Here is a 55,675-nt window from a genome sequence, read left to right as displayed (position 1 = left end):
GGCCGCGCAGATCGCAGCGATCGGCGCCGCGCTGTCCGAGGGTCTGGTCGCCGTGCACGAGGCGGGGGTGGTCCACCGGGACCTGAAGCCCTCGAACATCCTGCTCTCCCCCAAGGGCCCCCGGATCATCGATTTCGGCATCGCCTGGGCCACCGGCGCGAGCACGCTCACCCACGTGGGCACCGCCGTGGGCTCCCCCGGTTTCCTCGCGCCCGAACAGGTGCGCGGAGCCGCCGTCACCCCGGCCACCGACGTGTTCGCGCTCGGCGCCACCCTCGCCTACGCGGCGACCGCCGACTCGCCCTTCGGGCACGGCAGTTCCGAGGTGATGCTGTACCGGGTCGTGCACGAGGAGGCGCACCTCCAGGGGGTGCCGGACGCCCTCGCCCCCCTGGTCTCGGCCTGCCTGGCCAAGGATCCGGAGGACCGGCCGACCACCCTCCAGCTGTCGATGCGGCTGAAGGAGATCGCCGCCCGCGAGGCGCAGGGGCTCGGCGACGGCAGGCCGCCGGCGCAGCGCGCCCGGGTGGAACGACCGACGGGCCGGCTCGCCGACGAGTACGCCGAGCAGCGCACGGAGCGTCGTACGGGGAGCCCCGCGCCCACGCCGCGGGCGCAGGGCCCGCACAGCGGACCGCACTCGCGGCCCTCGTCGCCGCGCAACCAGCCCGGTTCCACGGCGGGGCGCACGGGTGGGCGTACGGCGGGTGGGCGGCAGGCGCCGCGGACGACCGGGGCGGGGCGGCGGCCGTCGCGGCCGGACCCGAAGCTGCTGCGGCAGCGACTGATCGTGTTCGTCGTGGTGACCCTCGTCGTCGCCCTGGGCATCGCCCTCGCGCAGCGGCTCTGAGAGCGCGTCGGCGGACCGGCCGGAGCCGGTCCGCCGACCTCTGGCGTGCGCGGGGGCGACGGTTACGCCCCGGAGGCGCCGGCCACCGCGTAGAAGGCGACGGCCGCGGCCGCGCCCACGTTGAGCGAGTCGACGCCGTGCGCCATGGGGATGCGAACCCATTCGTCGGCGGCGACCAGGGCCTGGGTGGACAGGCCGTCGCCCTCCGCGCCGAGCATGAGCGCGACCCGGTCCAGGGTGCGGGGGGCTGCCTCGTCGATCGGCGAGGCCTTCTCGTGCGGGGTGAGGGCGAGCAGCTTGAAGCCGGCTTCCCGTACCGAGTCGAGGCTCTTGGGCCAGGCTTCGAGGCGGGCGTACGGGACGGAGAACACCGCGCCCATGGAGACCTTCACCGAGCGGCGGTAGAGCGGGTCCGCGCAGTCGGGGGACAGCAGGACGGCGTCCATGCCGAGGGCGGCGGCGCTGCGGAAGATGGCGCCGATGTTGGTGTGGTCGTTGACGGCTTCCATGACGGCCACGCGGCGGGCCGCGGACAGCAGTTCCTCGGCCGTGGGCAGCGGCTTGCGCTGCATGGAGGCGAGGGCGCCGCGGTGCACGTGGTAGCCGGTGACGCGTTCGGCGAGCTCCGGGCTGACGGCGTACACCGGGGCGGGGAGCTCGTCGATGACGTCGCGCATGACGTCGACCCACTTGGCGGAGAGCAGCATCGAGCGCATCTCGTACCCGGCGTCCTTGGCCCGTCTGATGACCTTCTCGCCCTCGGCGATGAACAGGCCTTCCGCGGGCTCGCGCCGGCGCCGGAGTTCGACGTCGGTCAGGCCGGTGTAGTCGCGCAGGCGCGGGTCGTCGGGGTCTTCGACGGTGATGAGATCAGCCACAGGGTGATACTGCCTTGTCCTGGGTGTGGTGCCAACGGCCTGTCAGGCGCTGGTGGTGGGAGTACGGGGTCGGGCCCGAACCCGGCGTACGGGATCGGGCCCGAACCGGGGGTCACGGAGTCGCGGGGTTCGCGGGGTTCGCGGGAGTCGCGTTCGCGGGGGTGCCGACGCGGACGACCTCGCCGATGACGATGACCGCCGGCGGGCGGACCTGCTCGGCGCGGACGGTCTCGCCGACGGTGGCCAGGGTGGCGTCCACCCGACGCTGCGTCGCGGTGGTGCCCTCCTGGATCACGGCGACGGGGGTGTCGGCGGAGCGGCCGTGCCGGACCAGGGCCGCGGCGATCAGGCCGATCTTGTCGACGCCCATCAGGATCACCAGTGTGCCGGTGAGCTTGGCGAGGGAGGCCCAGTCCACGAGGGAACGCTCGTCGTCGGGGCCGACGTGGCCGCTGACCACGGTGAACTCGTGCGCGACGCCGCGGTGGGTGACCGGGATGCCGGCCGCGCCGGGCACCGAGATGGAGCTGGAGATGCCGGGGACGACGGTGCAGGCGATGCCCGCCTCGGCGAGGGCCTGGAGTTCCTCCATGCCGCGGCCGAAGACGTACGGGTCCCCGCCCTTGAGACGGACCACGGCCTTGCCGGCCTTGGCGTGCTCGATGAGGGCGTTGTTGATGGCCTCCTGGGCCATGAAGCGACCGTACGGGATCTTCGCGGCGTCGATGACCTCGACGTGCGGCGGGAGTTCGTCGAGGAGGTCGCGGGGGCCGAGCCGGTCGGCGATGACCACGTCGGCCTCGGCCAGCAGGCGGCGGCCGCGGACGGTGATCAGGTCCGGGTCGCCCGGGCCGCCGCCGACGAGGGCGACGCCCGGGGTGTTCTTGTGGCGGTGGCCGGGGGCGACGAGCGAGCCGTCGCGCAGGCCCTCGACGACGGCATCACGGACGGCGGCGGAGCGGCGCGGGTCGTTGCCGGTCAGCACGGCGACGGTGACGCCCTCGACGCGGCCGGTGGCCGGGGTCCAAGCGGTGGCGGCGGAGGCGTCGTCGGCGCGGACGCACCAGACGCGCTCGCGTTCGGCCTCGGCGGAAGCCCGCTCGTTGTCGTCCCGGTTCTGGGTCGCGATCAGGGCGTACCAGGCTCCGGCGAGGTCGCCGTCCTGGTAGCGGCGGCGCTCCCAGCGGATCTCGCCGGTCTCGGCCATCGCGTCCACGGAGGGGGTCGCGGACGGGGAGATGAGCAGGACGTCGGCACCGGCGGCGATCAGCGCGGGCAGTCGGCGCTGGGCGACCTGACCGCCGCCGATGACGACGACGCGGCGCCCGGCAAGGCGGAGGCCGACGGGATAGGCGGGGTATGCCGGGTTTGCCATGGCGGTTGCGGCTCCTGATGCGGCGGAGGGGGTTGCGTGCCGCTGCGGCGCTGGAGCGGCGGGGGGACTGACGTGCGGTTTGTGGTCCGGGTCCACCTTACGGCGCGGGTGCCCTGGCCGGGCGTGGCGGGTACCCGGCCTGGGCGGGGGCGGGTGCGGGTGCGCGTGCCCGGGCCGGACGGGGGTCGGCGCCCAGGCCGGACGGGGGTGGGCGCCCAGGCCGGACTGAGCAGGCGCAAGGTCGCGCGGGGCGGGTGCCCGGACTGGCCAGGAAGCAGGCGCAAGGCCGGGCGGGAGCAGGCGCCAGGTCGCGCGGGGCAAACGCCCGGGCCGGACGAGGGTGGGCGCCCAGGCCGGACGGGGGCGGGCGCATCGTCGCGCGGGGCGGGTGCCTGGGCCGGGCAGGAAGCAGGCGCAAGGCCGGGCGGGAGCAGGCGCCAGGTCGCGCGGGGCAAACGCCCGGGCCGGACGAGGGTGGGCGCCCAAGCCGGACGGGAGCAGGCGCCAGGCCGGGAGGGGGCCGGCGCCCAGGCCGGACGAGGGCGGGCGCAAGGCCGGGAGGGGGCGGGCGCCAGGTCGCGCGGGGCGGGTGTCTGGGCCGGGCAGGAAGCAGGCGCCCGGACCGGACGCGGGCGGGCACCCCGGCCGGACGGGGAGAAGGTGCCAGGTCGGGAGGGGGCCGGTGCAGGTGCCTGGCTCGGCGGGGGCGGGGTCGCGGGGGGGGGCGTGTGCTGAGGGTGCTGCCGGGGTCGGCAGCCTTGCGCGGGGGCGCCCGAGTGCGCCGAATCCACCTCGTCGGAAGCGGGAGCGCCAGGGGCGGCTCGGGCGGGCGCGTGCGGACCGGGAGGGCGTGGGGGCGGAGAGGGGCCGAGCCCGGTTCCTTTGGGTGGGAACCGGGCTCAGGGGGGGCGGGCAGGGTTACTTCTCCGTGACGCCCGCCGAGTCGAAGGTGGCCACCTCGTGCATCGCGCGGGCCGCGCTCTGGACGAGCGGGAGGGCCAGCAGGGCGCCCGTGCCCTCGCCGAGGCGGAGGTCCAGGTCGACCAGCGGGCGCAGGCCGAGCTTGTTCAGGGCCGCCACGTGGCCCGGCTCCGCGCTGCGGTGCCCCGCGATGCACGCCGACAGGGATTCGGGGGCGATGGCGCGGGCCACCAGGGCCGCCGCGCCGGCGCTGACGCCGTCCAGGATCACCGGGGTGCGCAGGGAGGCGCCGCCGAGGAGCAGGCCGACGATCGCCGCGTGCTCCAGGCCGCCGACGGCCGCGAGGACGCCGATCGGGTCCGCCGGGTCGGGCTGGTGGAGTTCCAGGGCGCGGCGTACGACCTCGATCTTGCGGGTGTGGGTCTCGTCGTTGATGCCGGTGCCGCGGCCGGTGACCTCCGCCGGGTCGACCCCGGTGAACACCGAGATCAGGGCCGCGGACACGGTGGTGTTCGCGATGCCCATCTCGCCGGTGAGGAGCGCCTTGTTGCCGGCGGCCACGAGGTCGCGGGCGGTCTCGATGCCGACCTCGATGGCCGCGATCGCTTCCTCGCGGGTCATCGCGGGGCCGACGGAGAGGTCGGCCGTACCCGCACGGACCTTGCGCGGGAGCAGGCCGGGCGTGGCGGGGAGGTCCCCGGCCACGCCGACGTCGATGACGCAGACCTCGGCGCCGACCTGGTTGGCGAAGGCGTTGCAGACGGCCCCGCCGCCCAGGAAGTTCGCGACCATCTGGGTCGTGACCTCCTGCGGCCACGGGGTGACGCCCTGGGCGTGGACACCGTGGTCACCGGCGAAGATCGCGACGGCGGCGGGCTCGGGGATCGGCGGCGGGCAGACCCGGGAGAGCCCGGACAGCTGGGCGGAGATGATCTCCAGCATGCCCAGCGCCCCGGCGGGCTTGGTCATGCGCTTCTGCCGCTCCCAGGCCTCGCCGAGCGCCTTGGCGTCGAGCGGGCGGATGCCGGCGACGGTCTCGGAGAGGAGGTCGTGCGGTGCCTCGCCGGGCAGCGCGCGGCGCCCGTAGGTCTCCTCGTGGACCACCCAGGACAGCGGGCGGCGCTGGGACCAGCCGGCCTGCGCCAGCTCCGGCTCCTCGGGGAACTCGTCCACGTACCCGACGCACAGGTAGGCGACGACCTCCAGGTGCTCCGGCAGGCCGAGCGCGCGGACCATCTCGCGCTCGTCGAAGAAGCTGACCCAGCCGACGCCGAGGCCTTCGGCGCGGGCGGCGAGCCACAGGTTCTCGACGGCGAGGGCGGAGGAGTACGGGGCCATCTGCGGCTGGGTGTGCCGGCCGAGGGTGTGGCGGCCGCCGCGGGTGGGGTCGGCGGTGACGACGATGTTCACCGGGGTGTCGAGGATGGCCTCGATCTTGAGTTCCTTGAACTGCTTCGCCCGGCCCTTGGGCAGCGACTTGGCGTACGCCTCGCGCTGGCGCTGGGCGAGCTCGTGCATGGTGCGGCGGGTCTCGGCCGACCGGATGACGACGAAGTCCCAGGGCTGCGAGTGGCCGACGCTGGGGGCGGTGTGGGCCGCCTCCAGGACGCGCAGGAGCACCTCGTGCGGGATCGGGTCGGTGCGGAAGCCCTTGCGGATGTCGCGGCGCTCGCGCATGACGCGCAGGACGGCCTCGCGCTCGGCGTCGGCGTACCCGGGGGCGGCCTCGCCGGCGGACACGGCGACGGCTTCGGGGAGGCCGGGCGCCTCGAGCTGCTCCGCGGCCTCGCCGGCCTCGGGCATCCCGGGGGCTCCGGCGGCCTCGACCGGTGCGGCGACGGCAGCGGGCACGGACAGGGCCTCGACGGGCGATTCCACGACCTCGGCGGGCGCGGGCAGGCCCTCGGCGGGCTCCGCGACGGCGTCGGGGGCGGGCCCGGCCGGTACGTCGGCCTGCGCGGCGAGCGGTACCGGTACGTCGACCGGCGCATCGGCCGGTACGTCGGCCGGCGCCTCGGGGGCTGCGGCCGGGGCGGGCTCGGGCTCCGGCTCGACGGGGGCCTGAACCACCGTTTCTGCGGGGGCGGGCTCGATCGGCGCCTCGGCCAGGGGCTCTGCGGGAGCCTCCTGAGCCACAGGGGCCTCGGGGGTCACCGGGTCCACCGGGGCCTCGACGGCGGCCGGCGCCTCGGGGGCCGGGGGCGCCTCGGGCTGGTCGGCGGGTTCCGGGAGCCGCGCCGCGGCCGGCTCGGCCTCGGGGGCAGCGAAGGCCTCGGCGGCAGCGACGGGCACGGGGGCCACGGCGGCCTCCGGAACCACGGCCTCGGGGGCCGGGGCCGCCGCGATCGGCTCCGGCACGGATTCCGCCTCGGGCTCCGCCGGCGCGAGGGGCTCGGGCTGCGGCTCGGCGGGCTGCTCGGCCTGCTGTTCCGGGACGGCATGCGGTTCCGGCGCGGCCTGCTGCCCCGGCGCGGCCTCGACGGCCGGCTCGGGCGACAGGACGGCCGCGGCCTCGGCCTCGGCCTCGGGCTGCGGTGCGACGACGGCCTCGGGCTGCGGTGCGACGACGGCTTCGGGCTCCGGCGCGACGGCGGCCTCGGGCACGACCGCCTCGGGCACGACGGTCGGCTCCGGCGCGGGCTCCCGCGACGGCTCCCCCGCGTCGGCGGCGGCGAGGGGATCGCCGGTCGATCGGGCGTCGGACGCGGGCTCCGCGGCGGGAACCTGCTCGGCGGGCACCTGCTCCGCGGCGGCGGGCTCGGCGGCCGGGGCCGGGGCGGCGGCGGGCTCGGTGGCCCACGGGGCGCCGGCCTGCGCCGGGATCTCCGCGGACTGCTGCGGGGCCGCCTGGGCGGCGGCCTCGGCGTGCGAGAAGTCCAGGTACTCCGGGCCGGTGGTCGGCGGTCCCGCGTGACGTACGGGCATGGGCTGCGCCATGGCCGCCGGGCCGGGCGCGGGGACGGTCGGCGCGGGGGCCGCCACGGGCGCCGCGGCCGGGCCGCGGTCCGCCAGCGAGCGGACGACTCCGCCGGTGGCCTCGGGTACGGGCGGGCCCATGTGCAGCGGGCGACGGGCCGGGGCGACCGGGGCCGCCGGCGCGGCGGCGGGCGCGAGGAGGCCGCCGAGGTCGAGGGCGCCGGAGTCACGGCCGCCGGTCTCGTGGGCGCCTGCGCTGTAGGCGGCGGGCTCGGCGTACGCGTCGGGGAAACCGGTCGCGGGGAAGGAAGCGTCGGGCAGCGACCCTTCGGGGTACGAGGCCTCGGCGTAGGCGCCCCCGGGGAAGCCGGTGCCCGGCTGCGCGGGCGGCGGGTAGCCGGCGTCGGAGTAGCCCGTGTCGGGGAAAGCGGGGTGCGGGTAGCCCGCCGCGGGGTTCTGCGGGTACTCGGTGTAGACGGGCTCGGCGGGGAAGTCGGCCGGGAAGGCCGGCACCGGCGGGACCACCTGCGGGTCGCTCCAGGCGCCCTGGCCGCTCGGCATCAGGAGGAGTTCCTCGTCCTCCGCCTCGGCCGGGTCGTCCACGAGGTCCTGGAAGGCGTAGCCCGCCGGAACCTGGGGCGGAACGGGGGGCAGCGGCGGGAGGGGCGGGACCGGAGCGGGGATGCCCTGCTGATCCACCATGCCCGCGTCGTCCGGGTGGCCCTCGCCCGGAACCTGGCCGGTGTCAGTCATGCGTACCCCTCGCCCATCGATGTCGCCTCTTCGATCGCCCGGTGGCCCAGGAGGCCGCCGAGCGGAGTTGCCGTTCGGGGTGGCCGTGCGACCCGTTCGCCGCACCCGCGCCCCGCACAACAACTCCTGAGCATTGTCGCGCTCGTCGGCCACCGTGTCGGCCATAAACCGGCGCGGTCGGCTGTGGACTGCGCCACGTCAGCGTGCCGCAGGGCGGTACGACGATCGGCCAGCCTACCCCGGGCTCCGCTCTAGCGGCTCACGGGGCGTTCGGCTGCCAGGAGGAACACGACGGAACGGTCCTGTTCGGCCCAGGTCCGGGTGTCGAGGCCGACGGACTGGAGGAGCGCGCACTCGACGACGTACCCGTGTTCGGTGAGGGCGCGGCCGATGGCCTCGGCCTCGTCGCGCGTGGAGGCGTGGCTGACGATCCGTTCGGGGCGTCGGTCGGCCACGGCGGCGACGACTTCCGCTCCCCCGCCGCCGACGCGCACGACGTCGGGTTCGGGCAGGTACTCCAGTACGACGGGTGCGCGGCCGACGAGGACCTGGAGCTGGACACCGCGCTTGCGGGCGGCGGCGGTTGCGCGATCGCAGGCACGCGGGTCGACGTCGACGGCGATGACGGCGGCCCCGAGGGCCGCGGCGTCCACGGCGAGGCCGCCGGAGCCGGTCCCGATGTCCCAGACGAGGTCGCCGGTGCGGGGGCCGAGACGGGCGAGTTGGGCGGCGCGCAGCTGCGCCGACTCGCCCTCGCCGGTGGTGCCGGGTTCCGCCGGGAGGGTCTGGGGGCGTGCCCAGCCGCGGGCCCCGGCGAGGCCGGGGTGGCTGCCGAGCAGCCAGGCGGCTTCGGCGGGGGCGGCGGAGTGGCCGGCCCCGCCGATGACGATGACGACGTTGGGGTCGCGCCAGGTGTGGTCGGCGACCTTGTCGGAGGTGAGGACGGTGACGCGCTCCCGGTCGGTGCCCAGTTCCTCGCAGATGACGAAGGTGCGGTGGACGCCGTCGAGCAGCAGGGCGAGTTCGACCGGTCCGGCGCCGGGCGAGGTGAGGACGGCGACCTTCCCGTGGGCCCGGCAGACGTTGACGGCCCGGCGCAGGGTGCGGGGGTGGGCGACGACGACCTGGGCGTCGTCCCACGGCATGCCGGCGCGGGCGAAGGCTGCCGCGACGGCGGACACCGCGGGAACGACCTCGACCTCCAGGCCGTGCTCCGGGGCCCGCAGGGTGCGTACGACGCCGAAGAAGCCGGGGTCGCCGTCGGCGAAGACGACGGCGGTGCCGCGGTGGCCGGCGATGCGGCGGGCGGCGAGGCCGAGGCTGCCGAGGCGGATGCGTTCCGCGGTGGGCGGGACCTCGGGCAGCGCGAGGTGGTGGGCGGCGCCGGCCACCAGGGTGGCGGCGGAGAGGGCGGACCTGGCGGCCGCGGTCAGTGGCGAACCGTCCCAGCCGATCACCGTGACCCGGTCGGCCATCGTCGTCAGTCTCCTGGGGTGGGGGGCGGGCGAAACTGCGTCGCGGGGTCGGGCACGGTGAGACTACCCGGTCACGGGTCAGTGCCAGTCGGCGCCGACGGCGTACCCGCCGGCGTCGGCCCGCCGACCGTAGGCGTACTGGTCCTCGTCGCCGGAGCGGGCGGAGTAGCCGGAGCGGGCGGAGCCGTTCCCGTGGACGTCGTAGCCGTCGTAGCCGCCGGTGTCGTCGAGGTCGTCGAGGTCCTCGGGGACGAGGCTCCAGACGATGAGGTCGGTACGGGTCTCGGCCCAGCCGCCGTCGGCCGCCTGGGTGCGCACTATCCAGGCGTTGCGCAGGACTCCCTCGCTGATGCAGCCGATCTTCTGGGCGACCTGCTGGGAGGCGGTGTTGTCGGCGGCGGTGCGCAGTTCGAGGCGTTCGAAGTGCTGGTCGCGGAAGAGCCATTGGGCGACGGCGAGCACGGACTCGCTGGCGTAGCCCTCACCGCGGGCCCAGGGTGCGGTGACGTGGCCGACCTCGGTGGTGCGGGTGTGCCAGTTGGTGTTCTGGAGGTGGACGATGCCGACGAGTCGTTGGGTGAGGAACTCGGTGACGGCGAAGACGATGCCCCGGCCCTCGGTGCGTTCCGCGTGCGCGTGCCGGGTGGCCCATGCGTGGGCTTCGGCGTGGGTGTAGGGGTGCGGCACCGAGGTCCAGGCGGTGATGTGTTCGTCGTTCATCATCTCGGCGAGCGCGGTGACGTCCTCTTCCTCGAAGGCGCGCAGCACCAGCCGGTCCGTGCTGATGGTGACGTCCGGGAAGGTGGTAGTCATGCGCAGCTCCATGCCTGAGACCGTGGGGCGACCGTGGTGCGGGACCGTTCGAGCGGGTCGTAGGCCACAGCATGCAGCATCGACCGGGGGATGTGCAGGGCCGGGTTGCCCGGAAGCGGGCAGCCCGGGGCCCTGTGCGCCCACGAGTTCGGCCCCGCGCGCCCCGGAGGGTGCGCGGGGCCGGAAACCCGCGGTCGGCCGGGCGGTATCCGCTCGGCGGGGGTGGTGCGTCAGGAGGCGGCGGGTGCGCCGAAGGCCGGGGTGACCGAGCCCTGGTACTTCTCCTCGATGAACTTCTTGACCTCGTCGGAGTTCAGGAGCTTGGCGAGCTTCTGGACGCGCGGGTCGTTCTGGTTGCCGTCCTTGACCGCCAGGAAGTTGGCGTACGGGTTGCCCTCGGCCTTCTCCAGGACCAGGGCGTCCTTGGCCGGCGACAGGTTGGCCTCGAGGGCGTAGTTGCCGTTGATGATCGCGGCGTCGACGTCGTTCAGGGCGCGCGGGACCGTGGCGGCCTCCAGCTCCTTGAACTCCAGGCCCTTCTTGTCGGTGATGTCGGACAGCTTGGCGCTGGTGCCGACGCCTTCCTTGAGGGTGATCAGGTTGTTCGCGGCGAGCAGCTGGAGCGCGCGGCCCTCGTTGGTGGTGTCGTTCGGGACCGCGATGGTCTGGCCGGCCTTGATGTCGGCGACGGACTTGACCTTCTTGGAGTAGAGGCCGAGCGGCTCCAGGTGCACGTTCACGACGGGCACGATGTGCGTGCCGTTCTTCTTGTTGAAGTCGTCGAGGTACGGCTTGTGCTGGAAGTAGTTGCCGTCGACCTGGCCCTGCTCGGTGGCGGTGTTGGGCAGGACGTAGTCCGTGAACTCCTTCACCTCCAGCTTGAGGCCGTCCTTCGCCGCGAGCTTGTCCTTGACGAAGTTCAGGATGTCGGCGTGCGGGCTCGGGGAGGCCGCGATGACCAGGGCCTTGCTCTCGTCGACCTTGGCGCCGGCCTTGGTCGAGGAGGCCGGGTCCGAGGAGCTGCCGCAGGCGGTGAGGCCCAGGGCGAGCGCGGCGGAGGTGGCGGCGAATGCGGTGAGCTTGATGTTCTTGCGCACGAAGAGTGCCTTTCTTGCTGCGGGGACCGGGGTGCCCGCTGGGTGGTGGCCCAAGCACGACAAGTGCGGGCTCTCTTTTTCTGGGGGAAAACTCGTGGGGTGAGGCCTTCGCGGCCTGACCTCGGCGCTTCGGGAACGGTCGTTCCCCTCGCGCGGGCGCGTCAGGCCGTTCGGCCCCTGCGGGACAGGACGCGGACCACGCCGTCGCCGATCAGCTGGATCACCGTGACGAGGGCGATCAGGATGACGACGGTGGCGACCATGAAGCCGGTCTCGAAGCGCTGGAAGCCGTAGGTGATGGCCTTGGATCCGAGTCCTTCGCCGCCGACGGCGCCGGCCATGGCCGAGTAGCCGATCAGGGTGATCAGGGTGGTGGTGACGGCGGCGATCAGCGAGGGCAGGGCCTGCGGCAGCAGCACCTTGCCGACGAGGGTCGGGATGCCGCCGCCCATGGACTCGACGGCTTCGATCAGGCCGTGGTCCACCTCGCGGACGGCGGTCTCGACGAGCCGGGCGAAGAAGGGAATGGCTCCGATGGACAGCGGGACGATCATGGCGGTGGGGCCGATGAAGGTACCGACGACCGCGGTGGTGAAGGGGATCACGGCGATGAGCAGGATGATGAACGGCAGCGAGCGGCCTATGTTCACGATCACGCCGAGGACCTTGTTGAGCGGCTGGTTCTGCAGCAGGCCGCCCTTGTCCGTGAGGACGAGCAGCACGCCGATGGGCAGTCCGCCGAGGACCGTCACCAGGGTGGACCACAGCACCATGTAGAGGGTGTCGTAGGTGCCCTGGGTGAGCAGGGGCTGCATCTCGGACCAGGTCACTTGGCACCATCCTTGACCAGCGCGGCCAGCTCGGAGTCGACGTCCTGCGTCGTGGGTTCGTCGTCGACGACGTCGACCTGGAGGCCCTGCTCGCGCAGGAAGCCGACGGGGACCACGTTGTCCTCGTAGCGGCCCGGGAGCTCGATGCGCATCCGGCCGACCTGCCGGCCGCCGACGGTGTCCATCGCCGCGCCGAGGATGGAGATGTCGATGTTGTAGGTCCGCGACAGCTGGGAGATGACCGGCTGGGTCGCGGCGTCGCCGTGGAAGGTGACGTCGACGACGGTGCGGTCCGGGCCGGTGGCGGTGCCGCTGACCGGGAAGAGCTCCCCGGCGAGTTCGGAGCCGGGGGTGGCGAGCAGTTCGGCGACGGTGCCCGACTCGATGATCCGGCCCCGCTTCATCAGCGCGGCGGAGTCGCAGACGGACTTGACGACGTCCATCTCGTGGGTGATGAGCAGGACGGTCAGGCCCAACTGCTGGTTGAGGTCGCGCAGCAGTTGCAGGATCGAGCGGGTGGTCTCGGGGTCCAGGGCGCTGGTGGCCTCGTCGGAGAGCAGCACCTTGGGGTCGCCGGCCAGGGCGCGGGCGATGCCGACGCGCTGCTTCTGGCCGCCGGAGAGCTGGGCGGGGTAGGCCTTGGCCTTGTCGGAGAGGCCGACGAGGTCGAGGAGTTCGGCGGCCTTGCGGGAACGCTCGCGTCCGGAGACGCCGAGGATCTCCAGGGGCAGCTCGATGTTGGCCTGCACGGTCCGCGAGGACAGCAGGTTGAAGTGCTGGAACACCATGCCGATGCGGCTGCGGGCCTCGCGGAGCTCCTTGCCGGCGCGCCGGCCACGGCCGGCCAGCGCGGTGAGGTCGACGCCGTCGACGCTCACCGTGCCGGTGGTGGGGCGCTCCAGCAGGTTCACGCAGCGGATGAGGGAGGACTTTCCGGCTCCGCTCTGGCCGATGACTCCGTACACCTCGCCCTCGCGGACGTGGAGGTCGACGCCGTCCAGGGCGGTGACCTCGCGGCCACGGGACTGGTAGACCTTCGTGAGGCCCGATGTGGTGATCACAGGAATTCCGTCGCTGTCGAGTGCACGGCGCAGCGGGGTGCCGGGCACGGGGCAAACATCTGGGGACGCGATACGGGTCCAACCGTCACAAAAGGATGGTTTCGACGCGTGCGCGGGCGGAGCGGATCCGTACGGCCGGTCAGGGACCGGCGTGGTGGCGGAGTGGCTCGGCCTGTCTCGCTTCGGGGCGCGGGACTGCAGGAAAAGGGGCCCTCAGAAGGCGCACATTCGACACATACAACGAGCACCGGGCGTCATCGTCGCCTCGGTCGCAAGGGTGCGGCTGCTCGTCGTGGTCATGGATCCAAGTAAAGCAGACATGGCGACTCACCGATCAACACTGTCCGTATAGCGGACGCTTTTCGGCCGCATTCCGGACAACACCGGTCACCGTCAGCCGATCGTCCCAAGTGTCACTCCGGCGTCGGTGACCAGTGCCGACACGGCCGAGAGGTCCCGTACGACCACGTCCGCGTCGAGCTCCTCGGCGGGGTGCGTTGTGGTCAAGGCCACGGTCCTCATGCCGGCGGCGCGGCCGGCGGCCAGCCCCGCGGGGGCGTCCTCGAAGACCACGCAGCGGGCCGGATCGACGCCCAGGCGGCGGGCGGCGAGCAGGAAGGGCTCCGGGTCGGGCTTGCCGCGCGTGATGTCGTCGGCGGCCACCAGTTCGGGGAAGTCGATGCCCACCTCGCGCAGCCGGGCCTCGGCCAGCGGGCGGGTCGCCGAGGTGACCACGGCCCAGCGCCCGGCGGGCAGCGCCGACAGCAGCTCCTTGGTGCCGGGGAGCAGGACGACGCCCCCGGGGACGTCCGCCACCTCCAGGGCCTCGATGCGGGCGAGGGCCTCGGCCCGCACCTCCTCGGGCAGCAGCTCGGCGATGATCTCCGTCGCGGGACGACCGTGCAGCACGACCCGGGCGAAGGCCTCCTCGGCGATCCCGTACTCCCGTGCCCAGCGGGCCCAGCAGCGGTGCACGGATTCCATGGACGACACGAGGGTGCCGTCGTTGTCGAACAGCAGGGCTTCGGCATGCATCTTCATGCCTTCCAGCAAAGCCCGGGTCCAGGGGTGAGCGCATCGGGTCTTTCGGCCCGTAATACCCTCGCTGCATGCTCGACGCCCTGACGGTCGCCATCGGCGCGGCCGCCCTCGCCCTCGCCGCCTGGTGCGGCCTCGCCGCCTGGCGGGACCAGCCGACCAAGGACTGGCACTTCATCGGCATGGCCGTGGTGACCGTACTGGTCCTGGCCCAGCTGGTGATCGGCCTGGTCCAGCTGGCCCGCGGCGAGAAGCCCGGACAGGGCACGGTGATCTTCGTGGCCTACCTGCTGGGCGCCTTCGCGGCGGTCCCGGCCGCCGGGATGCTCTCGCTGACCGAGCGGACGAAGTGGGGTTCGGTGACGGTGGCCGCGGGCGCGGTCGTCCTCGCCGTGCTCGAAGTACGGCTCTACGACATCTGGGGAAGCACCGGTGCCTGACACCCGCACGACCGCGACCGAGCCCGCCGGACGCAGGCGCCTGGTCTCCGGACCGGGACTGCTCCTGGTCTGGCTGTACGGGGTGATGGTGGTCGGCGCCGTCTCGCGCTCGGCGTACCAGATGTCCACGGAGTTCGACCGGGCCCCGCTGGCGTACTCGTTGTCCGGCGCGGCCGCGCTGGCCTACGCCTTCATCACGTACTCGCTGGTGCGGGGCGGCGAGAAGGCGCGCAAGGCGGCCCTGGTGTGCTGCGGCGTCGAGCTGGCCGGCGTGCTGGCCGTGGGCACCTGGACCCTGGTCGACCCGGAGGCCTTCCCCGACGCGACCGTCTGGTCGGACTTCGGCATGGGCTACCTGTTCATCCCGGTGATCCTGCCGATCACCGGGATGCTCTGGCTGCGCGCCAAGCGCGACGAGGCGTAGGACGCGAGGCACGGGGACGGGACGCCCCGCCCTGCCGGGTGGTGGCTCCGGGGGTCCTAGGCGCTGACCGCGAAGTCGGTGGCGTCCTTGGCTTCCTTCTCCAGGATCACCAGGACCACGCCGTCGGAAGCGGTGCGGTTGCCCACGGCCAGGTAGCCGGCCTTGCGGTAGAGCCGCAGGTTCGACTCGCTCTTGTGGCCCGTGTGCAGACGGAACCGGATCGGGGACGTCAGGTCCGCGAGGGCCTCCTCGACGCCGCGCAGCAGGCGGGCGCCGAGGCCGTGGCCCTGGAGCCGCGGGTGCACGCACAGCTTGGCGATGCTCGCCGTGCCGTCCTCGCCGACGCGACCGCGCACCGTGCCGACCACCTCGTCGCCGAGCCGGGCCACCAGGACGGTGTCCGTGGCCAGCTCCGCCTTCAAGGAGTCCAGGGACTGGGTGAGCGGCTGGATGAGGTAGTTGCCGTAGAGCTCGGCCTCCCGCTGGAACGCCAGATACTGCAGCTTGAAGATCTGCTCGGCATCCTCGGCGGTCGCCGCCGAAATCGTCACGCTCATGCCCATGTGCGCATGCCTCCCGCTCACCTGGTGGCCCTTTGGTCTACCGCTCCTTTCCCCGCAGGCCAGGAGCCGCAACCTCTGCAGCGAGCATTCTGCGCAGACATCCCAGGCAACGGGAACGGACGGGCCCCAAACTTCCTTGTGAGATACCCAACTCTCCTGCGATTTCACGGTAAGTGAGGTCCCTCGGCGAGAGAAGTGCTCCCATCAGTTCCGGACAACGTCCGGGCAGCCGGGCGACCGCCGAGCGCAGGGCCCGGTTGTCCTCGCCGTGCAGCAGGGCGCCTTCCGGCTCCCCTCCGGCGTCGGCCGGTGATCCGCCGTACGGGACCTCTCGCCGGGCCCGGCGCCGCGCGAGGCGGGCCTCGGCCCGCACCGCCCGGCGCAGCCAGCGGGCTCGGCCGGTGGGGCCGGCGGGGTCGGGGTCGCGGGGGCCCTGCTCCAGCAGCCTTACCCAGACGGCCTGTTCCAGGTCGGCGGCGTCGACCCCGGCAGCCGGGGCTTCCGCGGCGGCCTCGGCGGAGAGCAGCGGGCCCAGTTCGGTCAGGAGGTCGGAGTCCTTCAGGAGGTCCATGCCGGGCGGGACGCGGGGGCCGGGCCGGACGGTTTCCCCGCCGGGCCCGGCCCACCCGTTCGGGGACGGGGGCCTGCCGGTTGACGCGCCGGGGGTCGGCGCCGTGGCCGGTTGCCGCTCCGTCCCCTTGACGCGTCGCCCGTATACGCGTCGGCCGTTGACGCGTCGCCCTTACACGCGTCGCCCGTTGACGCGTCGGCCCTCCGCGCCGATGGTCGCCCTAGCGGCCGGCGCCGCGGCCGGGGCGGAAGGCTTCCGCGGCGAGCAGCCCGGTGTCCGGGTTGTCGGTGAAGATGCCGTCGATGCCCTGTTCGAAGTACTTCGCGTACGCGCCGAAGGCGTCCCCGTACGCGGCGGGATCGGTGCCCCTGCGGTATTCGGCCGGCAGGAAGCTGTTCTCGTTGCGGGCGGTGTAGGGATGCAGGAGCAGCCCGCGGGCGTGGGCGTCCCTGACGAGGGTGGTGGGCGTGCCGAGCTTGCCGGCCGCGTCGCGCGGGATGACCAGGTCCAGGGTGGGGCCGATGCCCTGGGCGAAGCCGGAGATCCACTTCAGGCCCTCGGGCTTGACGAGGTCCGCGACGGTACGCGGGTCCTTGGCCACCTCGAAGTCCCAGGGCCGGGTGTTCGCGGCGGAGAGCAACACCACGCGGGGCGCGGAGACCAGTCGGGAGAGCCGCTGGATGCTGGAGGGTTCGAAGGACTGCAGGAAGACGGCGGCGTCGCGCCCGTCGCGTCCGTAGCGGCGCAGGAGCCGGGCCAGGGGTTCCTCCAGGCCGAGCCCCAGGCCGCGGAAGTAGGTGGGGTGCTTGGTCTCCACGTGCAGCCAGACCTGCTTGTCGCGCCGCCGGCCCTCCCGGTTCGCCCAGCGCAGCACCTCTTCGAAGGTGGGGACGGCCCACCGGCCGTCGTAGAGCGTGTTGCGCTGGCGGACGGCGGGGATCCGTTCCTTGGCGCGCAGGGTCTTCAGCTCGGCGAGGGTGAAGTCCTCGGTGAACCAGCCGGTGACGGAGACCCCGTCGATGGACTTGGTGGTGCGCCGGGCGGCGAAGGCGGGATGGTCGGCGACGTCGGTGGTGCCGCCGATCTCGTTCTCGTGGCGGCAGACCAGGTGGCCGTCCTTGGTCGGGACGAGGTCCTGTTCGATCACGTCGGCGCCGAGGTCGAGGGCCAGCTGGTACGAGCCCATGGTGTGCTCGGGCCGGTAGCCGCTGGCGCCGCGGTGACCGATCACGGTCGGAACGGGCAGGTTGCGGTATCCGCCGCCGCCCTGTCCGCCGAGGTCCTGTCCGCCGACGGCCTGCTCGCCGCCGGCCGCGGAGGCCGTGCCCGCCCCGAGGACGGTCATCGAGGTTCCGGCCGCCAGGACCGCCGCCCCCAGGACCGTGCGCCGCGCTGCCCCACCCTGTGTCATCCGTGCACTCCTCGGTCTGAAAGGGGCTCGCTCTCCCGGGGTTCCGGGTGTCCCGCGGCCCGAATCGGCGTGCCGATGGTAGGCAAGGGAGGGTGTCGGGAACGCGGTCCGCCGCGGAACATGGCGCAAACGCGCGTCAACATCGCGTATCCGCCTCGTGAACCCGATGTGCGATCAGGGCTGACCCGCGAGTATCGTCCTCACCTGCACTACCGCCGTGTGGTGCGAAACCGCTTTTCGATGCCGGAGGGCTCACGTTGTTCCGTACCGCGCTCATCAAAGCCACTGTCGGACCGGTCATGCGCCTGATGTTCCGCACCCGCGTGGAGGGCATCGAGAACATTCCGGGCACCGGTGCGGTGATCCTGGCGGGCAACCACCTCACGTTCATCGACTCGATGATCCTCCCGCTGGTCTGTGACCGTACGGTCCACTTCATCGGCAAGGACGAGTACGTGACCGGCAAGGGCCTCAAGGGCCGGCTGATGGCGTGGTTCTTCACCGGCGCCGGCATGATCCCCGTCGACCGTGACGGTGCGAACGGCGGGGTCGCGGCCCTGATGACCGGTCGGCGCATCCTCGACGAGGGCAAGATCTTCGGCATCTACCCCGAGGGCACCCGCTCTCCCGACGGCCGTCTGTACCGGGGCCGCACCGGCATCGCGCGCCTGACCCTGATGACCGGCGCGCCCGTGGTGCCCTTCGCGATGATCGGCACCGACAAGCTCCAGCCCGGCGGCGCGGGCATGCCCCGCCCCGGGCGGGTCACCGTCCGCTTCGGCGAGCCGATGGAGTTCTCCCGCTACGAGGGCATGGACCGCGACCGCTACGTGCTGCGCGCCGTCACCGACTCGGTGATGGCCGAGGTCATGCGGTTGTCGGGCCAGGAGTACGTGGACATGTACGCCACCAAGGCGAAGGCCGCCTGACCCTGCCCGAGCCGGCCCGGCACCGGTTCACTGCCGCTGGAGTGACCGGCTGACGCCCGCCGCCGTCGTGGTGGCGAGGATCCAACCGGTCACGATGAGCAGGTACGACAGCCACTGGTACCAGCCGCCCGGCGCGTACGCCGACTCCTGCCCGAAGCCGACGATCGGCACCATCAGGTCGATCGTGTAGAAGACCGCGTTGAAGTCGGGGGCCTCCCCCGGTTTCAGGGCCCTCGGCGGGTGGAGTCCGTAGGCGATCGCCCCGGTCATCAGCAGCGCCGCCAGCCAGCCCGCCGCGCGCAGCGGCCGGAAGCCGTAGCCGACGGTGACGTCCTGGAGCAGCCCCCACAGCCTCGCCGGCCGGGGCAGGGTGCGGCGGTGCCGGCGGAGTTTGGCGAGTTGCACGGTCCGGGCGGCGGTCTCGTCGCCGGCCGTGCGGTAGGCGGCCGCGAGTTGTTCGTAGGCGTACGGGAGGTAGCCCGACTCCTCCCGTTCCAGGGCGGGCAGCCGGTCGGTGGCGGGCAGGTGCGGCGCGAGGGTGCGGTAGGTGAGGCCGTCGATGCGCAGGCGCCGCGGCCAGGTCCCGGGCGGTACGTGCAGCAGGTCGAACTGGGAGCGGCGCAGGTTGACGGCGCCCTCGACGGTCGGGCAGCCGCGCAGCCAGACCTCGCCGATGACGCAGCTGGAGGCGCGCAGCGCCACCGCGCCGGGGTTGCTCAGGCGGGCGTGGGCGAGGTTGAGCTGGCCAGGGACGCGGGAGCCGGTGAGGTTGATCCGGCCCCGGAACTCCGCGCGCATCGCGCGCAGGTCGCTGCCGACGGTGAGGTTCTCCGCGTGCAGGGCGGTGTCGCCGGGGGCCAGCAGCCGGGCGTCGTCGAGGTTGATCTGGCCTCCGACGGTTGATCCGTTGGCGCGCAGTTGGCCGTGCACGGTGGCCCCGACGGCGATGACGTCGGTGCCGATCTCGGCGTGGTTGAACTGGAGCGGCGGCTCGCTCGCCTCCTCCGGGTCGCCCTCGCCCGGCAGGACGCCGATGACCGAACGCGACAGGAACAGGCCGCCGGCTATGCGGGCCCCGGAGAGTCGGACCGGTCCGGTGAGGCGGCAGCAGGACAGTTTGAGCGCGACGTCGAAGCGGGCCATGCCGGCGGTCAGGCCGGGGAGGGTGGAGTCGTTGACGACGAGGGCCCTGAGCTGCGCCCCGTAGAGCACGGGCCGGAGTTCGAACCAGCAGGCCCGCAGCCGGACGGGGTGGTCGACGACGGCGTACTTGAGGTTCAGCGGGCCGGTGATCCGGGCGCCCCTGAGGTTGAGTCCGGGGACCCGGCCCTCGACGCGGGGGCCGTTCAGCAGGAGGGCGGTGAGCACCTCGGCGCGTACGGTCCGCTCGGGTCCCCAGGTCGCCCCGCCGGTTCCGGTCTCGTCCGGATCGGTCCGGAAGTCGACGCGCGCGCCGCGCGGGAAGGCTTCCCACACGCGGCGCTCGGCCGGGGTCAGGTCGTTGATCTCCATCGCCGGGATGGTGTCCCGCTGCTCAGCGCGCTGTCAACCACGTGCGGGACAACCCCCCTTGGCGCCGTGACGGAGGGTCAGTGCTCAAGACCCCCCTGGAGCTTCTGGCCCCTGAGGAGGAACCAGGCGGCCACGGCGGTGGCGAGGAGGACGGCCGCGCCGACGCCGGAGGCGAGCCGCAGACCGTCGACGAAGGCCTCCTGGGCGGAGCCGACCATCTGCGAGGCGGTCAGCGGGTCCAGGGCCTTGGCGGCCTCCACCGCGCCGCCCAGTGATTCGTGCGCGGCGTCGGCGACGGGGGCCGGCACCCCGGCCGGTGCGGTGAAGCTCTGGTAGACGCCGGTCACGATGGAGCCGAGCAGGGCGATGCCGAGCGCGGCGCCGAGTTCGTACGCGGTCTCGGAGACGGCCGAGGCGGATCCTGCCTGCTCCTTGGGGACGCTGGAGAGGATCACGTCGGCGGTGACGGTGAAGGAGAAGCCCGCGCCGAGGCCGACGACGAGCAGGGCCGCGCCGAGCAGCGGGTAGCCGGTCTCCTTGTGGATCACGGTGAGCACGGCGAGCGCCAGGCCGATGGCGGCGAGGCCGCCCGCCACGATGCCCCGTACCGAGTACTTGCGGGCGTAGCGGCCGGCGACGAGGCCGGTGACCACCGCGCCGATCGCGGCGGGCAGCTCGGCCAGGCCCGCCTCCAGGGGGTCGCGGCCCTGGACCAGCTGGAGGAACTGGGAGAGGAAGAAGACCAGGCCGGAGAGGCCGAAGACGGTGAGGAGGTCGGCGAGGACCGCGCCGGAGAAGCCGCGGTGCTTGAAGAGCCGCATGTCGAGGAGCGGGGACGGCAGGGTGAACTGGCGCCGGACGAAGGCGTGGAGGCAGCCCGCGCCGATGACGGCGGCGGCGCCCACGCCCCAGGTGAGGCCGTGGGTGGCGACTTCCTTGACGGCGTAGACCACGCCGATGATGCCGATGAGCGACAGGGCGACGCTGACGAGGTCCCAGGGGCCGGCCACCGGGTTCTTGGATTCGGGCAGGAGCTTGATGCCGACGAGCACCAGTGCGATCATCACCGGCAGGTTGATCAGGAAGACCGAGCCCCACCAGAAGTGCTGGAGCAGGGCTCCGCCGACGACCGGTCCGACGGCCGCGCCCGCCGAGGCGGTGGCGCCCCAGATGCCGATGGCGAGGCTGCGCTCCTTCGGGTCGTGGAAGATGTTGCGGATCAGCGCGAGGGTGGACGGCATCAGGGTGGCGCCGGCCACGCCGAGCAGGGCCCGGGCGACGATCATCATCTCGGGGCTGGTCGCGTAGGCGTTGAGCACCGAGACGGCGCCGAACGCGGTGGCTCCGACGAGCAGGAGTTTCTTGCGTCCGATGCGGTCGCCGAGGGAGCCCATGGAAACGAGCAGTCCGGCGATCACGAACGAGTAGATGTCGCCGATCCACAGCAACTGCGTGCCGGACGGCTTGAGGTCCTCGCTCAGGGCGGGCGTGGCGAGGCCGAGTACGGTGGCGTCCACCGCGACCAGCAGCACGGCCAGGACGAGTACGGAGAGTGCGAGCCAGCGTCCGCGGCCCGTGCCCTGCGATCCGGTCCGCCGGTTCAGCTGTTCGGTACGGCTCATCACTCCACACTCCGTCGTGCGCCACCGAGCAGCAACTCGATGATCATGTACTGGAAGTCCTTGGCGGCGACCCGGCCGTCCGTGACGGCCCAGGCGCAGGCGCCGATGAGGCCGTAGAGGGCCTCCGTCAGCCAGGCGGTGCTCAGGTCGATCCTGATGTCGCCCTCCTGCTGTCCGCGCCGGAAGAGCGCGCTGACGCGGGCGTCGAGGCGGGCCCACCCCTCGTTGACCTGGTCGCCCTCGAAGAGCTGGTTCTCGGTGACGAGGAAGGCCAGCAGCTGGGCGTTCGGCTCGGCCTCGGCGACCAGTCGCCGCAGCGCGTCCACCGCCGTGCCCTCGTCGAGGCGGGCGTTGTCGAAGGCGACCTCGAACGCGTGGATGCCGAGTTCCTCCAGGGCCCGTACGAGGGCGTCCCGGCCGGCGAAGTGCCGGTGGAGGGTCGCGCGGCCGATTCCGGCGGCGCGGGCGACCTCGTCCATCGTCGCGGTCGATTTGCGGGAAAGCAGGGCCGCCGCAGAGCGGAGCACCTGGTCACGATCCATGGCCATGAGACGAGCATAACCCGAATGAGACGTTCCTGTCTCATTCTCCTGGGATCGGTGATCGAAAATGCGATGCCGGACCGGCGGCCGAGAGGAATCCTTCCGTGATGAAGCCACTGCTGCTGATCGACGTCGACGGCCCGCTGAATCCGTACGCGGCCAAGCCCCAACGCCGTCCCGAGGGCTACACCACGCACCGGATGCGACCGACGGGCTGGCGGGAATCCGAGAGCGCGAAGCCGCTGCGGGTCTGGCTCAACCACGACCACGGCGCGGAGCTGCTCGCGCTGGCGGAGTCGTACGAACTCGTCTGGGCGACGACCTGGAAGGACGAGGCCAACGACTGGATAGGCCCGCACCTGGGGCTGCCCCGGCTGCCGTTCGTCGACTGGCCGCAGATGCACGGGCGGGCGCCGCGCGGCACGTTCTGGAAGACGCAGTACGTCCTGGAGTACGCGGGCGGGCGGGAGTTCGCCTGGATCGACGACGACATCGGCGACGCGGACCGGGAGTACGTCGAGGCGCGCCACCCGGCGCACGCGCTGCTGATGCGGATCGACGAGCGGGTCGGCCTGCTGCGGACGGACTTCGACGCCTTGGCCGCCTGGGCCGAGGACGGGACCCGGGGCGTCCGGGGCGTGGACGCGGAAGGGGGCGGGTGAGAGCCGGATCGACTCCCACCCGCCCCTTCCGGCGCGGGTCCCCGGGGGGCCTACTGCTTGTGGATCGCCCAGGCGTGCTGGATGACCAGGTCGGCCTTCAGCTCGGTGAGCTGGACGGCGACGGCCGACGGGGCGGTGCCGCCCCGGCCGTTGCGGGAGGCCAGCGCGCCCTTGACGTTGAGGACGGTCCGGACCTCGGGGGTGAGGTGCTCCGAGATCTTGGCGAACTGGTCGTCGGTGAGCTGGTCGAGCTCGATGCCCTCGCCCTCGCAGACCTTGACGCACTCGCCGGCCACCTCGTGCGCCACCCGGAACGGGACGCCCTGCTTGACCAGCCACTCCGCGATGTCGGTCGCGAGGGAGAAGCCCGCCGGAGCCAGCTCCTCCATCCGCTCCCGGTTGATCGTGAGGGTCGCCATCATGCCGGTGAAGGCGGGCAGGAGGACTTCGAGGGTGTCGCAGGAGTCGAAGACCGGCTCCTTGTCCTCCTGGAGGTCACGGTTGTAGGCCAGGGGCAGCGCCTTGAGCGTGGCCAGCAGACCGGTCAGGTTGCCGATGAGGCGACCCGACTTGCCGCGTGCCAGCTCCGCGATGTCCGGGTTCTTCTTCTGCGGCATGATCGACGAGCCGGTGGAGAAGGCGTCGTGGAGGGTGACGAAGGAGAACTCCTTCGTGTTCCAGAGGATGATCTCCTCGGCGATCCGGGAGAGGTTGATCCCGATCATCGCGGTCACGAAGGCGAACTCGGCGACGAAGTCCCGGGAAGCCGTGCCGTCGATCGAGTTGCCGACCGATCCCCGCTCGAAGCCCAGGTCGGCGGCCACCTGCTCCGGGTCCAGACCCAGCGAGGAGCCGGCCAGCGCGCCCGAACCGTACGGCGAGACGGCGGTGCGGGTGTCCCACTGGCGCAGCCGCTCGGCGTCCCGGGACAGGGGCTGCACGTGCGCCAGTACGTGGTGGGCGAAGAGGACCGGCTGTGCGTGCTGGAGGTGCGTGCGGCCCGGCATCGCCACGTCCGGGTGCGCCTCGGCGAGGCCGATCAGCGCGTCCTGGAGGTCGGCGATCAGGCCGCCGATGATCCGCGCGTGGTCGCGCAGGTACATCCGGAAGAGGGTGGCGACCTGGTCGTTGCGGGACCGCCCGGCCCGCAGCTTGCCGCCGAGGTCGGCGCCGAGCCGCTCCAGCAGACCCCGCTCCAGGGCCGTGTGGACGTCCTCGTCGGCGACGGTGCCCACGAAGGAGCCGTCGGCGACGGCGGCTTCGAGCTGGTCGAGCCCGGCCGTCATGCGGTCGAGTTCCTCGGAGGTGAGCAGGCCCGCCTTGTGCAGGACGCGGGCGTGGGCGCGCGAGCCGGCGATGTCGTACGGGGCGAGGCGCCAGTCGAAGTGGACCGACGCGGAAAGCTTCGCGAGGGCCTCGGAAGGGCCGTCGGCGAACCGGCCGCCCCAGAGCCGGACGTCACCGTTGTTGCTGCTCACAGCTACTGCTCCTCATGAGGGTGGTGGTACGACGACCTCCCCGTCGCGGAGGTAACGGGGAGGCCGTCCCGTACTGCGTGGTGGAGAACGACCGGGATCAGGCGAGGTCGCGGCGTGCGGCGATCTTCGAGGAGAGACCGAAGATCTCGATGAACCCCTGGGCCTTGGACTGGTCGAAGGTGTCGCCCGAGTCGTAGGTCGCCAGGTTGAAGTCGTACAGCGACTCGTCCGACCTGCGGCCGGTGACGACGGCCCGGCCGCCGTGCAGGGTCATCCGTACGTCGCCGGTGACGTGCCGGTTGGCCTCGTCGACGAAGCCGTCCAGGGCCCGCTTGAGCGGGGAGAACCACAGGCCGTCGTAGACCAGTTCGCCCCAGCGCTGCTCGACCTGCCGCTTGTAGCGGGCCAGCTCGCGCTCGACGGTGACGTTCTCCAGCTCCTGGTGGGCGGTGATCAGCGCGATCGCGCCCGGAGCCTCGTACACCTCGCGGGACTTGATGCCGACGAGACGGTCCTCGACGATGTCGATCCGGCCGACGCCCTGGGCACCCGCCCGCTCGTTCAGCCGCTGGATGGCCTGGAGGACGGTGACGGGCTCGCCGTCGAGGGCGACCGGGACGCCCTCCTTGAAGCTGATGACGACCTCGTCGGCCTCGCGGGGCAGCGCCGGGTTCGCGGTGTACTCGTAGACGTCCTCGATCGGGGCGTTCCAGATGTCCTCCAGGAAGCCCGTCTCGACGGCCCGTCCGAAGACGTTCTGGTCGATCGAGTACGGGGACTTCTTGGAGGTCGCGATCGGCAGTCCGGCCCGCTCGGCGAAGGCGATGGCCTTGTCCCGGGTCATGGCGTAGTCGCGGACCGGGGCGACGCAGGTGAGGTCGGGGCCGAGGGCGGCGATGCCGGCCTCGAAGCGGACCTGGTCGTTGCCCTTGCCGGTGCAGCCGTGGGCGACGGTCGTCGCGCCGTGCTTGCGGGCGGCGGCGACCAGGTGCTTGACGATGGCGGGCCGCGAGAGGGCGGAGACCAGCGGGTACCGGTCCATGTAGAGGGCGTTCGCCTTGATCGCCGGGAGGCAGTACTCATCGGCGAACTCGTCCTTGGCGTCCGCGACCTCGGCCTCGACCGCGCCGCAGGCCAGGGCCCGCTTGCGAATGACGTCCAGGTCCTCGCCGCCCTGGCCGACGTCCACCGCGACGGCGATGACTTCGGCGCCCGTCTCCTCGGCGATCCAGCCGATGGCGACGGAGGTGTCCAGTCCGCCCGAGTAGGCGAGTACGACGCGCTCGGTCACGGCTGCCTCCATGCGGTGTGTGCGCGTCGGATCGATGGGTCCGGCACGGGTCGTTCGGGGTGGTTCGCGGTCGTCCGCGGTTCGCCGGATGAAAGGTCATTCAACGACAGGCATAACTATGCACTACTCCGTATGTTTCGTCAATCGAGTCGATAAGGGGAGGTCAGCCGGTGTGGCGGGGACCTAGGCTGCGCCCATGCAGCCACTCCCGCCCCTCGGCCCCACCCGGTTCCGCTCCCCCACGGAGCGTCTGCGCCACGGTACGGACCCCGCGCGCTGCCTCGACGGCGACGGCCCGCGGGCGTGGGAGTCGCTGGAGCGGGAGGTCCGCCGGGCCACGAGCCGGGGGTGCGAGTGCGGCGGCACGGTCGAGGTGGGCGGCTGCTCGTCCGGGTGCCCGTTCGCCGACGGCGAGGAGGCCGGCCGGAGCGCCGCTCCGCACCGGCGGCGGGGACGAAGGACGACCTGGCGCGCCGAGCCCCCGGCCGACGCCGAACTCGCCCTCGGGCTGTGCCACGCCGATCCCCGGGTGCGGGAGGCCGCCGTCGGGCGCTCGGCGGGGCGGCCCGGGCTGCTGCCGCTGGTGGTGCTCCGGTGCGCCGACGCCGACGAACCCGTACGCACGGCGGCGCGGACGGAGCTGGCCGCCGCCCTGCGACCGGCCGGCGACGCGGCCGTACGCTCGCTGGTCCCGCTCGCCGTGCTGATGCGTGCGCGCCGCCACGGCGTCGGGGCCTGGGACCTGCTCCTGGCCCGGCTGGGCTCCGTCCCGGTCGCGGACCTGGCGCGGCTGACGGCCGACCCGGATCCCGAGGTGCGCCACCCCGCCGTCAAGGCCGCGCTGCACCACGGGGTGCTCCCGGCGGACCGGGTCGCGGCCATCGTCGCCGAGGATCCCGCCCCGGGCATCGCGCTCACGGCGCTGCGCCGCGGCGGACTGCCCGGCGGGCGGGTGGCCGGGTTCGTGCTGACCGGCCGCACCCCCGAGATCCGGCGCGAGTCCCTCGAACTGGTGCTGCGGACCGGGGCTTCGACGCCCGCCCGGCTCGCGGAGATCGCCGCGGAGAGCCGGGACCCGGTGGTGCGGCGGCGCTGCGAGGAGGCCCTGGCCGACTTCCTCGGGGACCCCCGCGGTGAGCCACCGGCCGCCGACCTGCTCGACGCGCTGCTCGGCAACTCCCGTTCCGCCGTCCGCGCGCACGCGGTCGGCGCGCTGCGCGGGGCCGGTCGGGCCCACGAGACGTCGGCCCACCTGAGCGACCCCGCGGCCCGGGTACGGGAGGCCGCCCGCCGCGCGCTGCGGGCGGCCGGCGAGGACCCGGCGGCCCACTACCGCGCGGCCTGCTCACGGCCCGCGCCGGCGCCGGCGGCCGTCCTCGGCCTGGCCGAGACCGCGCAGGCCCGCGACCTGCCCCGGCTCTGGGAGCTGGCCCGCCACCCGGAGGGCCGGATACGGACCGCCGCCCTCAGCGGCTTGCGCCGCCAACGCGCCGCGACGCCGGAGCAGTTGCTGTCGTTCCTGGGCGACCCGCACGCCCCGGTCGGCCGCGCGGTCCGTTCGGCGGTGCTCCCGTACGCCCGCAGCCGGCCGCAGTCCTGGCTCCTGGGGCTGTTCGCACGAGACAGGCCGGCCGGCACGGGGGCGGCGGGTCTGACGCTGGTGGGGCAACGCCCGCTCCTGGTCCGGCGCCGGCTGGCCGGCTCCCTGACCTCCCACCCCGACCGGGCGGTCCGCCGCTGGGCCCGGCACCTGCTGCAACAGCGCCTGACGTGGGACCTGGCCGCCGGCCTCGACGCGGCCCGCGAGCTCGTCCACGGCGAGGACACCCCGCTGGACGAGGTGATCGACACCTCGGATCCGCACGCCTGGACCGCTCTGGACCTCGCGGTCCGCCGGCTGGTCCCCCACCCCGATCGGCACGGCCGGATCGAGATCGCGCTCTGCCACCCGGACGGCCGGGTCCGGGAGGCAGCCATCCGCTCGGCCGCCGGACGCCCCGACCTGCTGCCCCTGGTCGTCCTGCGCGGCGCCGACTGGACCCCACAGGTGCGCGGGGCCGCGCAGTCGGTCCTGCTCGACGCGCTGCGGAACTCCGGCCCGCCGACCCTGCGTACCGCGACGCCGATGGTGACGCACCTGCGCGGGCGGCGCGAAGCCCGCTGGGCCGTCGGGGCGTTCGAGGCGGCGCTGCGCGATCCGGCCCATGCGGAGGTCCTGACCGGCCTCTACCGCCACCCCCACCTGCCGACCCGGCGCGCGGCCGTACGGATCGGCCTCGAAGCCGCCCCGTCCGCGGCGGCGGAGCCGGCCCGGCGGGCCGCCCGGGAACCCGACGCCGTGCTGCGGCACCTGTGGACGGACGCCGCGCTGGCCGCCCTGGCCGCGCACGGCCCGGACGCCGCGGCGCTCGACGCCCTGCTGGGGTCCCGCTCGGGTTCCGTACGGGCCGCCGGCGTCACCGCCCTGCGGGCCGCCGGCCGGGCCGGGGAGGCGGAGCGTCACCTCGCCGACCCGTCCGCGCTGGTGCGCTCCTGCGCCCGCTGGCTGATCGGACAACGGGGCGGACAGGGCGGCGACGCCCGCGCCCACTATCTGCGCCGGTGCGCCGACGCCCCCTCCCCCGGCGCCGTGCTGGGCCTCGCGGAATGTGCCCGGCGCGAGGACTCCGGCGTCCTGCTCGGCCTGCTCGGACACCCCGAGGGGCCGGTACGGGCGGCGGCCGTCGCGGCGCTCCGGCTGCTCGGCGGTCCGGGCTCCCGCCCGGAGGTGCTGCGTCCGTTGCTGGACGACCCGGCTCCGGCCGTCGCCCGGGAGGTGACCCTGTCGCTGCTGCCGGTGGCGGGGCTGCTGCCGGCCGACTGGCTGGCGTCCCGCACCGGCCGGGGCCGGCCCGCGCACACCCGCCGGGCCGCCGTACGGCTGCTGGCCGTCCAGGGGTCGGACGAGGCGCTGCGCGCGGCCGTGGCGCTGCTGGACGACCCCGACCCGCTGCTGAGGCGCGCCGCGCTGGCACTGTTGCGGCGGTGGGACTGGCCGGCGACGGCGGAGCGGGGCGGACTCGATCCCCGGGAACTGCGGGGGCTCTTCCACCGGTACGCCTCGGAAAACGGCTGGTCGGAAAGCCTGCGCAGGCTCCACGGGTCCTGAGTCCCGGCTCGGCCCGCCACCCGGCGCCCGCGCCGCGCGGGCCGGGGCGCGGCCGGTCCCGGCGGGGCGTACGGGTGCACCGGATCGGTGCTCGACGGCCTGCCTGCGTCGCCCCCGGCGCTCGCGCCCGTACCGTCTGACGGGTGCTGCGTACCGCCCTCGTCACCGGCTCGCTGATCGCCGCCGCCCTGCTCCCGCAGAGCCCTCACGGCCCCCACGGCCCGACGCCGTTGCCCGCCCGCCTCGCCGACACCGGCGGCGGGAGCCAGCTGATCACCGCCGTCGCACCCGACGCCGGATCCACCACGGGCGTGCTGACCTGGTGGGACCGGCGCGCGGGGCGCTGGTACGAGGCCGGCAGCGCGCCCGCCCGGTTCGGCGCGAAGGGCCTGACCGAGGGCGCGACCCGGACCCAGGGCACGAGCACCACCCCGACGGGCCTGTACGGGCTCCCGTACGCCTTCGGCATCGCGCCCGCGCCGGCCGGGACCTCGTACGCGTACCGGAGGGTGACGGACCGTTCGTGGTGGTGCCAGGACAACGCCTCGGGCAGCTACAACCGTTGGGTCGAGCCGCTGCCCGCCGACTGCGCGGCGGGCGAGGCCGAGCACCTGGTGACGTACGCGCGGCAGTACGCGCACGCGCTGGTGGTGGCCTTCAACTACGACCGACCGGTACGGGGCCGGGGCGCGGGCATCTTCCTGCACGCGAACGGCAAGGGCGCCACGGCCGGCTGCGTGTCCGTGCCGGAGGGCGCCATGCGCGAGATCCTCCGCTGGGCCGACCCCCGCCGCGCCCCGCACCTGGCGATCGGCACGGGGTCGGGCCCGCTGGACGTGACGCGGTACTGAGGCGCCCGGGGTCGGGCCTCAGCTTTCCTTCTGGGCCAGTTTCAGGAGGTGGTCGGCGAGGGCCTGGCCGCCGGCCGGGTCGCGGCTGATCAGCATCAACGTGTCGTCGCCCGCGATGGTGCCGAGGATCGCCCGGAGTTCGGCCTGGTCGATCGCCGAGGCGAGGAACTGGGCCGCTCCGGGCGGAGTGCGCAGGACCACGAGGTTCGCGGAGGCCTCCGCCGAGATCAGCAGCTCCCCGGAGAGGCGCCGCATCCGTTCCTCCTTCGCCGACTCCCCGAGGGGGGCCTGCGGGGTGCGGAAGCCGCCCTCGCTGGGCACCGCGTAGATCAGCTCGCCGCCGGTGTTGCGGATCTTCACCGCGCCGAGCTCGTCGAGGTCCCGGGAGAGCGTCGCCTGGGTGACGCTCAGCCCGTCGTCGGCGAGCAGCTTCGCCAGCTGGCTCTGGGAGCGGACCGGCTGCCGGTTGAGGATGTCCACGATCCGGCGGTGGCGGGCGGTGCGGGTCTGCGGTACGGACTGGCCGTTCTGCTCGTGTTCCTGCGCGTGACTCATCGTCGTCTCATTCTCCGGATCGTCCCGCTGCGTCGAGGATGCCGGGCAGGGCCCCGAGGAACGCGTCGACCTCGGCCTCGGTGATGACGAACGGCGGCATCAGTCGTACGACGTCGGGGGCGGGCGCGTTGACCAGGAACCCGGCTTCCTGAGCCGCCTGCTGCACCTTCGGTGCGAGCGGCTCGGTCAGCACGATACCCAGCAGGAGGCCGGCGCCCCGGACGTGGGAGACCAGGTGGTGGCCCTCGCCGTCGAGCAGGCCTTCGATTCCGGAGCGCAGCCGTTCGCCGCGCGCCTTCACCCGGTCGAGCAGTCCGTCGGCGGCGATGGTGTCGATCACGGCGAGGCCCGCGGCGCAGGCGACGGGGTTGCCGCCGAAGGTGGTGCCGTGCTGGCCGGGCTGGAGGAGAGCGGCGCTCGCGCCGAAGGCGACGACGGCTCCGATCGGCAGGCCGCCGCCCAGACCCTTCGCGAGCGTGACGAGGTCGGGCTCGACGCCCTCGTGGGCCTGGTGCTCGAACCACTGGCCGCAGCGGCCGACGCCGGTCTGGACCTCGTCGAGCGCGAGGAGCGTCCCGGTGGCCCGGGTGATCTCGCGGGCGGCCGTCAGGTACCCGGCCGGCGGGACGACCACGCCGTTCTCGCCCTGGATCGGCTCGATCACGACGAGCGCCGTCTCCTCGGTGACGGCGGCCCGCAGGGCCTCCACGTCGCCGTACGGGACGTGTGTGACGTCACCGGGCAGCGGCAGGAAGGGGGTCTGCTTGGTCGGCTGACCGGTGAGCGCGAGCGCGCCCATGGTCCGGCCGTGGAAGCCGCCGGTGGTGGCGACCATGTGGGTCCGACCGGTCAGCCGGCCGATCTTGAAGACGGCCTCGACGGCCTCGGCTCCGGAGTTGCAGAAGAAAACCCGTCCTTCGCGGCCGAAGAGCTGGAGCAGCCGCTCGCCGAGCGCGAGGACCGGCTCGGAGGCGTACAGGTTGGAGACGTGGCCGAGGGTGGAGACCTGCGCGGTGACGGCCGCGACGATCGCCGGGTGGGCGTGCCCGAGGGCGTTCACCGCGATGCCGCCGACGTAGTCGGTGTACTGCTTGCCGTCCGCGTCCCAGACCTGGGCGCCGTCGCCGCGTACGAGCGCGATCGCGGGGGTGCCGTAGTTGTTGGTCAGCGCGTGCTGCCAGCGCGCGCCGTAGCCCTCGTTGCCCGTTGCCGTCGTCATGCCGTTCCCCCCTGCTGTCCGTGGTGCCGCGCGGGCTGTGCGCCCTGGTGTCCGTCGGGCACGACCATCGTGCCGATTCCCTCGTCGGTGAAGATCTCCAGCAGGATCGAGTGCTGGACGCGTCCGTCGATCACGCGGGCGGTGCCGACGCCGCCGCGGACGGCGTGCAGGCAGCCCTCCATCTTGGGGACCATGCCGCTCGACAGCTCGGGCAGCAGTTTCTCCAGCTCGCTGACGGTGAGCCGGCTGATGACCTCGTCGCTGTTCGGCCAGTCCGCGTAGAGGCCCTCGACGTCGGTGAGGACCATCAGGGTCTCCGCGCCGAGCGCCGCGGCCAGGGCCGCCGCCGCGGTGTCGGCGTTCACGTTGTACACGTGATGGTCGTCGGCGCTGCGCGCGATGGAGGAGATGACCGGGATCCGGCCGTCGGCGAGCAGCGCCTCGATCGCGCCGGTGTCGATCGCCGTGATCTCGCCGACCCGGCCGATGTCGACGAGCTCGCCGTCGATCTCCGGGCTGTGCCGGGTCGCGGTGATGGTGTGGGCGTCCTCGCCGGTCATGCCGACGGCGAGCGGCCCGTGCTGGTTGAGCAGCCCGACCAGCTCGCGCTGGACCTGACCGGCCAGCACCATCCGTACGACGTCCATGGCTTCGGGCGTCGTGACGCGCAGGCCGGCCTTGAACTCGCTGACCAGGCCCTGCTTGTCGAGCTGGGCGTTGATCTGGGGGCCGCCGCCGTGCACGACGACGGGCCGCAGGCCGGCCTGTCGCAGGAAGACGACGTCCGTGGCGAAGGCGGCCTTCAGCTCCTCGTCGATCATGGCGTTGCCGCCGAACTTGATCACGACGATCTTGCCGTTGTGCCGGGTGAGCCAGGGCAGGGCCTCGATGAGGATCTCCGCCTTGGGCAGGGCCGTGTGCTTGCGGGCACTTCCGGTGGCGCCGCTCATGAGGAGTACGCGCTGTTCTCGTGGACGTACTCGGCCGTCAGGTCGTTGGCCCAGATGACGGCGGATGCGGTGCCGGTGGACAGGTCGGCGGTGATGCGCACCTCGCGGTCCTTCATCGAGACCAGGTCGCGGTCCTCTCCGACGGAGCCGTTGCGACAGACCCAGACGTCGTTGATGGCCACGTTCAGCCGGTCGGGGTCGAAGGCCGCCCCGGTGGTGCCGATGGCGGAGAGCACCCGGCCCCAGTTGGGGTCCTCGCCGTGGATGGCGCACTTGAGCAGGTTGTTGCGGGCGATGGACCGGCCGACCTCGACCGCGTCGTCCTCGGTGGCCGCGCCGATCACCTCGATGCGGATGTCCTTGCTCGACCCCTCCGCGTCGCCGATCAGCTGGCGGGCGAGGTCGTCGCAGACGGTCCGTACGGCGCGGGCGAAGTCCGCGTACGCGGGGACCCGGCCGGAGGCGCCGGAGGCCAGCAGCAGCACGGTGTCGTTGGTCGACATGCAGCCGTCGGAGTCGATCCGGTCGAAGGTGGTGCGGGTCGCGTCGCGCAGGGCCTTGTCCAGGGTGGCGCTGTCGAGGTCCGCGTCGGTGGTGAGCACCACGAGCATGGTGGCCAGGCCCGGGGCGAGCATGCCGGCGCCCTTGGCCATGCCGCCGACGGTCCAGCCGTCCTGGCCGGCGGTGGCCGTCTTGTGCACGGTGTCGGTGGTCTTGATGGCGACGGCGGCGGCCTCGCCGCCGTCGGCTGCGAGGGCGGCCGCGGCCGCGTCGATGCCGGGCAGCAGCTTGTCCATGGGGAGCAGTACGCCGATCAGGCCGGTCGAGGCGACCGCGATCTCACCGGCGTTGAACTCGACGCCGAGGCCTCGGGCGTTCAGGACCTCGGCGGTCTTCTCGGCGGTGGCGTGGGTGTCCTGGAACCCCTTGGGGCCGGTGCAGGCGTTGGCGCCGCCGGAGTTGAGGATGACGGCGCCGACGGCGCCGCCGCGCAGGACCTGCTCGGACCAGTGCACGGGAGCGGCCTTGACGCGGTTGGAGGTGAAGACGCCCGCGGCGGCCAGTCGCGGCCCGTGGTTGACCACGAGGGCCAGGTCGGGATTGCCGTTCGCCTTGATCCCGGCGGCGATGCCCGCCGCCGTGAATCCCTGTGCTGCCGTGACGCTCACTGCATCTCCTTGTTCGCTCCGCCGCCGCTGCGGCTGGTGTCGCTGTCGACCGTCGGGCAGGCCGTACGGGCGCGGCTCACGGTGCGACTCCGACGGCGGAAAGTCCCAGCGCCTCGGGCAGGCCGAGGGCGATGTTCATGCTCTGCACCGCGCCGCCGGCGGTGCCCTTCGTCAGGTTGTCGATCGCGCTGATGGCGATGATCCGTCCGGCGGACGCGTCGAGGGCGACCTGGATCTGGACGGCGTTGGAGCCGGTGACGGCCTTGGTGGTCGGCCAACCGCCCTCGGGGAGCAGCCGGACGAACGGCTCGTCGGCGAACGCCTTCTCGTAGGCCGCGCGCAGCGATTCGGCGGTGGTGCCCGGGAGGGCCTTGGCCGAGCAGGTGGCGAGGATGCCGCGCGCCATGGGCACGAGGTTCGGGGTGAAGGACACGCTGACGCGCTGTCCGGCCAGCGGCGAGAGGTTCTGCACCATCTCGGGCGTGTGCCGGTGCACGCCGCCGACCCCGTACGGGGTCGCGGTGCCCATCACCTCGGAGCCGAGCAGGTTCGCCTTGAGCGCCTTGCCCGCGCCGGAGGTGCCGGTGGCGGCGACGATCACGGCCTCCGGTTCGGCGAGCCCGGCCTGGTACGCGGGGTACAGGGCGAGGGAGACGGCCGTGGGGAAGCAGCCGGGCACCGCGATGCGCTTGACGCCCGCCAGGGCGGACCGGCAGCCGGGGAGTTCGGGCAGGCCGTAGGGCCAGGTTCCGGCGTGCGGGGCTCCGTAGAAGGCGTCCCAGTCGGCGGAGTCCTTCAACCGGTGGTCGGCCCCCATGTCGATGACGAGGACCTCCTCGCCGAGCCGGGCGGCGACGGCGGCGGACTGGCCGTGCGGCAGGGCGAGGAACACCACGTCGTGGCCGGCGAGGACCTCGGGCGTCGTCGCCTCCAGGATCCGGTCGGCGAGCGGCGCGAGGTGCGGCTGGAGCAGGCCGAGGGGCTGTCCGGCGTTGGAGTTGCCGGTCAGCGCGCCGATCTGCACCTCGGGGTGCGACAGGAGCAGGCGCAGGACCTCACCGCCCGCGTATCCGCTCGCACCGGCCACCGCTACACGTACCACCATCGGATCCTCCTCATCGATGGCATGACTATACGTAGCCCCGCACTTTTATGCAAAGCCCGAGGGGGGTCGGGTGGCGACGCGGGCTCGGCCCGGCTCGGCGGCGCCGGCGGGCCGCGTCACGCGTCCGTCCGGGGCGTGACCTCCGGGGTGTGACCGTCGGGGTGCGACCGTCGGGGCGCGGACCTCCATTCTCCCTCTCCTGCGGTCGCCGAGCAGCCCCGCTCCCGTGCGTCGGGGGGGTGCGGGCGCGGTGGGGCCCGATCGGGGGCGGTGACGGGTGGGGGCGGAGACGGGTGGGGGCGGAGCAGCGCGTCAGGGGACGCCCGCCGCGCCGGTCGCGGGGCGACGCCGGGCCGGCGGTCGCCCGCGACCACGCCCTACGAGGCCCCCGGCGCGGCTTCACCGAGGCCGCGAGCGGGCTCCACGACCGCGGCCCCCGACCCGCCCCCCGCACCCACCGGGAACATCGGCAGCAGTGCGGGGCGCTTCGCCGTGCGGCCGTCGCCGGAGGAGCGGCCGCGCAGTCGGCGTCCGAGCCAGGGGCCGAGGAACCCGGCCGCCCAGGCCACCTCGGTGGAGACGGTCCGCAGTGCGGACGGGGCCGGGCGCGCCGGCAGCGGGTGGGACCAGCTGCCGTCGCTGCCCGGCACGCCGAGCGCCTCGGCGAGGGCCGCGGCGATCCGCGCGTGTCCCAGGGGGCCGGCGTGGAGCCGGTCGACCGCCCACAGCCGCGGGTCGGCGGCCACGGCGGACAGGCCGGTTTCCGCGACCACGACCCCGTGCCGGGCGGCCGCCTCCCGGATGTGGGCGTTGAGCGCGAGCACGCGGGGCCGCAGCGGCCGGGCCGCGGGGGCGATCCGCCCGATGTCGGGGACGGTCGCGGTGGCGACCTGCGCCCCGGCGGCGGAGAGGGCGGCGAAGGCCTCCTCCAGCCGGCCCGCCACCCGCGCCGCGTCGAACCCGGGCCGGAGCAGGTCGTTGACCCCCGCTATGACGGTGACCAGATCCGGGCGCAGCGCCAACGCCTGGTCGAGCTGTTCGGCGACGACCTGTCCGGCGAGCCGGCCCCGGACGGCGAGGTTGGCGTACAGCAGGTCGGGGTTGGCGGCCGCGAGGTGCTCCGCGAGCCGGTCGGCGAAGCCGCGCAGTCCCACGACGTCGTCGCCGTCGCCGACCCCCTCGGTCTGGCTGTCGCCGATGGCGACGTAACGCGCGTACCCGGTCTCAGTCTTCGGCACGGGTGGTTCCCCCTTCACGCAGCCGCAGGACGGAAGCCGCCCGCAGGCACCAGTCGCGGTGGCCCTGTTCGAAGGCCAGTCCGCGCAGGCAGGTCAGATAGGCGCCGGCCCGGGGGCCCGTACGCAGGTACTCCTCCTCGGCCGCCTCCCCGCGCAGGTTGCGCAGCAGCCGGCCGAGGAACTCGATCTTGCGGTCGGCGGCCACCGCCCGTTCCTCGAGCTGGGCGATCACCGCGGCCGCGCCGATGCTGTCGGACGCCTGGACCTTGACGAGGAGGTCGTCACGGATGACGGAACTCTTCACGTCGGCCACGGCGAACGCCTCCAGCTCGGCGCGACCCGCTTCGGTGACCCGGAACAGGCGCTTGTTGGGTCGGGATTCCTGGATCACCTCCCGGCCCGTGACGAGGCCGGCCTTCTCCAGCTTGGCGAGTTCGGCGTACACCTGCTGGGGCAGGGCGTGCCAGAAGTTGGCCACGCCGACGCCGAACTCCTTCGCCAGTTCGTAGCCGCTGTACTCGTCGTCCAGCAGCGCCGCGAGTACGGCATGCCGCAAGGCCATCGGGACTCAGCCCCTTCCCTTTTCCGGTCCGTCAGCCGCATGATACTCAAGAAAGTGATTAGTCATATTCATGAGTAGGAGGAGGGGTCATGGAGACTGCCGAACGCTTCCGCGCCGCCGTGGAGAAGGGCGACCTGGACGCCTTGGACGATCTGTTCACGGACGACATCCGGCTCTACAGCCCGGTGAAGTTCAAGCCCTTCGAGGGCAAGCCCATGGTCCTGGGGCTCTTCGGGGTCCTGCTGCGCACCTTCGAGGAGCTCCGCTACCTCGGACGTCTCGACGGCGCCGTCGAGACGAGCGCCGACGGGCAGGAGGCGCCGTCGGTGGTCCTGCCCTTCCGGGCCCTGGTCGGCGGCAAGCAGATCCACGGCATCGACCTCCTCCAGTTCGACGAGGACGGCCGGATCAAGGAGTTCACCGTCATGGTCCGCCCGCAGTCCGCCGTGCAGACGCTCGGGCAGGCGGTCCTCGCCGGCCTGGTGGCGGACGGCCTGGCACCGGCTCCCGGCGCGGACGGCTGAGCCCGCGGGGGCGGCGGGGCTCCCGGCGGGACCGGTTCGGCCCGGCGGGACCGGCCGGGAGCTCCCGGCCGGGTCGCGTCAGCCCCGTTCGGGTCGGGCCACCAGCGCGGCGAGGAGGCCGGGGAACGCCTCGTCGACCTCCTCGCGGCGCAGTGAGTTCATGCGCGAGGTGCCGACGTAGTACTGGCGGATGAGCCCCGCCTCGCGCAGTACGTGGAAGTGGTGGGTGGCGGTCGATTTGCCGACCGGCAGGTCGATCGCACCGCAGGCGAGGTCCCCGTCGGCGGCGTGCAACTCACCGACGATGCGCCGGCGTACGGGGTCGACGAGCGCCTCCAGCAACTGCTGGAGGGCGATCTCCCCGATGTCCGGGTGGGGCGGTACGCGTTCTTGCCCGGTCCTTCGCACTGCTGCCACCGCTCTCCTCGTACTCCGCCCCCCGGCCATCATCCTACGACGGCGGTCGAAGTATGATGACTGTCGAAGTTTGACAGCGGCCGTACTTTGGGCTTGGGTGGGGAGTGACGGCGGCGCACCCTCCGCACCGCCGCGGGCGAAGGGGGAGCGTGATGACGAGAACGGTGCGGTTCCACGAACACGGCGGTCCGGACGTACTGCGGCTGGAGGACCTCGAGGTGGGCCCGCCCGGCCCCGACGAGGTCCTGATCCGGGTGGAGGCGATCGGGCTCAACCGGGCCGAGGTCCTCTTCCGCAGCGGCGACTACATCGAACCGGTCAAGGAGTTCCCCGCCCGGCTCGGCACGGAGGCGGCGGGCACCGTCGAAGCCGTCGGCTCGCGGGTGACGGGCTTCGCCCCCGGCGATCCGATCAGCGTCATCCCCGCGTTCTCGATGAACGACCACGGCGTCTACGCCGAACGCGCCCTCGTTCCCGCCCACGCCGTCCTGCACCGCCCCGATGGCCTCGACGCCATCACCGGCGCGGCCGTGTGGATGCCGTACCTGACGGCCTACGGGGCGCTCGTGGAGGTCGGCGGGATGCGCGCCGGGGACACCGTCGTACTGACCGCCGCCTCCAGCAGCGTGGGGCTGGCCGCGATCCGAACGGCTCGCCGCGTGGGCGCCGTGCCCGTGGCCGCGACCCGCGGCCGGGCCAAGCGGGAGGCACTCCTCAGGGCGGGGGCGGCCGAGGTGATCGTGACCGACGAGGAGGACATCGTCGAGCGGGTGCGCGCGATCACGGCGGGGAGGGGCGCGGAACTCGTCTTCGACGCCGTCGCCGGCCCCGGCGTGGTGGACCTGGCCCGGGTGACGGCCCCCGGCGGAACGCTCCTCCTGTACGGGGCAGTGAGCGGTCGGGCCACCCCGTATCCGGGGTTCGAGCTCGGCATGCCCGCGCTGAACATGCGGACGTACACCGTCCACGAGACGACCGGCGACCCGGAACGACTGCGCCGGGCCGAGGAGTTCGTCCGGTCGGGACTGCTCACGGGGGCCTTCGGGCCGGTGGTGGACCGGTGCTTCGAGCTGGACGCGATCGCCGAGGCGCACCGGTACATGGAGGCGGGCGGCCAGGTCGGCAAGATCGTCGTCACCGTCGGCGGCTGACCCGCGACGGGCGCACACCCCGCTGGGGCCGACCCGCTCAGCCCCGCCGCCACCAGAAGCCGGGAACGGTCACCATCGCGACGACCAGCAGGGCCCCGACCCCGGCCGCGACGAGCCCGCCCAAGGGCCGCCGACGGGGGTCGGCGACGGCGGCCAGCCACAACAGCGGGGCCGACAGGAGGAAGACCATCATCCCGCCGAGGGACCCGAGCACCGACCAGGGCACCACGACCGCCCCGACGACGCCGGCCGCCCGCACGAAGGAGGCCCGGCGCCGGCCGAGGAGGAGCGGCAGCGCGATGAGCCCGGCCGTCACGGCGCAGACCACCGGGTAGCCGGGTCCGTCCATGAAGGGGTTCCAGCCGAGCGCCGGCGGCACGGGGGACAGCACCGCGCACACGGCGAGGGCGTACTGCCACGGGTGGGCCCACTCGCGGGCGCCGTCACCGATCACGGCGTGCGCTCCCCCGCCCGTCACCGCTCCGGCCCCCACGGCCGCCCCCTCGCCCCGGACACCCGTCCGCATCGGTGAACCCGTTCGACTGAACGCGTTCAAACTACCGGACGCTCGCACGGGCGAACTACCCCGGATCCCGTTGTGCCCACCGGACGGCCATGCATATAGTCGCAACGCATCCAGCTCGTTACTCACGGTTACAGGGGGAATGGTGTCACGCATCCACCGGGGAATCACCGCGGCCGCCGCCGGAGCACTGCTCGCACTGGGACTCGCCGTCGCACCGGCCGGCGCCGCACCCGCGGCCGGTGCCGCCGCGGCCGGCGTCGGGGAGTGCGGGGCCGACGGACGGCTGCCGAGGCCCCAGGACCACCGCTTCTACGTGCAGTGCGCGGCCGGGGTCGCCACCGTGCACGCCTGCCCCACCGGTCAGGTCTTCGCCGCGGGACCGCAGCTCTGCGACACCCCCGACCGGGTCCGGCCCGCCGTCGCCACGTTGGCGGGCGCCGGACCGGCGAAGCTCAACGGCCTGCTGTTCGGCGTGAAGAACCTGAACGCCACCGTCCGGATCACCGACGCCCCCGCCGGGCTCGACGGCGTACCCGTCACCTTCACCACCCTCGGCGGCCGACAGCTGTGCACCGCCGTCACCGACCAGTTCGGGGCGGCGCGCTGCGACAGCCCGCCGCGGTTGACCATCCCGCTGGACGAGATCCTGCGCGGCTACCGGGCGACCTACGCCGGCATCGGCGGGATCTACCTCGCCTCCTCGGCGACCGCCCCGGTCATGCTGTTCTGAATCGCGGCGGTCGTCCCGGTGGCGCCGAGCCCGTGCCGGACCCACACGTTCGGTTCCACGTAGACCGCGTGGCCCCGCTCCGGGTCGCAGTGGACGGGCGCCAACGCCCCGGGCACGTGGACGGGGCCCGGCTCGTCGAAGGGCAGCCCCGTCCACTCGCGCCACTCGTCGAGGGCGCCGTTGATCGTCATCGACAGCGGGGCCACCGAGTCGATCACCCCTCCCGCCCGCACGTGCACCCGCAGCCACGGGTCGTACGGCAGACCGTCCTCGCGGGTCCGGTACGCGTACTCCGCCATCGGCGCGTCCGGCTCCGCGGGTTTGCCGTTCGGCCGGACCGGCGCCACCAGTTCCGCGAACCCGGCGGCGCCGGCGGCCTCGCGCATGACGGCCAACATCCGGGCGGAGAGGCCCTCGCCCTGCCGACCGACGGCGACACTGACCTCGATGGCACTGAGCGTGTCGGGGCGGACGCCGCGCCGGTGGTCGGAGAAGGCCCACATCAGGACGCGGTCCCAACCCTGGCCGGGCAACACCCCGTCCCGTCCGGTCGCGTGCAGGGCGAAGGGCACGGCGTAGGCCCGGGCCACCACCTCGTCGCCCTCGGTCGCGACCCAGACGAACTCCGGGAACTCGGTGACGATGCTCGGGTAGAGCAGCCAGGCGAGCGGGTCGTGCGTGGCGAACTCCGGCCAGGAGTCCTCCATCTCGTCGAGGCGGGAGGCCAGTTCCGGGAAACGGGCCAGCGAGTTGATCTGCGTACCGGTCATGCCCGCAGGTTAGGAGGGCGCCCCGGGGCTCTCAACCGGTTTGATCACCGCGACCCGCCTCCCGGTCGAGGGCGGCCCGCAACCGCTCCACGGCCTGCACGAGTTCATCGGATCCCGGGACGCCGGCGAAGCTGAGGCGGACGTACGGGGCCGGCGGCTCCGCACAGAAGTAGGGGCGGCCCGGGGCGACGGCGACCCCGGCGCGCAGGGCCGTCGCCGCGAAGTCGAAGTCGTCGCCCGGACCCCCGGGCCGCACCCACAACTGGTAGCCACCGGACGGCAGATGGGGCAGCTCGACGGAGGGAAGTTCCCGGCGCAGGGCGCCGGCGAGCACGTCCCGGCGGTGGCGCAGTTCGGCGGCGACGGCCCGCAGGTGACGGGGCCAGGCGGGCGCCCCGACCAGTTCGAGGGCGGCTTCCTGGAGGGGCCGGGACACGAAGAAGTTGTCCACGACCTGGATGGCCCGCAGCCGGTCCAGCACGGGGCCGCGGGCGGCGATGGCCCCGACCCGCAGGCTGGGCGAGGTGGGCTTCGTGAGGGAGCGGACGTGCACCACCACGGCGTCCGGATCCTCCGAGGCGAGGGTGGCGGGCAGCGGGCCGCTGTCGTCGTGGGCCAGGTGGCGGGCGTAGTCGTCCTCCACCACGAAGGCGCCGGCGGCCCGCGCGATCCGCAGCACCTCGGGCCGCCGCGCGGCGGACAGCACCGCCCCGGTCGGGTTCTGGAACACCGGCTGGCACACGAAGACCCGCGCGCCCGTCGCTTCGAAGGCGGCGGCCAGGAGTTCCGGCCGGACCCCGTCGGCGTCGACCGGGACCGGCACGGGCCGGCAGCCCGAGGAGCGGGCGATGGCCAGCAGCCCGGGGTAGGTGGGCGACTCGACCAGGACCGGGCTGCCGGGCGGGGCCAGTGCCCGCAGGGCGGTGGTGAGGGCGCTCTGCCCGCCCGCCGAGATCAGTACGTCGGCGGCGCGCACGGACCCGGCGGCGCCGCCGATCTCCCGGGCGAACCAGTCGCGCAGCTCGGGCAGCCCCTCCACGGGCGGGCGCCCCCACGCCCCGGGCCGGCGTCCGGCCCGGGCCAGGGCCGCCGCCATGGCCCGCTCGGGTTGCATCGAGGGGTGCAGGTAGCCGCTGTTGAGCTCGATGACCCCGGGCGGCGGCGCGGTGAGCGAGATCATCACCCCGGAGGCGTCCACCGAACGCGGCACGACGTCCCCGGCCCCCTCGGCGCTCAGGGCGACCTCCTGCCAGGAGGTGTCGGCCGGCGCGGGCGCCGTCGTACGCGGCCGGGAACGGAACGCCCCGGCGCCGGGACGGGTGACGACCAGTCCCTCGGCGGCGAGCTGGGCCAGCGCCCGGGTCACGGTGACGGGGCTGACCCGGAACCGCTCCACCAGGGCCCGGCTCGACGGCAGCTTTCCACCCACCGGGTAGCGGTCGAGCTCCGACTTCAGGCATTCCGCGAGTTCCGCCACACTGCTACGCTCATACATGACAGCACAGAATAGCGCTACTCGCCCCACCTCGATAGCGGTCCGGCCCACCGCCGGCCCGGGACCCGCGGCCGGAACCGGCGCGGGCACGGCCTCGGGCACGGAAAACGGCTCGGGTCCGGGACACGGCGCGGGCACGGAAAACGGCACCGACGCCGGCACGGGAAGCGGTACCGGCACCGCCGCCGGCCGCTCGGGCACGCTGCTCGCCCTGCTCGGAGTCGTGGCGTTCTCGCTGACCTTCCCCGCCACCGCCTGGGGCCTGGAGAGCTTCGGCCCCTGGTCGCTCGTCGCGCTGCGCAGTCTCCTCGCCGCGGCCATCGCCGGCGTCTTCCTGCTCGCCGGCCGGGTCCGGCCGCCCGCCCGCGAGCACTGGGCGGGGCTCGCCGTCGTGGCGGGCGGGGTGGTGGTCGGCTTCCCGCTGCTGACCACCCTGGCCCTGCGGACCTCCACCACCTCGCACGCGGCCGTCGTCGTCGGGCTGCTGCCGTTGACCACCGCCGCGCTGTCCGCGCTGCGCACCGGCGCCCGCCCCTCGCGGCGGTTCTGGGCGGCGGCCGTCGCCGGGGCCGCGATCGTGCTCGGCTTCACCCTCGCCCAGAGCGGCGGCAGCGTGTCGACCGGGGACGCCTACCTGTTCGGGGCGCTGCTGGTGTGCGCCGCCGGGTACACCGAGGGCGCCCGGCTCGCGCGGACGCTGCCGGGCTGGCAGGTGATCGGCTGGGCCCTGGTGCTGTGCCTGCCGCTCAGCGCGGCCGGATCCGCGCTCGGTCTCGCGTACGAGCCGGTCCACCTCACCGGCCACGGTCTGATCGGGCTGGTCTGGGCGGCGGCCGGATCCACCTTCCTCGGTCTGTACGTCTGGTACCGCGGGATGGCCGCGATCGGGGCCCCGCGCGCCAGCCAGCTCCAGCTCGCCCAGCCGCTGCTGACCCTGCTGTGGTCGGTGGTCCTGCTGGGCGAGGAAATGTCCCCCGCCACCCCGCTGGCCGCCTGCGCCGTGCTCGTCTGCATCACCGCGACCCAGCGGGTCAAATAGCAGCGAACCGCCCTAAACTGCTATCACCGGATCGGATCGGACCACCGTCGAGGAGGTCACTATGCATGCCACCGAGGGCGACCAGATCGTGCAGCACGGCAGGGTGGTCGGACAGAACGACAAGGTCGGCGAGATCACCCAGATCCTGGGGGAGAACGGAACCCCGCCCTACCGGGTCCGCTTCCAGGACGGGCACGAAGCGCTCATGGCTCCCGGACCCGACTGCGTGGTCCGGCACCCCGCCGACCCCGCCGGCTGACCGGCGGCACCGGGTTCAGCGCGGCGGCACGACTGTCGGGTAATGGTCGGCGATGACCCTGGCCATCGCTCCGTTGGGGTCCGCGACCACCTGCTTCGCCGAGAAGTAGACGTGGCCGCGGACCTCCGCTCGGTCCCGGGCCAGCCTCACGTGGCGGGACAGTTCCGCCGGGTCCCGCCAGGCGGGCGTGGTGCTGCGGGCGTCGCAGCGGTACAGGGCCTCCCCCACGTACAGGTCGACCCCCGTGCCCCGCACGGCGTCCGCCCACCAGGGCACGATGGCGGCGTAGTCGGCGGTCGGATGGCCGATGTGCCAGTACGCCTGCGGCGCGATGTAGTGGAGCCAACCCTGGGTGACCCACTTGCGGGTGTCCGCGTAGAGGTCGTCGTACGTCGCCACGCCCGCCCGGGTCGGCGAGCCCAGGGGGTCCCGGTCCGAGTTGCGCCACACCGCGAACGGGCTGACCCCGAAGCGGGCGGCCGGCCGCACCGCGCGCAGCTTCTGCGCCATCTCGCGCACGAGGGTGTCGGTGTTGTCGCGGCGCCAGTCGGCGCGCGAGGCGAAGCCGGAGCCGTACTGCTCGAAGGCCTCGTCGTCGTCGAAGTACTGCCCGGCGACCGGGTACGGGTAGAAGTAGTCGTCCCAGTGCACCCCGTCGACCGGGTAGCGCTCGACGGCTTCGAGCATCGCCCGCTGCACGAAGTCGCGGACCTGCGGCAGCCCGGGGTTGTAGTAGAGCTTGCCGCCGTACGGGACGGTCCAGCCGGGGTTGCGGCGCGCGGGGTGCGTGGCGACCAGCCGGCCGGGATCGGTGTGGTTGGCGACGCGGTACGGATTGAACCAGGCGTGCAGCTCCAGGCCGCGCGCGTGGGCCTCGGTGACCGCGGTGCCCAGCGGGTCCCAACCCGGGTCGCGGCCCTGCTGCCCGGTCAGCCACTGCGACCAGGGCTCCCGCGTCGAGGGCCACATCGCGTCGGCCGTGGGCCGGACCTGGAGGATCACCGCGTTCAGTCGGCGCTCGACGGCGGTGTCCAGCAACGAGAGCAGCTCCGCGCGCTGCGCCGCTGCCGACAGCCCGCTCCTGGAGGGCCAGTCCACGTTCTCCACGGAGGCGATCCACATGCCGCGGAACTCACGGTCCGGCCCCCGGTCCGCCGCCCGCTCCGCCACCGCCCGCTCCCCGGGCACAGCCACCCGCTCCCCCGGCGCCGCGCTCCCGCGCACCGCGGCCGCCGGGCCGGCCACCGCCGTGGAGGCCAGCGCCCCCGCCGCTCCGGCCAGTAGCTTCCGCCGTCCGATGTACGTCATGTGACGACTCCGTTCCGTTCCGTGACAATGCGTTGCGTGCGCCCAGCATGCCCGCCCCGGCCCGCCACTTCGCTCAACGTCGGGGGTAACGTCGGGGGGCGTGGCGGGCGTCGGAACGCAGTTACCACTGTCGAGTACGGGGGACCCGCGATGGATGAGCAGCGAAAGGCACGACGTGACGGACCTCTCTACCCTCCCGACCGACATCACCCGGGTCGGCGTGGTGGGCTGTGGCCAGATGGGCGCGGGCATCGCCGAGGTGTGCGCCCGCAGCGGTCTTGAGGTGATGGTCGCCGAGACCACCGGCGAGGCGCTGGAGATCGGGCGGACCCGGCTGCACAACTCCCTGACCAAGGCCGCCGAACGCGGCAAGATCAGCGACGAGGAGCGGGACGCCACCCTGGCCCGCCTCAGCTTCACCACGGACCTCGGCGAGTTCGCCGACCGCGACCTCGTCATCGAGGCGGTCGTCGAGAACGAGCAGGTCAAGACGGAGATCTTCCAGGTCCTCGACCAGGTGATCACCCGCCCGGACGCGATCCTCGCCTCCAACACCTCCTCCATCCCGCTGGTGAAGCTGGCCGTCGCGACCTCGCGTCCGGACCAGGTCATCGGCATCCACTTCTTCAACCCGGCACCGGTGCAGAAGCTCGTCGAGCTGATCCCCGCGCTGACCACCGGCGAGGAGACCGTCAAGCGGGCCGAGGCCCTGGTGCGGGACGTGCTCGGCAAGCACGCGGTCCGCGCCCAGGACCGTTCCGGCTTCGTCGTCAACGCGCTGCTCGTGCCGTACCTGCTGTCCGCGATCCGGATGTTCGAGTCCGGCATCGCGAGCCGCGAGGACATCGACAACGGCATGGAACTGGGCTGCGCCCACCCGATGGGCCCGCTCAAGCTGTCCGACCTGATCGGCCTGGACACCATCGCCTCCATCGCCGACTCGATGTACGCCGAGTACAAGGAGCCGCTGTACGCCGCTCCCCCGCTGCTCCAGCGCATGGTCGACGCCGGCCGCCTCGGCCGCAAGACCGGCTCGGGCTTCTACCCGTACGGCTAGGACGTGACGGGGGCCTCCCTACGGGCGGCCCAGTCGCAGGTGGTGCAGCAGGAGCAGCCCGGCCGCCATGTTGGCGGCCGGGATCTCCCCGCGCGCGATCATCTCCGGCACCTGTTCGAGCGGGACCCACTCGCGGCGCGAGGACTCGAACGCGTCCTGCGGGTGCCCTGTCCAGGTCGCGCCGTCCGCCCAGTAGAGGTGGTGGCGGGCGTCCGTCAGGCCGTTGGACGGCTCGACGGTCATCAGGTGCCGCAGCGGGCCCGGCCGCCAGCCCGACTCCTCCTCCATCTCCCGGGCCGCCGCGCACGCGATGTCCTCGCCGTCCTCGACGACCCCGGCCGGGAGCTCCCAGCCCCAGCTGTCGGTGATGAACCGGTGCCGCCACAGCAGCAGCACCTCGTCGGCCTCGTTGACGGCGGTGGCGACGGCGACCGGCCGCAGCCTGATGACGAAGTGGTCCAGGTGCCGGCCGTCGGGGAGTTCCACGTCGGCGAGGTTCACGTCGAACCAGCGGTTCTTGTACACGGTTTGCTCACTCAGGTTCGTCCACTGCACGGTATTGCCACCTTTCGGTTCGGTTGGTGGCAACATCGCAGCAGCTCACGTCCTCACAGGGGAACGCGCAGCGCCTCGTCGATCAGGTGGGCCGTCTCCTCCGCACCCGCCGAACCGCTGGTCAACAGCTTTTCGCGGACCGTTCGCAGCCGGTCGCGCAGCCGCAGCGACTCCATGCCCTTGGCCCGCTCGGCCATTTCGGCCGCCGCCGCCACCGCCCCGTCCGCCTCGCCCTGCCTCAGCTGGATCTCGCACAGCATCGCCAGCCGGTGCACCCGACCCCGGTCGTGCGCCGGGGTGGCCACGGCCTCGACGGCCTGCGCGTGCGCCGCCCGCAGGTCGCCCAGGCTCAGCAACGCCTCGGCGACCTGTACGTTCACCAGCCCGGGCTGCACGTACCCGGTCTCATCGGGCTCGGTACCCGGCCGGATCCGGCCCGCCGCGGCCTCGGCGCGCCGGATGCAGGACAACGCCGCCGCCGTCTCCCCGAGTCGGGCGTACGCCTTGGCCTGCATCGCGTACAGGTCGGCGGCCAGCGCCGGGGTGGTGTGCCGGCCGGCGGCCCGCAGCGCGGCCTCGGCGAAGGCGACGGCCTGCCGGTGGTCGCGCAGGTGCAGGGACTGGTTGACCAGCAGGGCGATCACGTACGCGCCGAGCCCCCGGTCCCCGCTGGCCTTCGCCAGGCGCAGCGCCTGGTGGAAGTAGCGCTGGGCCAGCCCGTGGGCGTCGGAGTCGTACGCGCAGATCCCCGCCACCGCCACCAGCGAGCCGGTGGCCCGGTACAGCAGGCGCCCGACCGGGTCGGGGTAACCGCCGCGCAGCATCGGGGCCGTCTCGTTGCCGAGGAAGCGCACGATCCGGTCCCGGGTGGCGACACCGCCGGCCCGCCGGTACATCAGCTCGTAGTGCGCGCGGGCGGCCCGCAGGATCTCGATGTGCTCGGGCCCGATCCGGTGCGGCCCCTCCCGGGACACGTCCGCGTCCTCCGGCGGGTTCTCCCACTCCCACACCGGGATGACGGCCGGGGTGCCGGTGACCGCCTCGGCGGTGAGCTGCCCGGGCCGCCCCAGTTCGTCGGAGCGCCACAGGGCGGTGGCGCGGTCCACGAAACCGCTGAGTCCGGCCGTGTGCGGGGCGGGCCGGTCGGGCAGACCGAGCCCGATGTCGTCGAGGGCCAGGGGGCGGTGCAGGCGTCCCCCGAGCACCTCGCAGATCAGGTCGGGCACCTGGCCGCGCGGCCGCTGCCCCTTCAACCACCGGGAGACCGCGGTGTGTTCGTAGCGCAGCGCGAGTCCTCGGGTCCGGCCCGCCTGGTTCACGTGCGCGGCGAGTCCGGCGTGGGACATGGCCGCCTCGGCGAGGAGGGCGTCGAGCAGGGCGTTGGGCTGCATGGGCCCTCCAAGGGCTCGTCGGAATTCAGGCTAGCGGGTGGGTACTTCACGCGGGGCGCAGTGCGTCCGATTCACACGGGGTGCGAATCGAGTACGCGCATAAATGCGATCCGCACCCTGCCGCGGAGGGGGCCCGGCGCGCTTCACTGAAGAGCCTCGCCAATGAGGCCGCTCGGGTCGTCGGCTCCCCCTCGTACAGTGCGACGACCCGACACCGCGCCGCCCGCCTTGCTGTCTGCCCGACACTCCATGGCAGGCGGGCGGCGCGCCACGGCTGCCGCGGGCCCCGGTTGGTCGCCGGGCCCCGGCAGCCGGGCCGTATCCGCACCGGGCCCGTCCACCGGCCCGGTGCGGAGCGGCGCCACCGGTGCCGGTGGTGAACGGTCCGGTCCGAAGTCGGGGTCCGGTCACGCCGGTACGGGTGGGCAGGGCCGGGTCGGTCGGACACGGTCGTCGCGCGGCGCCGGCGGGGCGACGCCGTCGGCGAACCGCCCGCCGGTGCGGCGCGCCGGCGCGGCGTGCACGCCCGCGACCAGCCGCGCGGGCGTGAGCGCCGGCGCCTGTTCGAGGACGCGGCGCAGCGGGAAGGACCGGCCCTGTCCGTCCCGGGCGGCCTCGGCCGCTCCGGCGTGCGGGACGAGCGTTCCGCCGGACCGCGGCACCCCGCAGCCCCGCGCTCCCCGGTCGTGCGGCAGTGACGCCATCGCGGCGCCGGCCCGGGCCGTGACGTCCGCCCGGCGTGCCGGGGGCGTCTCCCCGCGCGTGATCATCCGTCGGTCGCTCCCCTCCGGCCCTGCGGCCGCAACGATTGTGTCGACCTGCGGACGTACCGGACGCGGGCCTCCGGGCTTCTCACCCGAACGAGTGAGCTGGGGTGCCGGCCCCGGAAAAGCGGCAGGGGCACCTCCGGTGTCCCGGAGGTGCCCCTGCCTGCCTGCTTCCACCTACATCGGCGCGCTCACGCGCCGCGCAGCACCGCTCCGGTCCGCTCCGCGGCCAGCGCCACCGCCGCATCGCGGGCGGCCGTGGACTCCTCGGCCGTCAGCGTGCGGTCGGACGCGCGGAAACGCAGCGCGTAGGCCAGCGACTTCTTGCCCGCGCCGACCTGCTCGCCGGTGAACACGTCGAACAGCCGCAGGGACTCCAGCAGTTCACCCGCTCCCTTGCGCAGCGCGGCCTCCACGGAGGCGGCCGGCACGGACGCGTCGACGATCAGCGCGACGTCCTGGGTCGCCACCGGGAAGGTGGAGATCCGGGGTGCCTGAAGGGCCTCGCCACCGGCCGCCGCGAGGCGGTCGAGGTCGAGCTCCATCGCGCTGGTGCGGGCCGGCAGGCCCATCGCCTTGACGACCCGGGGGTGCAGCTCGCCCGCGTGGCCGATGACCGTCTCCACCCCGTCCAGGGTGACGACGAGCTCGGCGCACCGGCCGGGGTGCCACGGACCGTACTGGCCCTGACGGACGACCAGTTCGGTGCCCGCCTCGACGGCCAGCGCCCGGGCGGCCTGGACCGCGTCCGCCCAGTCGGCCGGGCGGCCCTTGCCCCACCAGCCGGCCTGCTCGCGGCCACCGGCCAGCACGACCGCGGCGTACCGCGGCTGCGCGGGCAGGGCCGCGTTCAGGGTCTCGATCTCCTCGTCGGTGGGACGCCGGTCGACGGGCAGTCGTACGGCGACGCCCGGCCGCGCGGCGGCCCGGAAGACCGAACCGGTCTCGAAGAGCGCGAGGTCGTGGCTGCCCCGGCTGTCGTTGCGGCGCAGCGCGCCGAGCAGACCCGGCAGCAGCGTGGTGCGCAGCGCCGGCTCCTCGTCGGAGATCGGGTTGACCAGCTTGACGACCTGGCGGGTGACGTCGTGGGCCGGGAGCTGGAGCTGGTCGAAGACCTGCTCGCCGATGAACGGGTAGCTCAGGGCCTCGACGTAGCCGGAGCCGGCCAGCGCGCGGCCGACCCGGCGGTGCAACTGCTGCCGGGCGGTCAGACCGCGACCGGAGGGCACCTGCGGGAGGGTGGACGGGAGGTTCCCGTAGCCCTCCAGCCGGATGACCTCCTCGGCGAGGTCGTTGGGCTCGGCGAGGTCGGGCCGCCACGAGGGGACGGTGACGACGAGCTCGTCCTGGCCGTAGACGTCGCAGCCGATCTCCTGGAGGCGACGGACGACGGTCTCGCGGCCGTAGTCCATGCCCGCGACGCGGTCGGGGTGGTCGGCGCTCATCGCGACGGTGCGCGGGGCGCCCGGTGCGGTGAGCTCGGTGACCCCGGCCTCGGCGGTGCCGCCCGCGAGCAGCACGAGCAGGTCGACGGTCCGCTGGGCGGCCGCGGCGGCGGCCTGCGGGTCGACGCCCCGCTCGAAGCGCTTGGAGGCCTCGGAGGAGAGCTTCATGCGGCGGGCGGTGCGCGAGATCGCGATGGCGTCGAAGTGGGCGGCCTCGATGACGACGTCCGTGGTGCCCGTGACCTGCCCGGTCTCGGGGTCGGTGACGGAGTCGGCGATCTCGGTGTTGGCGCCGCCCATGACACCGGCGAGCCCGATCGGGCCGCTGTTGTCGGTGATCACCAGGTCCTCGGCATCGAGGGTGCGCTTGACGCCGTCGAGGGTGGTGAACTTCTCGCCCTGCTCCGCGCGGCGGACGCCGATGGCGCCGTCGAGACGGGAGCGGTCGTAGGCGTGCAGCGGCTGGCCCAGCTCCAACATGACGTAGTTGGTGACGTCGACCGCGAGCGAGATCGGGCGCATGCCCGCCTTCTGGAGGCGGCGCGTGAGCCAGATCGGCGACCGGGCCTCGGGGTCGAGGCCGGTCACCGTGCGGGCGGTGAAGCGGTCGCAGCCGGCCGGGTCGTCGATCTTGACCAGGTAGCCGTAGGAGTTGGGCGCCGGGACGTCGAGCAGCGCCGGGTCGCGCAGCGGCAGGCCGTAGGCGGTGGCGGCCTCGCGGGCCACACCGCGCATCGACATGCAGTAGCCGCGGTCCGGGGTGATGTCGATGTCGAGGACCTCGTCGACGAGCTGGAGCAGCTCGATCGCGTCGGTGCCGACCTCGTACTCGGGCGGCAGCACGATGATGCCGTGCGTGCCGTCGTCGCCCATGCCGAGCTCGTCGCCCGAGCAGATCATGCCGTGCGAGGTCTTGCCGTAGGTCTTGCGCGAGGCGATCGCGAAGTCCCCGGGCAGGACGGCGCCGGGCAGGACCACGACGACCTTGTCGCCGACGGCGAAGTTCCGGGCGCCGCAGACGATCTCCTGCGGTTCGCCGGTGCCGTTGGCCGCGCCGACGTCGACCGTGCAGAAGCGGATCGGCTTGCGGAAGCCGTCGAGCTCCTCGATCGTCAGGACCTTGCCGACGACGAGGGGGCCCTTGAGGCCACCGCCGAGCTGCTCGACGGTCTCGACCTCGAGGCCGGCGTCGACGAGCTTGGCGGCCACGTCGCGGCCGGTTTCACCTGCGGGGAGGTCGACGTACTCCCGCAGCCAGGAAAGCGGGACGCGCATCAGATCTCACTCCCGAACGGCCGGGTGAAGCGAACGTCACCCTCCACCATGTCTCGCATGTCTTCCACGTTGTGACGGAACATCAGCATCCGCTCGATGCCGAAGCCGAAGGCGAACCCGCTGTACTTCTCCGGGTCCACGCCGCAGGCGGTCAGCACCTTGGGGTTGACCATGCCGCAGCCGCCGAGCTCGATCCAGCCCTCGCTGGAGCAGGTGCGGCAGGGACGGTCGGGGTTGCCCACCGACGCGCCGCGACACACGTAGCACTGCATGTCCATCTCGGCGGACGGCTCGGTGAAGGGGAAGAAGTGCGGGCGCAGGCGCGTGGTGGTGCCCTCGCCGAACAGCTCCTGGACCATGTGGTCCATGGTGCCCTTGAGGTCCGCCATGGTCAGGCCCTCGTCGACGGCGAGCAGCTCGACCTGGTGGAACACCGGGGTGTGCGTCGCGTCGAGCTCGTCGGTCCGGTACACGCGACCGGGGCAGACGATGTAGACGGGGGGCTTGCGCTCCAGCAGCGAGCGCGCCTGCACCGGGGAGGTGTGGGTGCGCAGCACGACGCCCGACTCGTCGCCCTCGGTGCCTTCCGGCCCCCGGACGAAGAAGGTGTCCTGCATCTGGCGCGCGGGGTGGTCGGGCGTGAAGTTGAGGGCGTCGAAGTTGAACCACTCCGCCTCGACCTCGGGGCCCTCGGCGACCTCGTACCCCATGGCCACGAAGATGTCCGCGATGCGGTCCATCAGCGTGGTCAGGGGGTGGCGGGCGCCGGCGGGGATCCGGTCGTGGGGCAGCGTGACGTCCACCGCCTCCTCGACCAGCACCCGCTCGTCGCGCTCGGCCTCCAGCTCGACCGTGCGGGCCCCGAAGGCCTTGTTCACGGCGCCACGGGCCTGACCGACGCGCTTGCCCGCCTCGGCCTTGGCCTGGGGCGGCAGGGCGCCGATCTCACGGTTGGCGAGCGCCAGGGGCGAGCGGTCGCCCATGTGCGCGGTCTTCGCCTCGCGGAGCTCGTCGAGGTCGCCGGCGGACGCGAAGGCGGCGAGCGCCTCGTCCCGCATGCGCTCGATCTCTTCCGGTTTCAGTGCCTCGACCTCGACAGGGTCGTACGACTTGTTCGGTGCCGACATCTCTTCCCGTACTTCCGATGGCTGGCTGGTGGTCCCCGCACGACTCGATCGAAACGTCTCGCCGCGATCGGCACGTGGACACAAAGGTGCCAAAGGACGAGTCTAAAGGTCGTCGGGGGTGTGAGGCGCCCGTGGGCCGCCTGGCGAGATCCCGCGCGGTCTTACTGCGTGAGGTAGGCCGGGGCGGCGACGGGCAGGATAAATCGGAACCGGGCGCCGCCGCCGGGCCCGCGGCCGACGGTGATGGTGCCGCCGTGGGCCTCCACGATGCCCTTGACGATGTACAGGCCCAGGCCGGTGCCACCGCGCTTGCTCCCCCGCCAGAAACGGGTGAACACGCGGCCCATCGACTCCTCGGGGATCCCGGGCCCTTCGTCGGTCACGGTGACGGCGGTTCCCTTCTCGTGCGGCGACACGTCGATGGTGACCGTTCCGTCTCCGTGGCGCACCGCATTTTCGAGCAGGTTGCCGAGGATCTGGTCGATCTTGTCGGGATCGGCCCACAGGTCGGGCAGGGGTCGGCAGACCCGGACGAGGAACCGTTCGGGGGTCTGGCCGTTCGCGATGAGGGCCTGGACGTGTCGCCCCACGGCGGCGGCGAGGTCGACGGGCTGGCGGCGCACTTCGAGGCGACCGGAGTCGATGCGGGAGATGTCGAGGAGCTCGGCGATCAGCCGGGTGACACGGTTGGCGTCGGCGTCGACGGTCTCCAGCATGAGCCGCTTCTGGTCGTCGGTGAACCGCTCCCACTTGGCGAGCAGGGTCGCGGTGAACCCCTTCACGGAGGTCAGCGGGGAGCGCAGTTCGTGGGCGACGGTGGCGATCAGCTCGGCGTGGCTGCGCTCGGTGCGGCGGCGGGCCTCGGTGCCGCGCAGGGTCACGACGAGGCGGCTCACCGGGCCGGTGGGATGGGTGCGCACGTAACGGGCGGACACCAGTACCTCGCGCCCGCCCGGCAGCAGGAGGTTGCGCTCGGGCTGTCCGCGCCGGGTGGCGAGGCCGCCGTAGGGGTCGGTCAGGGCCCACCAGCGGCGGCCTTCGAGGTCCTCCAGGGGCAGCGCGCGGTCGATGCGGCTGCCGAGGGCCTGGCGGGGGTCGGTGGCGGTCATCCGGCCGGCGGCCCGGTTGAAGCAGATGACCCGGCCCGCGTGGTCGGCGACGACGAGACCGTCGGGCAGGTCGTCGGGGTCGAGACCGTATCCGGCACCGCCGTCGGCTCCGGGGGCGCCCGCCTGGTGCGGTACGCCGGGCAGGCCGTCGGGGACGGCGACGGCCGGGCCGTGCGGTCCGGGGGCGTCCCCGGGTCGCTGCCCGGCCCCGGCCGCGGCTCCCGGCAGGCTGTTCGTACCGACGGTCATGTCCCCGTACCCCACATCTCCGAGTACCGCAGTGGGCCCCCGGGCCGTCACATTACTAGCTGGGGGTCACGGAGCGGCACCCTCCGGGCGCCCGCTGTGCTCGCGCGGACGCGTAGAGACACACGGCGGCGGCCGTCGCCAGGTTCAGGCTCTCCGCCTTGCCGTGGATCGGTACCCGCACGACGGCGTCCGCAAGCGCGCGGGTCTCCTCGGGCAGGCCCCAGGCCTCGTTGCCGAAGACCCAGGCCGAGGGGCCGCCCATGGTGCCCGCGTCCAGTTCGGCGTCGAGGTCGTCCTCGCCGGCCCCGTCGGCCGCGAGGATCCGCACGCCGGCCGCCCGCAGCCCGTCCACGGCCTGCTCGACGGGGACGCCGACCGCCACCGGGAGGTGGAAGAGGGAGCCGACGGAGGCGCGTACGGACTTGGGGTTGTACAGGTCCACGGAGGCGTCGGTGAGGACCACCGCGTCGGCGCCCGCGGCGTCGGCGCAGCGCAGGACGGTACCGGCGTTGCCGGGGTCGCGGACGTGCGCGAGGACGGCCACCAGTTTGGGTCCGGCCTTGAGGATCTCCTCGAAGGGCGAGTCGAGGAAGTGGCAGACGCCGACGAGACCCTGCGGGGTGACGGTCTGGGACACCTCGGCGAGGACCTCGTCGCAGGCGTGGTGCACGCGGGCCCCGGAGAGCAGGGCGGCCTCGACGATGTCGGCGTAGCGCTCGGCGGCCTCGACGGTGACGAACAGCTCGATCAGGGTCGGCCCCTGGGGGCCGCGGTGCTCGACGGCCTCGCGGACGGCCTGCGGGCCCTCCGCGATGAACCGGCGCTCCTTGGTGCGGAAGTTGCGCCGCGCCAGGCGCCTGGCTGCGGCCACCCGCGGGGATCGGGGGGAGATCAGCTCGTCGGGGTAGCCCATGGGTCTCAGCGGTTCTCTCTACGGGGTCCGGGCGGGGAAAGCACGCGGACCCGCAGGCGAGAAGCCTGCGGGTCCGCGGTTGCCGGCCGCGTGACGCGGCCGGCGAGGCTTTAGGCAGCGGCCTTCGGCGCGTTGACGTCGGCCGGGAGGGCCTTCTGCGCGACCTCGACGAGGGCGGCGAACGCGTTGGCGTCGTTGACGGCCAGCTCCGCGAGGATCTTGCGGTCCACCTCGATGTTGGCGGCCTTCAGACCCTGGATGAGGCGGTTGTACGTCATGCCGTTCTGGCGGGCAGCGGCGTTGATGCGCTGGATCCACAGCTGACGGAAGTCGCCCTTGCGCTTCTTGCGGTCGTTGAAGTTGTAGACCAGCGAGTGGGTGACCTGCTCCTTGGCCTTGCGGTACAGGCGCGAACGCTGACCGCGGTAGCCGGAGGCCGCCTCGAGGATCGCCCGGCGCTTCTTGTGGGCGTTTACTGCCCGCTTGACGCGTGCCACTTTTTAACTCCTTGTAGCGGGGCCGTGGTTGTCTTCACACGGCCCGAATTCGATGGGGTCCCGGTCTTGACGTTCCGCTCCCGGAAGGGGAGCGGCGAACGTCACTTGCCGAGAAGCTTCTTGATCTTCGCGGCGTCGCCGGGGGCCATCTCCGCGGTGCCGGTCAGGCGGCGGGTGACACGGGACGACTTGTGCTCGAGCAGGTGGCGCTTGCCGGCGCGCTCACGGAGCACCTTGCCGGAGCCGGTGATCTTGAAGCGCTTCTTGGAACCGCTGTGCGTCTTGTTCTTCGGCATAGCGCCGTTATCTCCTCGTCGGTAACGCTCCCACCGGTCCACTGCGGACCGGCTTCGGGAGCGTCATGTTGTGTCGGTGGTCCGAGACGGGCTGCCCCGGAATCAGGCCTGGGCGTTCGTCTCGTCGGCAGGCGCCTCTTCGGCGACTGCCTTGTCGGCGACGGCCTCGGTCTCCTGCACCTCGGACGGGGCGTCCTCGGAAGGAGCCTCGTCGTCGGTGAAGGCGACGCCCTCGTCGGTGTAGGCGACACCCTGGCGCTCGGCCTTGCGGGCGGCCTGCGCCTCGCGGGCCTCGGCCATGGCCTCGGTCTTCTTCTTGTGCGGACCGAGGACCATGATCATGTTTCGGCCGTCCTGCTTCGGGTTCGACTCGATGAACCCGAGGTCCTCGACGTCCGAAGCCAGACGCTGCAGCAGTCGGTAGCCGAGTTCCGGCCGGGACTGCTCGCGACCACGGAACATGATCGTGATCTTGACCTTGTCGCCCTGCTTGAGGAACCGAACGACGTGACCCTTCTTGGTGTCA

The 55,675-nt window shown here is 73.4% G+C and carries 51 protein-coding genes and 1 pseudogene (2 of these 52 cut by a window edge); 13 read left to right on the top strand and 39 right to left on the bottom strand.

The window, feature by feature from the left end; translation table 11 throughout:
- Positions 1–850, top strand: partial view of a serine/threonine-protein kinase gene (locus ACFY0I_RS22800; protein ID WP_388898745.1) — the 3' portion only. Its footprint begins 335 nt before the window's first position; the window shows 850 of its 1,185 coding nt (coding positions 336–1,185); the start codon falls outside the window, past its left edge; it ends in the stop codon at positions 848–850.
- Between the two features lie 62 nt (positions 851–912).
- On the opposite strand, the gene ACFY0I_RS22795 is transcribed toward ACFY0I_RS22800, so the two are convergent.
- The 9 genes and pseudogenes from ACFY0I_RS22795 to ACFY0I_RS22755 all read right to left on the bottom strand — a co-directional run bounded on the left by ACFY0I_RS22795 (position 913) and on the right by ACFY0I_RS22755 (position 14,010).
- Positions 913–1,728, bottom strand: a complete 816-nt coding sequence (locus ACFY0I_RS22795) for a TrmH family RNA methyltransferase (protein ID WP_388898742.1) — start codon at positions 1,726–1,728, stop codon at positions 913–915.
- Between the two features lie 112 nt (positions 1,729–1,840).
- Positions 1,841–3,103: a uroporphyrinogen-III C-methyltransferase gene (gene cobA / locus ACFY0I_RS22790; protein ID WP_388898740.1), complete on the bottom strand. Its 1,263-nt coding sequence runs from the start codon at positions 3,101–3,103 to the stop codon at positions 1,841–1,843.
- 918 nt (positions 3,104–4,021) lie between these two features.
- Positions 4,022–7,693, bottom strand: coding sequence for a nicotinate-nucleotide--dimethylbenzimidazole phosphoribosyltransferase (gene cobT / locus ACFY0I_RS22785; RefSeq protein ID WP_388898737.1), 3,672 nt, complete (start codon positions 7,691–7,693; stop codon positions 4,022–4,024).
- Between the two features lie 251 nt (positions 7,694–7,944).
- Positions 7,945–9,168 (bottom strand): precorrin-6y C5,15-methyltransferase (decarboxylating) subunit CbiE, encoded by a 1,224-nt coding sequence (gene cbiE, locus ACFY0I_RS22780; RefSeq protein WP_388898734.1) that lies wholly within the window; start codon positions 9,166–9,168, stop codon positions 7,945–7,947.
- Between the two features lie 201 nt (positions 9,169–9,369).
- Positions 9,370–9,993: pseudogene (locus ACFY0I_RS22775) on the bottom strand (GNAT family N-acetyltransferase); the annotation flags it as partial.
- A gap of 218 nt (positions 9,994–10,211) precedes the next feature.
- A complete protein-coding gene (locus ACFY0I_RS22770; RefSeq protein WP_388898731.1) occupies positions 10,212–11,078 on the bottom strand; it encodes a MetQ/NlpA family ABC transporter substrate-binding protein in 867 nt (288 codons plus the stop codon).
- Positions 11,079–11,239: 161 nt separating this feature from the next.
- Positions 11,240–11,908 carry a methionine ABC transporter permease gene (locus tag ACFY0I_RS22765; RefSeq protein WP_388898729.1) on the bottom strand — a complete coding sequence of 223 codons (669 nt, stop codon included), beginning with the start codon at positions 11,906–11,908 and terminating at the stop codon, positions 11,240–11,242.
- Positions 11,905–12,969 carry a methionine ABC transporter ATP-binding protein gene (locus ACFY0I_RS22760; RefSeq protein ID WP_388899175.1) on the bottom strand — a complete coding sequence of 355 codons (1,065 nt, stop codon included), beginning with the start codon at positions 12,967–12,969 and terminating at the stop codon, positions 11,905–11,907. The genes ACFY0I_RS22765 and ACFY0I_RS22760 overlap by 4 nt, the downstream gene beginning before the upstream one ends.
- 393 nt (positions 12,970–13,362) lie before the next feature.
- Positions 13,363–14,010 carry an HAD-IA family hydrolase gene (locus ACFY0I_RS22755; protein WP_388898726.1) on the bottom strand — a complete coding sequence of 216 codons (648 nt, stop codon included), beginning with the start codon at positions 14,008–14,010 and terminating at the stop codon, positions 13,363–13,365.
- Between the two features lie 68 nt (positions 14,011–14,078).
- On the opposite strand from ACFY0I_RS22755, the gene ACFY0I_RS22750 reads away from it, so the two are divergent.
- Both ACFY0I_RS22750 and ACFY0I_RS22745 read left to right on the top strand, forming a co-directional pair.
- A complete protein-coding gene (locus ACFY0I_RS22750; RefSeq protein ID WP_388898723.1) occupies positions 14,079–14,447 on the top strand; it encodes a hypothetical protein in 369 nt (122 codons plus the stop codon).
- Positions 14,440–14,871, top strand: a complete 432-nt coding sequence (locus ACFY0I_RS22745; RefSeq protein ID WP_388898721.1) for a hypothetical protein — start codon at positions 14,440–14,442, stop codon at positions 14,869–14,871. The genes ACFY0I_RS22750 and ACFY0I_RS22745 overlap by 8 nt, the downstream gene beginning before the upstream one ends.
- Before the next feature lie 56 nt (positions 14,872–14,927).
- Here the strand turns inward: ACFY0I_RS22745 and ACFY0I_RS22740 are convergent, their stop codons facing one another.
- The 3 genes from ACFY0I_RS22740 to ACFY0I_RS22730 form a co-directional block, all read right to left on the bottom strand.
- The gene (locus tag ACFY0I_RS22740) at positions 14,928–15,434 is read right to left on the bottom strand and encodes a GNAT family N-acetyltransferase (protein WP_388899172.1); all 507 of its coding nucleotides are present in this window, start codon (positions 15,432–15,434) and stop codon (positions 14,928–14,930) included.
- 37 nt (positions 15,435–15,471) lie between these two features.
- Positions 15,472–16,005: an RNA polymerase sigma factor gene (locus ACFY0I_RS22735; protein WP_388898718.1), complete on the bottom strand. Its 534-nt coding sequence runs from the start codon at positions 16,003–16,005 to the stop codon at positions 15,472–15,474.
- 220 nt (positions 16,006–16,225) lie between these two features.
- A complete protein-coding gene (locus ACFY0I_RS22730; RefSeq protein WP_388898715.1) occupies positions 16,226–17,416 on the bottom strand; it encodes a glycerophosphodiester phosphodiesterase in 1,191 nt (396 codons plus the stop codon).
- Between the two features lie 299 nt (positions 17,417–17,715).
- Between ACFY0I_RS22730 and ACFY0I_RS22725 the strand changes: the two genes are divergently transcribed.
- Positions 17,716–18,345: a lysophospholipid acyltransferase family protein gene (locus ACFY0I_RS22725; RefSeq protein ID WP_319192810.1), complete on the top strand. Its 630-nt coding sequence runs from the start codon at positions 17,716–17,718 to the stop codon at positions 18,343–18,345.
- Positions 18,346–18,372: 27 nt separating this feature from the next.
- Here the strand turns inward: ACFY0I_RS22725 and ACFY0I_RS22720 are convergent, their stop codons facing one another.
- The 3 genes from ACFY0I_RS22720 to ACFY0I_RS22710 all read right to left on the bottom strand — a co-directional run bounded on the left by ACFY0I_RS22720 (position 18,373) and on the right by ACFY0I_RS22710 (position 22,027).
- Complete coding sequence (locus ACFY0I_RS22720) at positions 18,373–19,857, bottom strand: membrane-associated oxidoreductase (protein ID WP_388898712.1); 1,485 nt, start codon at positions 19,855–19,857, stop codon at positions 18,373–18,375.
- Between the two features lie 77 nt (positions 19,858–19,934).
- Positions 19,935–21,479, bottom strand: coding sequence for an MFS transporter (locus tag ACFY0I_RS22715; RefSeq protein WP_388898709.1), 1,545 nt, complete (start codon positions 21,477–21,479; stop codon positions 19,935–19,937).
- The gene (locus ACFY0I_RS22710; RefSeq protein WP_388898706.1) at positions 21,479–22,027 is read right to left on the bottom strand and encodes a TetR/AcrR family transcriptional regulator; all 549 of its coding nucleotides are present in this window, start codon (positions 22,025–22,027) and stop codon (positions 21,479–21,481) included. The genes ACFY0I_RS22715 and ACFY0I_RS22710 overlap by 1 nt, the downstream gene beginning before the upstream one ends.
- A 101-nt stretch (positions 22,028–22,128) precedes the next feature.
- Between ACFY0I_RS22710 and ACFY0I_RS22705 the strand changes: the two genes are divergently transcribed.
- Positions 22,129–22,683 carry an HAD domain-containing protein gene (locus ACFY0I_RS22705; RefSeq protein WP_388899169.1) on the top strand — a complete coding sequence of 185 codons (555 nt, stop codon included), beginning with the start codon at positions 22,129–22,131 and terminating at the stop codon, positions 22,681–22,683.
- Between the two features lie 50 nt (positions 22,684–22,733).
- Here the strand turns inward: ACFY0I_RS22705 and argH are convergent, their stop codons facing one another.
- Positions 22,734–24,161: an argininosuccinate lyase gene (gene argH, locus ACFY0I_RS22700; protein ID WP_388898703.1), complete on the bottom strand. Its 1,428-nt coding sequence runs from the start codon at positions 24,159–24,161 to the stop codon at positions 22,734–22,736.
- Positions 24,162–24,258: 97 nt separating this feature from the next.
- The gene (locus tag ACFY0I_RS22695; RefSeq protein ID WP_388898700.1) at positions 24,259–25,452 is read right to left on the bottom strand and encodes an argininosuccinate synthase; all 1,194 of its coding nucleotides are present in this window, start codon (positions 25,450–25,452) and stop codon (positions 24,259–24,261) included.
- Positions 25,453–25,648: 196 nt separating this feature from the next.
- Between ACFY0I_RS22695 and ACFY0I_RS22690 the strand changes: the two genes are divergently transcribed.
- Together ACFY0I_RS22690 and ACFY0I_RS22685 are read left to right on the top strand one after the other, a co-directional pair.
- The gene (locus ACFY0I_RS22690) at positions 25,649–28,600 is read left to right on the top strand and encodes a hypothetical protein (RefSeq protein ID WP_388898697.1); all 2,952 of its coding nucleotides are present in this window, start codon (positions 25,649–25,651) and stop codon (positions 28,598–28,600) included.
- A 146-nt stretch (positions 28,601–28,746) separates the two neighbouring features.
- On the top strand, positions 28,747–29,451 hold the full coding sequence (locus ACFY0I_RS22685) for a L,D-transpeptidase (RefSeq protein ID WP_388899167.1): 705 nt from the start codon (positions 28,747–28,749) through the stop codon (positions 29,449–29,451).
- 18 nt (positions 29,452–29,469) lie between these two features.
- Here ACFY0I_RS22685 and ACFY0I_RS22680 read toward each other — a convergent pair whose 3' ends face one another.
- From ACFY0I_RS22680 to ACFY0I_RS22650, 7 genes are all read right to left on the bottom strand, one after another.
- The gene (locus tag ACFY0I_RS22680; RefSeq protein WP_388898694.1) at positions 29,470–30,006 is read right to left on the bottom strand and encodes an arginine repressor; all 537 of its coding nucleotides are present in this window, start codon (positions 30,004–30,006) and stop codon (positions 29,470–29,472) included.
- A 7-nt stretch (positions 30,007–30,013) separates the two neighbouring features.
- Positions 30,014–31,225 carry an acetylornithine transaminase gene (locus ACFY0I_RS22675; protein WP_388898691.1) on the bottom strand — a complete coding sequence of 404 codons (1,212 nt, stop codon included), beginning with the start codon at positions 31,223–31,225 and terminating at the stop codon, positions 30,014–30,016.
- Positions 31,222–32,175, bottom strand: coding sequence for an acetylglutamate kinase (gene argB / locus ACFY0I_RS22670; RefSeq protein WP_388898688.1), 954 nt, complete (start codon positions 32,173–32,175; stop codon positions 31,222–31,224). The genes ACFY0I_RS22675 and argB overlap by 4 nt, the downstream gene beginning before the upstream one ends.
- Positions 32,172–33,344 carry a bifunctional glutamate N-acetyltransferase/amino-acid acetyltransferase ArgJ gene (gene argJ, locus ACFY0I_RS22665; protein WP_388898685.1) on the bottom strand — a complete coding sequence of 391 codons (1,173 nt, stop codon included), beginning with the start codon at positions 33,342–33,344 and terminating at the stop codon, positions 32,172–32,174. The genes argB and argJ overlap by 4 nt, the downstream gene beginning before the upstream one ends.
- A gap of 76 nt (positions 33,345–33,420) precedes the next feature.
- On the bottom strand, positions 33,421–34,449 hold the full coding sequence (gene argC, locus ACFY0I_RS22660) for an N-acetyl-gamma-glutamyl-phosphate reductase (RefSeq protein WP_388898682.1): 1,029 nt from the start codon (positions 34,447–34,449) through the stop codon (positions 33,421–33,423).
- Positions 34,450–34,826: 377 nt separating this feature from the next.
- A complete protein-coding gene (locus ACFY0I_RS22655) occupies positions 34,827–35,687 on the bottom strand; it encodes an SGNH/GDSL hydrolase family protein (RefSeq protein WP_388898679.1) in 861 nt (286 codons plus the stop codon).
- Entirely contained in the window at positions 35,674–36,249 is a 576-nt protein-coding gene (locus ACFY0I_RS22650; RefSeq protein ID WP_388898676.1) for a PadR family transcriptional regulator, read from the bottom strand. The genes ACFY0I_RS22655 and ACFY0I_RS22650 overlap by 14 nt, the downstream gene beginning before the upstream one ends.
- A gap of 89 nt (positions 36,250–36,338) precedes the next feature.
- On the opposite strand from ACFY0I_RS22650, the gene ACFY0I_RS22645 reads away from it, so the two are divergent.
- Positions 36,339–36,773 carry a nuclear transport factor 2 family protein gene (locus tag ACFY0I_RS22645; RefSeq protein ID WP_388898673.1) on the top strand — a complete coding sequence of 145 codons (435 nt, stop codon included), beginning with the start codon at positions 36,339–36,341 and terminating at the stop codon, positions 36,771–36,773.
- A gap of 78 nt (positions 36,774–36,851) precedes the next feature.
- Here ACFY0I_RS22645 and ACFY0I_RS22640 read toward each other — a convergent pair whose 3' ends face one another.
- The gene (locus ACFY0I_RS22640) at positions 36,852–37,220 is read right to left on the bottom strand and encodes an ArsR/SmtB family transcription factor (RefSeq protein WP_388899164.1); all 369 of its coding nucleotides are present in this window, start codon (positions 37,218–37,220) and stop codon (positions 36,852–36,854) included.
- Positions 37,221–37,342: 122 nt separating this feature from the next.
- On the opposite strand from ACFY0I_RS22640, the gene ACFY0I_RS22635 reads away from it, so the two are divergent.
- A complete protein-coding gene (locus tag ACFY0I_RS22635) occupies positions 37,343–38,341 on the top strand; it encodes a zinc-dependent alcohol dehydrogenase family protein (RefSeq protein WP_388898670.1) in 999 nt (332 codons plus the stop codon).
- Positions 38,342–38,378: 37 nt separating this feature from the next.
- Here ACFY0I_RS22635 and ACFY0I_RS22630 read toward each other — a convergent pair whose 3' ends face one another.
- Positions 38,379–38,867 carry a hypothetical protein gene (locus ACFY0I_RS22630; RefSeq protein WP_388898668.1) on the bottom strand — a complete coding sequence of 163 codons (489 nt, stop codon included), beginning with the start codon at positions 38,865–38,867 and terminating at the stop codon, positions 38,379–38,381.
- 139 nt (positions 38,868–39,006) lie between these two features.
- On the opposite strand from ACFY0I_RS22630, the gene ACFY0I_RS22625 reads away from it, so the two are divergent.
- Positions 39,007–39,597, top strand: a complete 591-nt coding sequence (locus tag ACFY0I_RS22625; RefSeq protein WP_388898665.1) for a chitin binding peritrophin-A domain-containing protein — start codon at positions 39,007–39,009, stop codon at positions 39,595–39,597.
- Here ACFY0I_RS22625 and ACFY0I_RS22620 read toward each other — a convergent pair.
- Both ACFY0I_RS22620 and ACFY0I_RS22615 read right to left on the bottom strand, forming a co-directional pair.
- On the bottom strand, positions 39,555–40,367 hold the full coding sequence (locus ACFY0I_RS22620) for an N-acetyltransferase (RefSeq protein ID WP_388898662.1): 813 nt from the start codon (positions 40,365–40,367) through the stop codon (positions 39,555–39,557). The two genes, ACFY0I_RS22625 and ACFY0I_RS22620, sit on opposite strands and share 43 nt — an antisense overlap.
- A 31-nt stretch (positions 40,368–40,398) precedes the next feature.
- Positions 40,399–41,862: a PLP-dependent aminotransferase family protein gene (locus ACFY0I_RS22615; RefSeq protein ID WP_388898660.1), complete on the bottom strand. Its 1,464-nt coding sequence runs from the start codon at positions 41,860–41,862 to the stop codon at positions 40,399–40,401.
- Here ACFY0I_RS22615 and ACFY0I_RS22610 point away from each other — a divergent pair.
- Positions 41,861–42,901 (top strand): DMT family transporter, encoded by a 1,041-nt coding sequence (locus ACFY0I_RS22610; protein WP_388898657.1) that lies wholly within the window; start codon positions 41,861–41,863, stop codon positions 42,899–42,901. The genes ACFY0I_RS22615 and ACFY0I_RS22610 overlap by 2 nt on opposite strands.
- A 61-nt stretch (positions 42,902–42,962) precedes the next feature.
- Entirely contained in the window at positions 42,963–43,160 is a 198-nt protein-coding gene (locus ACFY0I_RS22605; protein WP_388898655.1) for a DUF1918 domain-containing protein, read from the top strand.
- A 15-nt stretch (positions 43,161–43,175) separates the two neighbouring features.
- Here the strand turns inward: ACFY0I_RS22605 and ACFY0I_RS22600 are convergent, their stop codons facing one another.
- Complete coding sequence (locus ACFY0I_RS22600; RefSeq protein ID WP_388898652.1) at positions 43,176–44,468, bottom strand: glycoside hydrolase family 10 protein; 1,293 nt, start codon at positions 44,466–44,468, stop codon at positions 43,176–43,178.
- A 154-nt stretch (positions 44,469–44,622) separates the two neighbouring features.
- Here ACFY0I_RS22600 and ACFY0I_RS22595 point away from each other — a divergent pair, with 154 nt between their 5' ends.
- Positions 44,623–45,525, top strand: a complete 903-nt coding sequence (locus ACFY0I_RS22595) for a 3-hydroxybutyryl-CoA dehydrogenase (RefSeq protein ID WP_388898649.1) — start codon at positions 44,623–44,625, stop codon at positions 45,523–45,525.
- Positions 45,526–45,543: 18 nt separating this feature from the next.
- On the opposite strand, the gene ACFY0I_RS22590 is transcribed toward ACFY0I_RS22595, so the two are convergent.
- The 10 genes from ACFY0I_RS22590 to infC all read right to left on the bottom strand — a co-directional run.
- Positions 45,544–46,080 (bottom strand): NUDIX hydrolase, encoded by a 537-nt coding sequence (locus tag ACFY0I_RS22590; RefSeq protein ID WP_388898646.1) that lies wholly within the window; start codon positions 46,078–46,080, stop codon positions 45,544–45,546.
- A 53-nt stretch (positions 46,081–46,133) separates the two neighbouring features.
- Complete coding sequence (locus tag ACFY0I_RS22585; protein ID WP_388898643.1) at positions 46,134–47,471, bottom strand: transcriptional regulator; 1,338 nt, start codon at positions 47,469–47,471, stop codon at positions 46,134–46,136.
- A gap of 407 nt (positions 47,472–47,878) precedes the next feature.
- The gene (locus ACFY0I_RS22580) at positions 47,879–48,241 is read right to left on the bottom strand and encodes a hypothetical protein (RefSeq protein WP_388898640.1); all 363 of its coding nucleotides are present in this window, start codon (positions 48,239–48,241) and stop codon (positions 47,879–47,881) included.
- 188 nt (positions 48,242–48,429) lie between these two features.
- Entirely contained in the window at positions 48,430–50,958 is a 2,529-nt protein-coding gene (gene pheT / locus ACFY0I_RS22575; RefSeq protein ID WP_388898637.1) for a phenylalanine--tRNA ligase subunit beta, read from the bottom strand.
- Positions 50,958–52,085: a phenylalanine--tRNA ligase subunit alpha gene (gene pheS, locus ACFY0I_RS22570; protein WP_388898634.1), complete on the bottom strand. Its 1,128-nt coding sequence runs from the start codon at positions 52,083–52,085 to the stop codon at positions 50,958–50,960. Before pheS ends, pheT begins: the two co-directional genes overlap by 1 nt.
- A gap of 161 nt (positions 52,086–52,246) precedes the next feature.
- On the bottom strand, positions 52,247–53,443 hold the full coding sequence (locus ACFY0I_RS22565) for an ATP-binding protein (protein WP_388898631.1): 1,197 nt from the start codon (positions 53,441–53,443) through the stop codon (positions 52,247–52,249).
- A gap of 55 nt (positions 53,444–53,498) precedes the next feature.
- On the bottom strand, positions 53,499–54,356 hold the full coding sequence (locus ACFY0I_RS22560; RefSeq protein ID WP_388898628.1) for a TrmH family RNA methyltransferase: 858 nt from the start codon (positions 54,354–54,356) through the stop codon (positions 53,499–53,501).
- 110 nt (positions 54,357–54,466) lie between these two features.
- Positions 54,467–54,853: a 50S ribosomal protein L20 gene (rplT, locus tag ACFY0I_RS22555; RefSeq protein WP_007263143.1), complete on the bottom strand. Its 387-nt coding sequence runs from the start codon at positions 54,851–54,853 to the stop codon at positions 54,467–54,469.
- Positions 54,854–54,954: 101 nt separating this feature from the next.
- On the bottom strand, positions 54,955–55,149 hold the full coding sequence (gene rpmI, locus ACFY0I_RS22550) for a 50S ribosomal protein L35 (protein WP_030387121.1): 195 nt from the start codon (positions 55,147–55,149) through the stop codon (positions 54,955–54,957).
- A 102-nt stretch (positions 55,150–55,251) separates the two neighbouring features.
- Positions 55,252–55,675, bottom strand: partial view of a translation initiation factor IF-3 gene (gene infC / locus ACFY0I_RS22545; protein ID WP_388899161.1) — the 3' portion only. It continues 320 nt past the right edge of the window; the window shows 424 of its 744 coding nt (coding positions 321–744); its start codon lies beyond the right edge, outside the window; the stop codon is at positions 55,252–55,254.

The organism is Streptomyces sp. NPDC001568 (genome assembly GCF_042893755.1).
Classification (GTDB): domain Bacteria; phylum Actinomycetota; class Actinomycetes; order Streptomycetales; family Streptomycetaceae; genus Streptomyces.
This window is presented reverse-complemented; position numbering and strand designations above follow the sequence as displayed.

Coding starts and splice junctions, on each gene's coding strand:
- cobA (WP_388898740.1), bottom strand. CDS start 3,103: ATGGCAAACCCGGCATACCCCGCCTATCCCGTCGGCCTCCGCCTTGCC.
- cobT (WP_388898737.1), bottom strand. CDS start 7,693: ATGACTGACACCGGCCAGGTTCCGGGCGAGGGCCACCCGGACGACGCG.
- cbiE (WP_388898734.1), bottom strand. CDS start 9,168: ATGGCCGACCGGGTCACGGTGATCGGCTGGGACGGTTCGCCACTGACC.
- ACFY0I_RS22755 (WP_388898726.1), bottom strand. CDS start 14,010: ATGAAGATGCATGCCGAAGCCCTGCTGTTCGACAACGACGGCACCCTC.
- ACFY0I_RS22750 (WP_388898723.1), top strand. CDS start 14,079: ATGCTCGACGCCCTGACGGTCGCCATCGGCGCGGCCGCCCTCGCCCTC.
- ACFY0I_RS22740 (WP_388899172.1), bottom strand. CDS start 15,434: ATGGGCATGAGCGTGACGATTTCGGCGGCGACCGCCGAGGATGCCGAG.
- ACFY0I_RS22735 (WP_388898718.1), bottom strand. CDS start 16,005: ATGGACCTCCTGAAGGACTCCGACCTCCTGACCGAACTGGGCCCGCTG.
- ACFY0I_RS22730 (WP_388898715.1), bottom strand. CDS start 17,416: ATGACACAGGGTGGGGCAGCGCGGCGCACGGTCCTGGGGGCGGCGGTC.
- ACFY0I_RS22725 (WP_319192810.1), top strand. CDS start 17,716: ATGCGCCTGATGTTCCGCACCCGCGTGGAGGGCATCGAGAACATTCCG.
- ACFY0I_RS22720 (WP_388898712.1), bottom strand. CDS start 19,857: ATGGAGATCAACGACCTGACCCCGGCCGAGCGCCGCGTGTGGGAAGCC.
- ACFY0I_RS22715 (WP_388898709.1), bottom strand. CDS start 21,479: ATGAGCCGTACCGAACAGCTGAACCGGCGGACCGGATCGCAGGGCACG.
- ACFY0I_RS22710 (WP_388898706.1), bottom strand. CDS start 22,027: ATGGCCATGGATCGTGACCAGGTGCTCCGCTCTGCGGCGGCCCTGCTT.
- ACFY0I_RS22705 (WP_388899169.1), top strand. CDS start 22,129: ATGAAGCCACTGCTGCTGATCGACGTCGACGGCCCGCTGAATCCGTAC.
- ACFY0I_RS22690 (WP_388898697.1), top strand. CDS start 25,649: ATGCAGCCACTCCCGCCCCTCGGCCCCACCCGGTTCCGCTCCCCCACG.
- ACFY0I_RS22680 (WP_388898694.1), bottom strand. CDS start 30,006: ATGAGTCACGCGCAGGAACACGAGCAGAACGGCCAGTCCGTACCGCAG.
- ACFY0I_RS22675 (WP_388898691.1), bottom strand. CDS start 31,225: ATGACGACGGCAACGGGCAACGAGGGCTACGGCGCGCGCTGGCAGCAC.
- argB (WP_388898688.1), bottom strand. CDS start 32,175: ATGAGCGGCGCCACCGGAAGTGCCCGCAAGCACACGGCCCTGCCCAAG.
- argC (WP_388898682.1), bottom strand. CDS start 34,449: ATGGTGGTACGTGTAGCGGTGGCCGGTGCGAGCGGATACGCGGGCGGT.
- ACFY0I_RS22650 (WP_388898676.1), bottom strand. CDS start 36,249: ATGGCCTTGCGGCATGCCGTACTCGCGGCGCTGCTGGACGACGAGTAC.
- ACFY0I_RS22645 (WP_388898673.1), top strand. CDS start 36,339: ATGGAGACTGCCGAACGCTTCCGCGCCGCCGTGGAGAAGGGCGACCTG.
- ACFY0I_RS22640 (WP_388899164.1), bottom strand. CDS start 37,220: ATGGCCGGGGGGCGGAGTACGAGGAGAGCGGTGGCAGCAGTGCGAAGG.
- ACFY0I_RS22635 (WP_388898670.1), top strand. CDS start 37,343: ATGACGAGAACGGTGCGGTTCCACGAACACGGCGGTCCGGACGTACTG.
- ACFY0I_RS22630 (WP_388898668.1), bottom strand. CDS start 38,867: ATGCGGACGGGTGTCCGGGGCGAGGGGGCGGCCGTGGGGGCCGGAGCG.
- ACFY0I_RS22625 (WP_388898665.1), top strand. CDS start 39,007: ATGGTGTCACGCATCCACCGGGGAATCACCGCGGCCGCCGCCGGAGCA.
- ACFY0I_RS22620 (WP_388898662.1), bottom strand. CDS start 40,367: ATGACCGGTACGCAGATCAACTCGCTGGCCCGTTTCCCGGAACTGGCC.
- ACFY0I_RS22610 (WP_388898657.1), top strand. CDS start 41,861: ATGACAGCACAGAATAGCGCTACTCGCCCCACCTCGATAGCGGTCCGG.
- ACFY0I_RS22615 (WP_388898660.1), bottom strand. CDS start 41,862: ATGTATGAGCGTAGCAGTGTGGCGGAACTCGCGGAATGCCTGAAGTCG.
- ACFY0I_RS22605 (WP_388898655.1), top strand. CDS start 42,963: ATGCATGCCACCGAGGGCGACCAGATCGTGCAGCACGGCAGGGTGGTC.
- ACFY0I_RS22600 (WP_388898652.1), bottom strand. CDS start 44,468: ATGACGTACATCGGACGGCGGAAGCTACTGGCCGGAGCGGCGGGGGCG.
- ACFY0I_RS22595 (WP_388898649.1), top strand. CDS start 44,623: ATGAGCAGCGAAAGGCACGACGTGACGGACCTCTCTACCCTCCCGACC.
- ACFY0I_RS22585 (WP_388898643.1), bottom strand. CDS start 47,471: ATGCAGCCCAACGCCCTGCTCGACGCCCTCCTCGCCGAGGCGGCCATG.
- ACFY0I_RS22580 (WP_388898640.1), bottom strand. CDS start 48,241: ATGATCACGCGCGGGGAGACGCCCCCGGCACGCCGGGCGGACGTCACG.
- pheT (WP_388898637.1), bottom strand. CDS start 50,958: ATGCGCGTCCCGCTTTCCTGGCTGCGGGAGTACGTCGACCTCCCCGCA.
- pheS (WP_388898634.1), bottom strand. CDS start 52,085: ATGTCGGCACCGAACAAGTCGTACGACCCTGTCGAGGTCGAGGCACTG.
- ACFY0I_RS22565 (WP_388898631.1), bottom strand. CDS start 53,443: ATGACCGTCGGTACGAACAGCCTGCCGGGAGCCGCGGCCGGGGCCGGG.
- ACFY0I_RS22560 (WP_388898628.1), bottom strand. CDS start 54,356: ATGGGCTACCCCGACGAGCTGATCTCCCCCCGATCCCCGCGGGTGGCC.
- rpmI (WP_030387121.1), bottom strand. CDS start 55,149: ATGCCGAAGAACAAGACGCACAGCGGTTCCAAGAAGCGCTTCAAGATC.